The sequence below is a fragment of the Kitasatospora sp. NBC_01560 genome (genome assembly GCF_045208415.1).
Classification (GTDB): Bacteria; Actinomycetota; Actinomycetes; order Streptomycetales; family Streptomycetaceae; genus Kitasatospora.
This window is the reverse complement of record NZ_CP109364.1, coordinates 7,815,701-7,871,283: the sequence shown is the minus strand read 5'-3', so window position 1 is coordinate 7,871,283 and position 55,583 is coordinate 7,815,701. Positions and strand designations below refer to the sequence as shown.

Here is a 55,583-nt window from a genome sequence, read left to right as displayed (position 1 = left end):
CGCCCGGTCGGGGCTGATCAGGCAGGCCCGGGAGGCCGCGTACCGCGCGGAGAGCAGTTCCTTGGTCGGCACGTCGTTGAACGCCGGGTCGCCGACCCAGCGGTTGCGGTCGGCGAAGGCGATCCGGCTGGCGTCCAGGAAGTGGTGGTAGTACTGCGTGCCGTCGTAGCGGCCGACCTCGCCGTCCTCCAGGATGCCCAGCGCCTCGCCGACGGTGGTGCCGCCGGAGCTGGACGGGGCGATCGAGTAGAGGTCGTAGTCGCGGTAGGCCACGTGGGTGGGCTGCTGCCGGCGGACCTGGTAGTCGGCCAGGTCGGTGGCGTCCACCTTGCCGGGGCGGGCGTTGCGCCCGGAGGCCGGGTCCACCGGCGGGTGCTGGACGGCCCGGACGATGTCGGCGCCGAGGTCCCCCCGGTAGAGCGCGGCGGTGCCCTCCCGGCCGAGCTGGCGGTAGGTGGCGGCCAGGTCGGGGTTGCGGAAGGTCGAGCCGACCACGGGGAGGGCGCCGCCGGGCAGGAAGAGCTTCGCGGTGTCGGGGAAGTCCTTGAACCGGGCCTGGTTGAGCGCGGTCTGGTCCTGGAAGGTCTTGTCGACGGTGAAGCCCTGCTCGGCGATCCGCTGCGCGGGCCCCAGGGCGTCGGCGAAGGACCGCTTGCCCCAGAGCCGGACGGCCGTCTCCCAGGTGGCCGAGGAGCCGGGCACGCCGACCGAGAGCCCGCTGGTGACGGCGTCGGCGAAGGGCAGCGGCCGGCCGTCCTCCAGGAAGAGCCCCTGGTCGGCCGTCCGGGAGGCGACCTCCCGGCCGTCGATGGTGGAGACCCGCCCGGTGTCGTGGTCGTAGTAGACGAAGTACCCGCCGCCGCCGATCCCGGCCGAGTACGGCTCGGTGACGCCGAGCGCCGCGGCGACGGCCACCGCGGCGTCCACCGCGTTCCCGCCCTTGCGGAGCACCTCGATGCCGGCCGCCGTCGCATCGGCGTCCACGCTGGCCACCGCGCCGCCCCAGCCCACCGCCTCCGGCACCTTGGGCGGTGGCTGCGCCGCGCCGGCCGGGCCCGCGGCGGAGCAGACCAGGGCGGTGGCAAGCAGGAGCGGTGGGGCGATGCGGGGCAGAACTCTCATCCGGAGGCCTCCTGAGTCGACGTCAACTCCGTTGTTTCACAGGAGGCATGGCCGCGACAACAGGGCCACCGTGCTACCGACGCGTAGTTCACGCAACGGGCACCCGCCACCGGAGGCCGGTCCGGCGTCCGGTGGCGGCGCTGTCGGCCCTAGGGCACCGCGCGTTCGACCCGGCGGCGCTTGATGGTGCGGAAGCGGCGGGCGACCTGCCGGGCGAGGTCCGCGGCGCCGACCAGGCCCGCCTCGTTGCCGAGGGCGGCGTGCACGATGGTGGCCTCGGGGCGGAACCCGCGGCCGGTGAGCGTCCGGCGGAAGGTGTCGCGGGCCGGGGCGAGCAGGAGGTCGCCGGCCTCCGAGACGCCGCCGCCGATCACGAAGCGGCCGGGGTCGAGGGCGGCCGCCAGGTTGGCGATGCCGACGCCCAGCCACGTCCCGACCTCGTACAGCAGCTCGGTGGCGGTCGGGTCGCCGTCCCGGGCCGCCTCGGTGACGAGCGGGCCGGTGATGCCGTCGACGGTGCCGCCGGCCCGGGCCAGCAGCGGCTGGACCACCGGGGACTCCTCGGCGACCAGTTCGCGGGCGTCGCGGACCAGCGCGTTGCCGGAGGAGTACTGCTCCCAGCAGCCCCGGTTGCCGCAGGGGCAGCGGTGGCCGCCCGGCACCACCTGCATGTGCCCGAACTCCCCGGCCAGCCCGTACTTGCCGCGGTCGACGTAGCCGTCGCGGACGACGGCGCCGCCGATCCCGGTGCCGAGGGTGAGCATCACCATGTGGTCCTCGCCGCGCCCGGCGCCGAACCGCCACTCGGCCCAGGCGGCGGCGTTGGCGTCGTTCTCGACGATCACCGGGAACCTCAGCCGCTCGCTGAGCGCGTCGCGGAGCGGCTCGCCGCGCCAGTTCAGGTGCGGCGCGAAGAGCACCGTGGAGCGCTCGGCGTCGACCCAGCCGGCCGCACCCACGCCGACGGCGTGGACGTCGTGCCGGTCGGCGAGCTGGAGCACCAGCTCGACGATGACGTCCTCGACCACCTTGGGGCTCTTGCTCTTGTCGGGCGTGTCGGTCCGCAGCTTCTCCAGGACGGTGCCCTCGCCGTCCACCACACCCGCGACGACCTTGGTGCCGCCGATGTCGACGCCGATGGTGGGCAGCCGCAGCAGGCTCGCCGGCAGCGAGCGGCGGCGGCGTTCGGCGCGCGGCCCGAGGCCGAGGCCGAGCAGATTGGGCAGGACCGGCGGCCGGGTGCCGGGGTTGGGGGTGGTCACGGCTGCGGGCGCTCCTCACGGGGGTCGGGGGCGGCGGGCCGGCCGAGCTCGTGCGAGAGCTCGGCGAGGTCGGAGCCGCCGGCCATCTCGGTGGTGAGCTCGGCGAGGCCGATCTCCGCCCGGGGGTGGCTGCCGGCCATCCGGCCCCGCTTGAGCAGGGTGAAGTGGTCGCCGACCAGGTAGGCGTGGTGCGGGTTGTGGGTGATCAGCACGACGCCGAGGCCGGCGTCGCGGGCGGCGGTGACGTACTTGAGCACGACGCCGGACTGCTTGACGCCGAGGGCGGCGGTCGGCTCGTCCAGGATCAGCACCTCGGCGCCGAAGTGCACGGCGCGCGCGATCGCCACGCACTGGCGCTGGCCGCCGGAGAGGGTGCCGATCGGGCGGTCGACGTCGTGCAGGTCGATGCCCATCCGGGCGAGCGCCTCGCGGGTGGTGGCGCGCATGCCGTCGGCGTCGAGCCGCAGGCCGCCCCAGCGCTTGTGGCCCTGTTCGGAGCCGAGGAAGAAGTTCCGCCAGACCGGCATCAGCGGCACCACGGCGAGATCCTGGTAGACGGTGGCGATGCCCCGGTCGAGGGCCTGGCGCGGGGAGTCGAACCGGACCTCCTCGCCGCGGACGGTGAAGGTGCCCTCGTCGTGCCGGTGCAGCCCGGCGATGATCTTGATCAGGGTGGACTTGCCGGCGCCGTTGTCGCCCAGCACGCAGCTGATCTCACCGGCCGCCAGGCGCAGCGAGACGTCCTGCAGCGCGCGGACGGTGCCGTAGGTCTTGCCGACGCCTTCGAGGGCGAGCAGCTCGGTCATCGCGGTCCCCTCTCGGCGCGGTACTTGACCCAGGAGTTCAGCAGGGCGGCCAGCAGCAGCATCGCGCCCAGGAAGAACTTGAACCAGTCGGGGTTCCACTGGGCGTAGATGATGCCCTTGCCGACCATGCCGAAGATCAGCGCGCCGAGCGCGGAGCCGACCACCGACCCGTAGCCGCCGGTGATCAGGCAACCGCCGATGACGGCCGCCACGATGTAGATCAGCTCGTTGCCGACGCCCTCGCCGGACTGCACGGTGCCGAAGGAGAACAGCAGGTGCTGGCCGAGCACCCAGGCGCCGAAGCCGACGCCGAGGTAGAGCACGGTCTTGGTCCGGGCCACCGGCACGCCGACCGCGCGGGCCGCGGCCGCGTCGCCGCCGACCGCGAAGATCCAGTTGCCGAAGCGGGTGCGCAGCAGCACCCAGCTGCCGGCCAGCAGCAGGCCGAGCCACCACCACACGGTGGCCTTGATCGTCAGGCCGCCGACGGTGACCTCGGAGGCGAACAGCCAGCGGCAGGAGGCGAACCCCTGCATGTCGGCGATCGGCTTGGTGGAGACGGTGCCGGTGACGAGCTTGGTGACGCCGAGGTTGGCGCCGGTGAGCATCAGGAAGGTGCCCAGGGTGACGATGAAGCTGGGCAGCTTGGTGCGGCCGAGCATCCAGCCGTTGAAGAGGCCGACGGCCAGCGTGACGACCAGCGAGACCAGCACGCCGACCCAGGTGACGGCGGTGAGCTGGTAGCTGACCATGGACGAGGTGAGCGCCGCGGTGGTGACCAGCACGCCGGCCGACAGGTCGAACTCGCCGCCGATCATCAGCAGCGAGACCGGGACGGCCATGATCCCGATGGTGGAGGCGGCGTAGAGCACGGTGCCCAGCGAGGACACCTGCAGGAACGGTTCGGCGACCGCGGCGAAGATCAGGAAGACCGCCGCGGCGGCGATCAGGGCGCCCAGCTCGGGCCGGGCGAGGAGCCGCCGCAGCGCGGCCGGGCGGTCCTGGGCGAGGACGTCCGGAGTGCTCAACGCGTCCCCCTGGCGACGTACTCGGCGAGCGCGTCGGCGTCGTCCTTGGTGAGGATCTGCGGGCCGGTCAGCACCGGCTTCCCGCCGCCGAGCATGTCGAGGTTGGAGCGGTAGAGCCAGAGCAGGTCGACGCCCTCGTAGCCCTGGAGGTAGGGCTGCTGGTCGACGGCGAAGCCGACGCTGCCGGCCTTGAGGCCGGCCACCACCGCCTGGCCCAGGTCGAAGGTGTCCAGCTCGACGCTGCGGCGGGCGTCCTGGATCGCCTGGAGACCGGTGGCGGCCATCGGGCCGGAGAGGGTGAGCACGGTGTCGATGGCCGGGTCGGCCTGGAGCTTGGCGGCGACGGCGGCACGCGCGTCGGGCATGTTGACGCCGTCCACGTAGAGCAGCTGGAAGGCGCCGCCGGCCGTCGACCGGGCGCCGGCGCAGCGCTGCTCCTGGCCGACGTTGCCCTGCTCGTGGATCACGCAGAGCACGTTCTTGCGGCCGCGGGTCACGAGCTCGGTGCCGGCCGCCTGGCCGGCGGTGGACTCGTCCTGGCCGATGTGGGTGAGCGCGCCGAACTTCGCGGAGAACTCCTGGCCGGAGTTGATGGTGATCACGGGGATGCCGGCGGCCTTGGCCTTGCCGAGCACGTCGCCCAGGGCGTCGCCCTTGGCGAGGGTGACCAGCAGGCCGTCGACCTTCTGGTCGATGGCGGCCTGGACGAGCTGGACCTGGTTCTGGGTCTGCGCGTCGTTGGAGTACAGGAAGGTGATGTTGTCCTTGGCGGCGGCCTGCTCGGCGCCCTTGCGCACGGTGTCCCAGAAGGCGTCGCCGGCGCCCGCATGGGTCACCATGGCGACCTTCCAGCGCGGGGTGGTGACGGCGCTGCCGCCGGCGGCGGCCGCGGCCTTGGCGCGGGCCTGCTCGGCGCGGAGGCCTCCGGTACTGCTGCAGGCGGCGACGGTGGCCAGCAGGACCAGCGCCGCGCAGAGGGGCCGGATCCGGCGGGAAGGGCGAAAGCGGGTTGTGCTCATCCCCATAGTCTCGCTGCCCGCTCTGCGCGGTATTGCACCGCCTCGCCCGCCGCCCGGGTCCGTCCGGGCGGTATCGTGCCCTGTCGGGGGCAATCCTGGGAGTCGGCTGGGCGGTGGTCCGGCCAGGGCCCGCCAGGGTGGCAGACTATGGCGGACCCGAAAAGGGATCATCACGGAAACGTGATGTTCCTCTCAGGTTCCGCACAGATTCGGACGGCAACCGATCCCCGTTCCAGGCCGTCCGATGCCATGGGAGCGCGTTTCGGGCGAGTGGGGCCCGGAGCGGCTCTGAACCCGGATACGAGAACTTGATGCAACTGACAGGTACGCCCTTCCTCCTCTGCACGGTCGTCCTCGTGCCGATCTCCATCGCGGTGGCCCTGCTGCTCTGGAGCAGGGCACGCGGGCCCCGGCCGGTGCGGATCCTGTCCAGGCTCGCGATGATCGTGTTCTGCCAGGTCACGGCCGTGCTGATGGTCTTCGTCATGGTCAACAACGCCAACCTGATCTACGGCAGCTGGGACGACCTGCTCGGCACCGGCAACCACGTCCGCGCGGTGCCCCAGGTGCCGCCGGCCGAGCCGGGTGCCGCAGGCACGGCCGGCGGTGCCCAGTCGGGCGGCGACGCCAAGGCGCCCCGGGCGACGCAGCAGTTCCGGGGCGTGGACGACCCGAAGGTGCCGAACGACGTCCAGAAGACCGACCTCAAGGGCCAGCTGTCCGGCGTCGACGGCGAGGTGCTGGTCTGGCTGCCGCCGCAGTACCACGACCCGGCGTTCAAGGACCGCAAGTTCCCCGTCGTCGAGCTGATCCCCGGCTTCCCGGGCTCTTCCTCCACCTGGTACGGCACCCTGCGGGTCTCCGAGCAGCTCAAGCCGCTGATGCAGCAGGGCAAGGTCGCCCCGTTCATCCTGGTCTCGCCGCGCACCCTGCTGCTGGGCAACAGCACCGACGCCGGCTGCACCGACGTGCCCGGCAAGGTCAACGCCGACACCTGGCTGACCCGCGACGTCCCGCAGATGGTGCTGGACAACTTCCGCGCCGACCCGTCCCCGGACCGCTGGGCGGTCGCCGGCTACTCGGCCGGCGCCCACTGCGCCACCAAGCTGTCGCTGGCGCACCCGAACCGCTACCGGGCCGGCGTCAGCCTCTCCGGCTACAACGACCCCGCGACCGAGAAGGACTCGCTGGTCGGCAAGGACCCGAAGCTGCGCGAGGCCAACAACCCGGTCGCCATCGTGAAGGCCGCCGCCCAGCCGCCGAAGGTCGCGCTCTACATCTCCGGCAACAAGGGCGACGGCTACGAGGACGGCCAGGCGATCGCCGCGGCCGCGAAGGCGCCGACCACCGTGCAGGTCCAGGAGACCACCGGGCCGCACTCCAGCGACGTCTGGAAGAACATGGTGCCGGGCGTCTTCGAGTGGATCACCAGCGTGATCCCCGTCCAGCCCTGAGCACCTCTCAGCCCTGAGCACCCTCGGTACGGAAGGACGCTCGGGACGGAACGGCGCTCGGTACGGAACGGCCCGCCGCGAACGCGGCGGGCCGTTCCGCGTCAGGGCGCCCGCGTCGGACCGGGCCGGTGACCGCTCGGGCCCGCGCCCAGGCCGGCGCCCAGGCCGGCGCTCAGGCCAGTTCGAGGGCCAGGTAGAAGTCCACCCGGTCCTCCAGGCGGGAGAGGTCACGGCCGGTCAGCTCCTCGATCCGGCCGATCCGGTACCGCAGCGTGTTCACGTGCACGTGGAGCTGCGCGGCGCAGCGCGTCCACGAGCCGTCCGAACGGAGGAACGCCTCCAGGGTGCGGACGAGGTCCGCCTGGTGCTCGATGTCGTAGCCGATCACCTTGTCCAGCAGCCGGCTGCGGAAGGCCCGGCGGACCTCGTCCGGGACGGCGGCGAGCAGCAGCACGTGCGAGGCGAGCTCCTCCGGACCGGCCACGCAGACCCGGCCGACCCGGGCGGCGGCGATCCGGCGGGCGTGCCGGGCCTCCTCCAGGGCGCCCCGCAGGCCGCCGGCCTCGGAGGCGGGGGCGGAGACGCCGAGGGTGATCCGCCCCTCCGAGCCGAGGCCGGCCTCCAGCGGGGCGAGCAGTTCGCGCAGGGTGTCGGCGGGCACCGCGCTGTCCAGCGCGGGCAGCACCACGACGGCGCCGGTGCCGGCCCCGGCGACCAGCGCGCGGTCGGTGGCCGCGCCCAGCGCCTCCTCCAGGACCGCCCGGACGACGCCCTCGGGCAGCCCCGTCCCCTCGGCGCTGAGCACCAGCCAAGTGCCGTCCGCCGCCTGTGGTTTGGGCTCGACGCTCTCGTAGCGGGCGGCCATCGCGGAGGAGGCGTACAGTGCCCGGCTGATCTCCGCCGGGTCGGCGTCGCGCTGGAGCAGGGTGAGCACCTCGGAGGCGAGGCGGCGGCGCAGCCGGCGGCCCTCGTCCCGGCGCTGCCGCTCGGCGGCCACCAGCCGGGCCAGGTTCTCGGCGAGCTGCTGGCGCTTGGTGCTCCATTCGGTGACGTCGCCGGCGACCACGAGGACCCAGTCGGCGAGCGGCGACTCGGCGTCGGGGACGGCCGCGGCGGGCAGCAGCGAGTACGGGCCGGTGGCCAGCCGGGCGCGATGCGGCGGCCGGCGGCGCTGGCGCTGGGCGCCGAGGTGGGCGCGGATCAGCTGGTCGCGCTCCTCGGTGGAGAGCCGGTCGGCGGGGCCGGCGATCACCGCGGCGGTGGGGGTGAGCACCCAGCAGTCGAGGTCGAGGTCGCCGCCGAGCAGGTCGAGGACGGCGTCGAGGCCGCCGCCGCCGGCCGCGGAGACGAGCAGCCGGTGGCGGTCGACCAGGGCGGCCAGGTCGGCGGCGCGGTCGGCCGAGACCTGCCGGCCGATGAACTCGGTGACCGTCCCGAAAGCGATGTCGTCGGGTACCGCCAACAGGGGCATCCGGTGGCGCCGACACGCCTCGACGAGGTCCTCGGGGACGGGCCCGACCTCGGCCTCGCCCGCCGCGAGGGCAACGGCGCCGCCGGCCACGATGGTCCGCACGAACCGCTCGGAGTCGGCCGGCGCGGTGCGCCAGAGCATGCCGGTGAGCACCAGCTCGCCGCCGTGCAGGTAGCGGCCGGGGTCGTGCAGGTCCGTGGTCATGACACCGCTGACCTGCCGGTCCAGTTCTTCCTCGGCCGCGAGCAGGCGCAGTCGCGGGGCTCCGGGGGCGAGCAGGTCGCGGACACGCATCCGGGACTCCTATCGGGCTGGGGTGAGGGTGAGGGGGCCCGAGCGCTCGGGGCCGGGGAGACAGTGTGCCCGAACATCTGTGCTCGGTGTTACGTACCGACGGCCGCCCGGATCACGGGTCCGTAGCTCGGCAATCACGGCCGGATTACGGTCGTAGGTAGCGCCCGGTGAACGGCTGGGCTGCGAGATTGTCCGCCTTAGAGGAACGTACAGGATGCCGGGCAGGACCACAGCCGGGGCTTCATGCCATCGGTGACTCCCAGTGGGCCCCGTCACAGCGGTTCACTGGCCACAAGCCGCCGGACACACCGAGGTGACCAGGACACGACGTGAAGGCGAAGAAGCAGTAGCAGAGTCCGAACACCGAGGGCGGGCACTGTGCCCACCGTCCGGCCGGCAACGACTTGAGGAGACACCCGCATGGAGTTCCTTCGGCCCGCTACCTGGGACGAGGCACTCGCGGTGAAGGCTGAGTACCCGACCGCGCTGCCCATCTCGGGCGGTACGGACGTCATGGTCGAGATGAACTTCGACGTACACCGGCCATCCGCGATTCTCGACCTGAACCGCATCACCGAGCTCACCGAATGGTCGAACGACGGCAGCGTCGTCCGGCTCGGTGCCTCCGTCCCGTACAGCAGGATCATCAACGAGCTCTCCGGCCCGCTGCCCGGCCTCGCGCTGGCGTCCCACACCGTCGGCTCGCCGCAGATCCGCAACCGCGGCGGCGTCGGCGGCAACCTCGGCGGCGCCTCCCCGGCCGGTGACGCGCACCCCGCGCTGCTGGCGGCCGGCCGCGACGTCCTCGTCGAGGCCGCCTCGGTCCGCGGCACCCGGATGATCCCGATCGACGAGTTCTACGTCGGCGTGAAGCGCAACAGCCTGGAGTCGGACGAACTCATCCGGGCGGTGCACATCCCGGTCGCGGACGGCCCGCAGCAGTTCTCGAAGATCGGCACCCGCAACGCGATGGTGATCGCGGTCTGCGCCTTCGGGTTCGCCCTCCACCCGAAGAACGGCACCGTCGGCACCGGCATCGGTTCGGCCGCGCCCACGCCGCGCCGCGCCGTCGAGGCCGAGGAGTACCTGCAGGGCGTGCTCGCCGAGCGCGGTCTCTGGGAGTCCGGCGATCTGCTGGGCGCCGAGGTGATCCAGCGGTTCGGTGAGCTGGTGAAGGCCGCGGCCTCCCCCATCGACGACGTGCGCGGCACCGCCGACTACCGGCGGCACTCGCTGGCCGTGATGGCCCGCCGCACGCTCACCTGGTGTTGGAACGACTACAGCAAGCAGATCAGGAGCGCGGCATGAGGGTCACTTTCACCGCCAACGGCAAGCCGGTCGAGGCCGACGACGTCTGGGAGGGCGAGAGCCTGCTCTACGTGCTGCGCGAGCGGGTCGGCCTCCCGGGTTCGAAGAACGCCTGCGAGCAGGGCGAGTGCGGCTCCTGCACCGTCTACCTGGACGGCGTGCCGGTCTGTTCCTGCCTGGTCGCGGCCGGTCAGGTGCAGGACCGCGAGGTCCGCACCGTCGAGGGCCTGGCCGAGGAGAACGGCGAGCTGGGCCTCGTCCAGCAGGCGTTCATCGACGCCGGCGCCGTCCAGTGCGGCTTCTGCACGCCCGGCCTGCTCGTGCAGACCGACGCGCTGCTGGACAAGGACGCCCAGCCGAGCGACAACGACATCCGCGAGGCGCTCTCCGGCAACCTCTGCCGCTGCACGGGCTACGAGAAGATCATGGACGCGGTGCGGCTGGCTTCCGCCCGCAAGTGCGCCGGTAAGGGGACTGCCGAATGAGTGCTCGCACCATCCAGGGGCAGAAGAACCTCCAGAACATCAACCAGGCGAGCAAGGACGGGATCGGCGGTTCGCCGCTGCGCCCGGACGGCAACCTGAAGGTCAAGGGCGAGTTCGCGTACTCGTCGGACATGTGGCACGAGGACATGCTGTGGGGTATGGCGCTGCGCTCGCCGCACCCCCGGGCCAACATCCTCTCGGTGGACATCTCCGACGCCCTCAAGGTGCCGGGCGTGTACGCCGTCCTCACCCACGAGGACATCCCGGGCACGAAGTTCTACGGCCTGGAGATCCAGGACCAGCCGGCCCTGGCGATCGACAAGGTCCGCTACCACGGTGAGGCGATCGCGCTGGTCGCGGCCGACCACCCGGAGACGGCCCGCCGCGCGGTGAAGAAGATCAAGGTCGAGTACGAGGTGCTCACCCCGATCACCACCGAGGAGCAGTGCCTCGACCCGCAGACGCACGGCTACGTGCACGAGCCGCACGAGTTCAAGTCGCACGGCTACGACAACATCTGCCACGAGCAGAAGCTGGTCTCCGGCCTCGGCGTGACCGACGAGGTGCGGGCGCTCGCGGACGTCATCGTCAAGGGCAGCTACGAGGTCGGCATGCAGGACCAGGCCTTCCTCGGCCCGGAGTCCGGCCTCGCCGTGCCGGCCGAGGACGGCGGCATCGACCTCTACATCGCCACCCAGTGGCTGCACGTGGACCGCCAGCAGATGGCCCCCGTGCTGGGCCTGCCGGAGGAGAAGGTCCGCCTCACGCTGGCCGGCGTCGGCGGCGCCTTCGGCGGCCGCGAGGACATCTCGATGCAGATCCACGCCTGCCTGCTCGCCCAGCGCACCGGCAAGCCGGTCAAGATCGTCTACGCCCGGGACGAGTCGTTCTACGGCCACGTGCACCGCCACCCGGCGAAGATGACCTACGAGCACGGCGCCACCCGCGACGGCAAGCTGGTCTTCGCCGACTGCCGGATCGTGCTGGACGGCGGCGCCTACGCCTCCGCCTCGCCCGCCGTGGTCGGCAACGCCGCCTCGCTCGGACACGGCCCGTACGTGATCCCGAACGTCAAGATGCACGCCATCGCGCTCTACAGCAACAACCCGTCCTGCGGCGCGATGCGCGGCTTCGGCGCCGTCCAGGCCGCGTTCGGCTACGAGACGCAGATGGACCGGCTCGCCGCCGAGCTCGGCATCGACCCGGTCGAGCTGCGCCAGCTGAACGCGATGTCCGAGGGCGACTACATGCCCACCGGCCAGCAGATCGACTCGCCGGCCCCGGTCGCCGAGCTGCTCCAGCGGGTCAAGGACCGCCCGCTCCCGCCGCCGCTGGACGTCGACCACCTGGACGTCCGCCAGCTGCCCGGCGCGCTCTCGAACACCTCGCACGGCGAGGGCATCGTGCGCGGCGTCGGCTACTCGGTCGGCATCAAGAACGTCGGCTTCTCCGAGGGCTTCGACGACTACTCCACCGCCCGGGTGCGCCTGGAGGTGATCGGCGGCGAGCCGGTCGCCATGGTGCACACCGCGATGGCGGAGGTCGGCCAGGGCGGCGTCACCGTGCACGCCCAGATCGCCCGCACCGAGCTGGGCGTCGAGCAGGTCACCATCCACCCGGCCAACACCGAGGTCGGCTCGGCGGGTTCGACCTCCGCCTCGCGCCAGACCTACATGACCGGCGGAGCGGTGAAGCTCGCCGCCGAGGCGGTCAAGCAGGCGCTGATCGAGAAGGGCCGCCGGCGCTACGGCTGGACCCAGAAGGACCTGACGCTGTCCGGCGGCAAGGTCGTCTCCGCCTCCGGCGGCGCGCTGGTCTCCATGGTGGACCTGCTCGGCGACGAGGCGATCGACCTCACCCGCGAGCACCACCACCGCCCGACCGTCCCGTTCGACAAGGAGACCGGGCAGGGCTTCGGCCACGTCCAGTACACCTTCTGCGCCAACCGCGCGGTGGTCGACGTGGACGTCGAGCTGGGCCTCGTGAAGGTGGTCGAGCTGACCGCCGTCCAGGACGTCGGCAAGGCGCTCAACCCGCTCTCCGTGGTCGGCCAGATCCAGGGCGGCTGCACCCAGGCGCTCGGCCTGGCCGTGATGGAGGAGATCGTGGTCAAGGACGGGAAGGTGCGCAACGCGTCCTTCACCGACTACCTGATCCCCACCATCCTGGACACCCCGCCGATCCCGGTGGAGATCCTCGAACTCCCCGACCCGCACGCCCCCTACGGGCTCCGCGGCGTCGGCGAGGCCCCGACCGTGTCGGCGACGCCGTCGATCGTGGCCGCCATCCGCAACGCCACCGGCCTGGCGCTCACCCGGATCCCGGTCCGGCCCGAGCACCTGACCACCGAGACCCCCGGGGCGCTCTAACCCCGGCCGCACACCTCCCCGGGGCGGCGATCGTCCTCTCCGAGCGCAAGCAAGGAAGGTCGGGCACAGCCCCGCCGCCCCGGGGCCGTTCCACCCTCGCAGTGACTCGCAGTGAAGAGCACCACCGATGCACCACCTGAAGCACCACACGAAGCACCACACGAAACAACGCGAACGCATCCTCCCGCTGCCTCTCCCACGCCGGGGTTCTGCAGCGGTGCGCACCACCTACGCACCGCAGGCACTGCCACAGAGTGCAACCAGTGAGTCGAATCGTCCCCCTGTGCCAACTTCGTTGACTGGCTGTCAGGTCGGCTCGCCCACCCCAACCCCCTTTGACACTTGGGAGTGGACATGACCAGGATCCCCACGGAGCCCGGCACCACTGAAGACAGACCCACCGAGGACGACGCCCCCACGTCCGCCCCGGTCGCACCGCCGAAGAACGCGCTGGACGCGTACTTCAAGGTCTCCGCACGGGGATCGACGATCGCCAATGAGCTCCGCGGTGGTCTCACCACCTTCATGGCGATGGCCTACATCGTCCTGCTCAACCCGATCCTGCTCGGCGGCGCCGACAAGACCGGCTTCAAGCTCGACCATTCCCAGCTGACCACCGCCACCGCGCTGGCGGCGGCCGTCACCACCATCCTCATGGGTGTGATCGGCAACGTCCCGCTGGCGCTGGCCGCCGGCCTCTCGGTCTCCGGCGCGGTCTCCGCGATCGTCGTGCCGAACACCACCTGGCCGCAGGCCATGGGTCTGTGCATCGTCTACGGCCTGCTGATCGTGCTCCTGGTCGTCTCCGGCCTCCGGCAGAAGATCATGGACGGCATACCCCTGCCGCTCAAGCACGCCATCACCATCGGCATCGGCCTCTTCGTGGCGCTGATCGGCCTGGTCAAGGCCGGCTTCGTGCACCACGGCCCGGACCCGTACGGCCCGCCCGTGTCGCTCGGCCCCAAGGGCGAGCTCGTCGGCTGGCCCGTCCTGATCTTCGCCGTCACCCTCCTGACGATCTTCGTCCTGCTCGCCCGCAAGATCCGCGGCGCCATCCTCATCGGCATCGCCGGCGGCACCGCGCTGGCCTTCGTCGTCAACGCCGTGGTCGACCTGCCCGAGCACACCTGGGCCAGCTCGATCCCGGAGTGGCCCGGCAGCCCCGTCGCCGCCCCCGACTTCGGCCTCTTCGGCAAGGTCGACCTGTTCGGCGCCTTCGGCAGCCAGGGCATGGGCGCCATCAGCGCCTCCGTCGCGGTCTTCACCCTCGTCCTGGCCGGCTTCTTCGACGCGATGGCCACCATCATCGGCGTCGGCACCGAGGCGGGCCTCGCCGACAAGCAGGGCCGGATGCCCGGCCTCTCCAAGGCCCTGTTCATCGACGGTGCCGGCGGCGCGGTCGGCGGCCTGGCCGGCGCCTCCGGGCAGACCGTCTTCGTGGAGTCCGCCACCGGCGTCGGCGACGGCGCCCGGACCGGCCTCGCCTCGACCGTCACCGGCGCGCTCTTCGCCCTGATGCTGTTCTTCTCGCCGCTCGCCGGCATCGTCCCGGTCGAGGTCGCCTCCGCCGCCCTCGTCGTCATCGGCTCGATGATGATGAGCCAGGCCCGCCACATCGACTGGTCGGACCGCGAGGTCGCCATCCCGGCCTTCCTCACCTGCGTCCTGATGCCGTTCACGTACAACATCACCGCGGGTGTCGCCGCCGGCGTCATCTCCTACGTGACCATCAAGGCCGGCACCGGCAAGTGGCGCGAGCCCGGTGTGCTGATGTGGATCCTGACCGCGGTCTTCGTGGTCTACTTCGCCCTCACTCCGGTCAAGTCCTGGCTGGGCGCCCACTAGCGGTACCGCCGCCGTACGGGAGTCGTTCTCCCGTACGGCGGCCCCACCCGTTCCACCGCCCCTCGTAAGGAGCCCCCGACATGCAGGACATCGCCGAGCAGCTGCAGGCCTGGCACGCGGCCGGCCGCTCCTTCGCCGTGGCCACCGTGGTCGGCGTCTCCGGCAGCGCGCCGCGCGACCCGGGGGCGGCGCTCGCCGTCGACACGGCCGGCGAGGCGATCGGCAGCGTCTCCGGCGGCTGCGTCGAGGGCGCGGTCTACGAGCTCTGCCAGGCCGCCATCGAATCCGGCGAGCCGGTGCTCGAACGCTTCGGCTACAGCGACGAGGACGCCTTCGCCGTCGGCCTGACCTGCGGCGGCATCCTGGACGTCTTCGTCCAGCCGGTCGTCCCCGGCGCCGACCCCGCGCTCGACGCGGGCATCACCTACATCGCCTCCGGCACCCCGGTCGCCCTCGCCCGGGTGATCGCCGGCCCCGGCGACCTCGTCGGCGCCACCGTCGCCGTCACCGCCGACACCCACCACGGCGCCCTCTCCCCCGCACCGACCACGGTGGCCGGGCTGGAACGCGCCGTCGTCGCCGAGGCCCGCGCCATGCTGGACGCCGGCCGCACCGGCAAGGTCGTCCTCGGCCTGGACGGCCGCCCGTGCGACGAGCGGGAGCAGGGCACCGTCACCGTCTTCGTCGAGGCCTACGTGCCCGCGCCGCGGATGCTGGTGTTCGGCGCGATCGACTTCGCCGCCGCCGTGGTGCGGATCGGCAAGTTCCTCGGCTACCACGTCACCGTCTGCGACGCCCGTCCGGTGTTCGCGACCGCGCGGCGCTTCCCGGAGGCCGACCAGGTCGTCGTCGACTGGCCGCACCGCTACCTGGACTCCCAGCTCGACCGGATCGACGGCCGCACCGTGCTCTGCGTGCTCACCCACGACGCCAAGTTCGACATCCCGCTGCTGGAACGGGCGCTGCGGCTGCCGGTCGGCTACGTCGGCGCGATGGGCTCGCGGCGCACCCACCGCGACCGCAACGCCCGGCTGCGCGAGGTCGGCCTGAGCGACGCCGAGATCGGCCGGCTGCGCTCGCCGATCGGCCTCGACCTCGGGGCCCGCACGCCCGAGGAGACGGCCGTCTCGGTCGCCGCCGAGATCGTCGCGCACCGGCGCGGCGGCAGGTGCCTGCCGCTGAGCACCGGGAACGGACCGATCCACCACGACCTCGCCCGGGCCGAGGACACCGACGGCGCCGGGCACGCCGCGTCGCACGCGGCCTGAGCCCCGGGCCCTCCCCGGCCGGGCCGCGGTCCGGCCGGGCTGTCAGGTGACGATGCTGTGGGCCTCGCAGATCAGCGGCGGGGTGGTCGGGATGCCGACCTCCTGGAGGATCGGCATCAGCACCGCCGCGAAGTGCTCGAAGGCCTCCCGGGACTCCCAGACGTCGGTGATGTGCCAGCCGCCGTCCGGCGTCGGGCCCGCAGCGTGCAGCACCAGCCCCCGCACCGGCCAGTCCGACGGCGTGTTCAGCCCGGCACCGCCGGTCAGTCGGTCCACCGCCTCCTCGTACTGGGCCTGGCCGACGCCGGGGAGTTCGAACGCTGCGATGATCGCCATGGGGCTGCTCCTGCTCGGTGGGGTCCGCCGACTCCAGTGCAGCCCCCACCGAGCCCCCGCAGCCAACCCGGCACCACCAGCCGGGTGACATTGCGCCGCCACCGCGACGGCGGGACGCTGGAGTTCAGGACCCGCCCCGCGGGCTCGCCCGGGCCCGGGGAAGGAACACCGATCATGCGTGCCCTGCTGGAGATCTGAGCCGCCGACGCCCGCGGGCCGGCAGGCCGGACGCTCAGTCCGAGACCGCCAGCCGCAGTCCGAAGCCGACCACCACGACGCCCGTCACCCGGTCCATCAGCCGGCGGGCGGCCGGCCTGCGCAGCCAGCCGCGCAGCACCTGCGCGAAGCCCACCAGCACCACCGACCAGAGCAGCCCCTCCACCACGTGCACGCAGGTCAGCGCCACACCGGCGGCGAAGTGCGGCGCCGCGGCCGGGATGAACTGCGGCAGCACCGCCACGTAGAAGACGCCGACCTTGGGGTTGAGCAGATTGGTCAGCGTGCCGCGCCGCCAGCCGTACGCCAGGCCGCCGTCGGACGGCTCCTCCGCCGGCTCGGCCCCGCCGCCGCGGCTGCGGAGCATGCCGATGCCCATCCAGACCAGGTAGGCCGCACCGGCCCAGCGCACCACCTCGTACGCCAGCTGGGAGGCGGTCAGCAGCGCCGTCACCCCGGCCGAGGTGAGGGTGCCCCAGATCAGCGTGCCGGTCTGGATGCCGAGCACCACGCCCCACGCCTGCCGCCGGTGCCCGAGTGCCGAGGTGCGCAGCACGAGGGCGGTGTCGAGCCCCGGGGTGAGGGTGAGCAGCCCCACGACGAGGGCGAAGGACCACAGTGCGGTCGTCATCTCCATGGGCCCTCATCGTACGCAGGGCCGGGGGCGCGGTGGGGCGCGGGCGCGGGGCCGGCGGCGCGGTGGGGCGCGGGCGGCACTACAGCGGGCGGACCCGCTCGGCCACCCGGCGGCCCTCCTGCTCGGTCGGGTCGAACTCCACCCGCTGCCCCTCGGCGAGGGCGCGGTCCCCCTCCCCCACGATCGAGTCGAAGTACACGTACAGCGCGGGGCCCTCCTCGTCGGGCGTGATCAGGCCGTAGCCGTGGTTCGGGTGGTAGGACTGCACGGTGCCGGTGGCCATGGGGGGCTCCTTCGTGGGCGGGCGGTGACGGACCTCCTGGGTAACAGAAGCCCCGCCCGGATCGGCCACGGCGCGCCCGAACGGCCTGCCCTACGATCACCTCGACCGAGGAGGTGGGTGCGGATGCGGGCGGCGCGCGCGATCTCGCTGTTGTTGCTGCTCCAGGCGCGGCGGAGCATGACCGGGGCCGAGCTGGCCGCGGAGCTGGAGGTGTCCGAGCGCACCGTCCAACGGGACGTGCTGGCGCTCGCCGAAGCCGGCGTACCGGTCTACGCCGACCGGGGCCGGGCCGGCGGCTACCGGCTGCTGGACGGCTACCGCACCCGGCTGACCGGCCTCGACCGGGCCGAGGCCGAGGTGCTGCTGCTCGCCGGACTCCCCGGCCCGCTGGGCGACATGGGCCTCGAAGGCCCGGCGCTGGCCGCCCGGCTGAAGGTGCTCACCGAGCTCGGCGGGGCGCCCGCGGCCGGCGTCCGGCGGTTCCACCTGGACGCCCCCGGCTGGTTCCGCACCGCCCCGCCGCCACCGCTGCTCACCGAGGTCTCCCGGGCCGTGTGGGGCGAGCGGCTGCTGCGGGCCCGCTACCGGCGGGGCGGCCGGGCCGTCGAACGGACGCTGCGGCCGTACGGCCTGGTGCTCAAGGCGGGCACCTGGTACCTGGTGGCCCGGCCGGAGGACGCCGACCCCGACCCCGACGCCGGCGGCGGCGGCGGCGCCCGGGTGTACCGGGTCGACCGGCTGGAGGAGGCCGAGCCACTGGAGCACCGCTTCGAGCGCGACGACGCGTTCGACCTCGCCCGGTACTGGGAGGCCAAGGCGGAGGAGTTCGCCCGCTCGCTGCTGCGGGAGAGTGTCCTGGTCCGGCTCAGCCCGCTCGGCGCCGCCCGGCTCCCCCACCTGCTGGAGCCGACCGCCGCCCGGCAGGCGCTCGCGACCGCCGGAGAGCCGGACGGCCACGGATGGGTCACCGTCCGGCTCCCGGTGGAGTCGCCGGAGGTCGCCTACGACGAGCTGCTCCGACTCGGCCCGGAGGCCGAACTCCTCGAACCGCTCGCGCTGCGGCGCCGGTTGGCGGAGGCGGCGGCCAGGACGGCGGCCCTGTACGGCCCGCCCGACGCCGGTCGGCGGTAGCCGGCCGGGCGCCGGTCAGCGGTAGCCGGCCGGGTCCGGCGGGCCGTCCGTCCGCTCCGCGTCCACCAGGTAGCGCCAGGCGTCCGGGCGGCTGCCGTCCAGATCGGTGAAGCCGTACTCCTTCGCCAGGGCGCCGCTGGACGTCGACGTGCCGTTGAACCGCGCCACCGCCGGATCGGCGGCCAGCGCTACCACCGCGCGGCCGACGTACGCGGGCGACTCCGAGATACCGAAGTCCGGCTGGCGCACCGTCGCGTCGCGCCACGTCTCCTCGGTGACCTCGAAGTGCTCCAGCATCATCTCCGAGCGCAGCCACCCCGGCGTCAGCGCGAGCGCCGTCGCCCCGCGCGGGCCGAGCTCGTGCCCGAGCGCGAAGGCCATCCGCAGCACGGAGGACTTGGCGAGGTCGTAGAAGAAGGAGTTCCGGTACCGGGTGGTGTTGTACTCCGCAGTGCCGTCCGTCATCTCCACCACCAGCCCGCCCGGCCGGCGCAGCAGCAGCGGCAGCAGGTGGTGGCTGGTGATCGCGTGCGTCTCCACGGCGAGGCGCAGCAGGCGCAACCCGTTGTCCAGGTCGTGCTCCCAGACCGGGACCTCCCACTCGAAGAGCTGCTCGCCGCCCCAGATGTCGTTGACCAGGATGTCCAGGCCGCCCTGCTCGGCGCCGATCCGCTCCGCCACGGCGGCCACCTCGGCGGGCACCAGGTGGTCGGCCCGCACGGCGATGCCGTGCCCGCCGGCCGCCGTCACCAGCGCCGCCGTCTCCTCCAGGGTCTCGGCCCGCCCGTACTCCGAGCGGTGGCCCCCGGCGCTGCGCCCGGTCGTGTAGACGGTCGCTCCCGCGGCCCCCAGCTGCACCGCGATCCCCCGCCCGGCCCCCCGGGTCGCCCCGGCCACCAGTGCGACCTTGCCCTTGAGCGGCTGTGCCATGTCGTGTCCCTCCGTCGTGCGTCCTCCGGCACGACCGATACTGCCGTGCAATCCCGACACCTGTTGTCGGGATTGCACGGGGAAGCGAGGAGCCGGCGGAAGGATCACCCTTCCTCGGGGCCGCGCACCCTCCGGCGGGTGGGACGGCGCGAAAGCCGACTTGTCGATCAGGAAACGCCCAGTCGCTGCTGTCCACCGGTCCGGTGAGGTCGGGCAGGCCGCCCTTCGCGAGCCAGGACAGGAAATCCCGGCCCTTGCGGCGCTTGACCGCGTCCTCAAGGACGGCACTGACGGTCGCCACCTCGGCCGACGTCCCGAGGATCTCGGCGGCCTCGGCCGGCAGTTCGGCGTTGACGTCTGTCACGGTACGGGTCACGGCCGGCCTCCGGGAGCAGCGCGGGCCTGCGACATCGGTTTCCAGGGTATTCGATGCCACAGGCCCACGGGCCGCTCCCTCAGGTCACGTTGAGGCGGGCCGCCAGGCGGAGCAGGCCCGGGGAGAGGCGGCTGAGGAAGCGGGCGACCTTCGCCTCCGGGGTCACCGGGACGACCGGCCGGCCGGTGCGGACGGCGTCGAGGATCGCGGCGGCGACCTTCTCGGGCGGGAAGCCGCGGCGGGCGTACAGCCTGGCGGCGCGGGCCTGCTTCGCGGCCTGCTCGGTGGCGCTGGTGGCGGAGAAGGTGGAGGTGCGGGTGATGTTGGTGTTGACGATGCCGGGGCAGATGGTGGAGACGCCGATGCCGTGGCCGGCCAGCTCGGCGCGCAGGCAGTCCGAGAGCATGAACACCGCGGCCTTGCTGGTCGCGTAGGCGGTGAGCGCCTTCGACGGGAGGTAGGCGGCGGCCGAGGCGAGGTTGACGATGTGCCCGCCGGCGCCGCGGTCGGCCATCAGGGTGCCGAAGGCGCGGCAGCCGTGGATGACGCCCCAGAGGTTGACGTCCAGGACGCGCTGCCACTCCTTCTCGGTGGTCTGCAGGAACGTCCCGGAGTGCCCGATGCCCGCGTTGTTGACCACCACGTCGGGGACGCCGTGCGCGGCGGCGACCGCCTCCGCGAAGGCGTCGACGGCCGCGCCGTCGCTGACGTCGACCCGGTAGGCGTGGGCCGGCGGGCCGATCAGCGTGGCGAGTTCGGCGGTGCGCCGGGCCGCGTCGAGGTCGAGGTCGCAGACCACGACCCGGGCGCCGTCCTCGGCGAAGGCCAGGGCGGTGGCCCGGCCGATGCCGCTGCCGCCGCCGGTGACGACGACCAGCGGGCCGAGGCCGGCCCGGTCGGCGTGCTGACCGGCGTCGACGGTGGCGGTGAACCCTCGGACCATGCCGGCCACGGCGGTCCCCTTCTCCAGCAGGGCGGACCAGTGGGTGGCGTGCAGCGAACGGCGGGTCAGGTCGGGCACCCAGCGCTCCAGCCCCTCGGAGAGGTACTCGCCCACGTAGTGGTCCTTGGTCAGGGTGATCAGCTGGACCGGCACCTCGGTGGGCCGCTCCCGCGGGTGGCGCAGTGCGGGCCGCATGTTGGCCCGGTACAGCTCGATGCCGCGCACCGCGTCCCGCCGCAGGGTGGGCTGCGGGTGGCCGGGGCGCGGGGTGACCTCCTCCAGGTCCCGCAGCACCCGGCCCCAGGCGCGGGCCAGGCCGAGCCGCCAGATCCCCGGGGCGAGGTAGGGCAGGTGGAAGGCGGTGATGTACCAGGAGTGAACGCCCTGGGAGAGCAGCTGCCGCAGGTGGCGCGGGGTGGGGCGGCGGTAGCGGTCCCGCAGCCAGTGCCCCATGTGGTCCAGGCAAGGGCCGGACATGGTGGTGTAGGAGGCGAGCCGCTGCTCGGCGCCCGGCGTGGTGACGGCCTCCCAGGACTGCAACGAGCCCCAGTCGTGGGCGACCACGTGCACCGGGCGGTCCGGGCTGACGGCGTCGGCGACCGCGAAGAGGTCGGCGGCGAGCTGCTCCAGCCGGTAGCCCTCGCGAGTGGCGGGGACGCCCGACTCACCGGCGCCGCGCACGTCGTAGCGGACGACGTGGTGGTCGCGGGCGAGGTCGGCGGCGACGTCGTCCCAGACCACGTGAGTGTCGGGGTAGCCGTGCACCAGCAGGACGGTGGGCGCAGCGGGGTCGCCCTCCTCGAAGACGGCGAGCGGCAGCCCGCCGGAGGTGACGGTCCTGCGGCGGGTGGTCGTCATCGGGTCGTCTCCTGGGCGGTCGGGGCCGGCGGGGCGGGCGTCGCGGTCGGGGCCGGCAGGGCGGGCGTCCGGGTCTGTGCCCGCACGTCCGCCGCCGTCCAGCGGCGGACGTGCGGCAGGTCGTCGTCGAGCCAGTACGCGTCGTCCTCGGTGACCACGAGCAGCTCCTCGAACTTGATCCCCACCGAGCGGAACCCGATGTGCGGCTCCACCGCCCAGAGGCCGGGGGTCGGCGCGTGCCGGGAGGACCGGCCGTCCGCCCAGAGCGGGGAGCGCCCGTGCAGGCGCTCGCTGATCAGCTCCCGGCCGAGGGTCTGGAGTGTACGCACCCCGAAACCGAAGAGGTTGACCCCGGCCGGCCCGCGGGCGGTCGTCCGGGTGACCTGGTGCCCGATCACCCGGCCCGGGTAGACCCGGTGGCGGTTGTCGTAGCCGTGCGCCTCGATCTGCGCGTCGACGGCCGCGTACACCTCGTCGAGCGGCCTGCGGGCGCGGACTTCGGCGAGGATCAGCTCCCGGTAGACCCGGAGGTCGGCGGCGAGCCGGTCCCAGACCGGGTTCTCGCCGACCTTGCCGCCGTAACCGATGTCGGCGGTGTAGCCGTCCACGACCGGCGCGCAGTCCAGCACGTACGGCATGCCCTCCTCCAGCCGGCGGTTGCCCGCGAAGAACTGGAGCGGGGTGTGGAAGTGCCGGAACGCCGTCCGGTCGCCGAACCAGGCGAACGGCACGTGGAAGAAGTCCTGCACGCCGGCCGCCACCAGGCGGCGGCGCAGCTCGGCGGTGGCCTGCCGCTCGGTGACACCCGGTTCGATCCAGGCCGCGACCTGCTCGGCGCAGTGGTAGGCGAGTTGCTGGGTCTCCCGGAACCGGTCGAGGTCGTGCGCGGTGTAGGGGAAGGCGGGGGTGCGGGGCGCAGCGGGGCTGGTGGGCACAGTGGGCCTGGTGGGCACGGCGGGGCTCCTTCTACACGTCGAGGACGAGGGTCTCGCCCTCGGCGGCCCGGGAGACGCAGGGCAGCAGGGCGCCGGCGGCGCGTTGTTCGGTACTGAGGCGGCGGTCCCGGTGCTCGGGGCGGCCGGCCAGCACCCGGACCTCGCAGGTGCCGCAGAAGCCCTGGTGGCAGGAGTACGGCAGGTCGGGGCGGGCCTCGCGGAGGACGTCCAGGGCGGAGCGGTCGGCCGGGACGTCGAGCGCCGGGCCGTCCGCACCGAGCCGGAGGGTGAACGGCGCGCCGTCGGTGACCGGGGCGGCTCCGAACCGTTCGAAATGCAGCGAGGCGGCGGGCGAGGCGTCCAGCGCCTGCTGGACGGCGGCCAGCATCGGGGCCGGGCCGCAGCAGTACACGGCGGCGCCGTGCGGCGCCCGGGCCAGCAGCTCGGCGCCGGTGGGCACGCCGTGCTCGTCGTCGGTGCGCAGGTGGACGCGGAGCCGGTCCAGGGCGCGCAGCTCCGCCGCGTACGGGAGGGTGTCCGCCGAGCGGCCGACCAGGACGAGCTGCCAGTCCAGGCCGTGGCTCCGGGCCTCGTGGACCATCGGGATCAGCGGGGTGACGCCGATGCCGCCGGCCAGCAGCAGGACGGCCGGTTCGGCGCAGAAGGCGAAGCCGTTGCGCGGACGGCGGGCGGTGAGCCGGGTGCCCGGGTGGAGGGTGTCGTGGATCTCCACCGAGCCGCCGCCGCCCTCCGGCAGCCGGCGGACGGCGATCCGGTAGCCGGCGCGGTCGGACGGGTCCCCGCAGAGCGAGTAGTGGCGCTCGCGGCCGGAGGGGAGCGCCAGGCGCAGGTGCGCGCCGGGCTGCCAGGCCGGGAGCGGGCCCCCGGAGGGGTCGGCGAGTCGCAGTTCGACGACGTCGGCGGCGACCTCGCGGCGGGCGGCGACCACCAGCTGGAGCGGCGGGGTCGGGCGGCTCTGCGGACGGCGCGGGCTTCGGCGCAGCAGCGGGCTGCCGAGGGCCGACGAGTAGCCGTCGCCGAAGGCGGTGAGGCGCTGCATGAACCGGTCGGCGCGCGGGCGGCCGTAGAGGTCGGGGGGTGGGGTGTCCAGGTCCATGCGGCGTTCCTTCGGTCCTTTCCGTCGGGCAGGTCGGGCAGGTGGGGCAGGTGGGGCGGGGTGGGGCCGGCGGCGGCAGGCGGCGGTGCGGGTACGGGTCGACCGGGCGGGGCCCCGGCCGGTCGACCGTCCGCCCGTCCGCCGCGCCGGCCCCTCAGTGGGCGGCGGCGGCGCGGGCGGCCGGGGAGGAGGCGAGGTAGCCGAGGGCCTGGCTGGAGGAGCCCTCCTGGGTGGGGTGGTAGCCGGGCCGCAGGTACCGCAGGCCCGAGCGGATCGACGTGACCGGGTCGGGCAGCAGGCCGCGGCGGGCGATCCGCTTCGCCTCGCGCCAGCTGGGCCGCAGCCGGCCGTCCAGGGTCGGGTCGGCGGCGAGCAGGAACCGCGCGCCGCGCACCCAGAGGTGGACGAGCAGCGGGCCGGAGACGGCCATGCCGCGCACCCGGCGCAGGTAGCCGGGGTCGAGGTGGACCATCAGGTCGAAGGCGACGCTGCGGTGTTCGACCTCCTCCGCCCCGTGCCAGCGCAGCAGGTCGAGCATCGTCGGGTCGGCCTCGGCCCGGTCCAGGCCGGGGGAGTTGAGCGCCCAGTTGCCGAGGAAGGCGGTGAAGTGCTCGATCGCCGCGACGAAGGCGACCCGTTCGATGATGTTCTCGCGCCGCCGGGCGGGCGTCAGGCCGGGCTTGTCCCCGAGCACCCGGCGGAACAGCCAGGACACCTGCCGGACGTACGGGCGCGGGTCGAGCCCCTGGCCGAGCAGGTGGTCCAGGACCTCCTGGTGGGCCTCGGCGTGGATGGCCTCCTGGCCGATGAAGCCGAGCACCTCCTCGCGCAGCTGCTCGTCCCGGATCAGCGGCAGCGCCTCCTTGAACACCTTGACGAACCAGCGCTCGCCCTCGGGGAGGAGCAGGTGGAGGACGTTGATGACGTGGGTGGCCATCGGCTCGTCCGGGATCCAGTGCAGCGGCAGCCGGTCCCAGTCGAAGCGGACGTCGCGGGGCTCCAGGACCAGGCTGTCGTGCACGCGCGGGGCGGGGGCGGCGACGGCGGGGACGGGGGTGACGCGGGACATGGGAGGCCCTCCTGACCTGCGGGTGGCGGCTCGGCTCAGGGAAACGTACTCGCGAGTAGCGATGTCGACAAGGGTTTCGCCGACCCTTATCGACATCGAGTCTAATAAGTGATGTGCACCGCGGGACACCCCCGGAAACGCAGAAGCCCCGCCGGATCCCCGGGCGGGGGTCGGCGGGGCGGTGCGCGGTGCGGCCGGAGCCGGTCAGACCGCCATGGCCAGCATCAGCGGCGCGGCACGGGCGGCCAGCAGCTCGGCGGCCGCCTTCAGCCGGTGCACGTTGCCCACCGGCATCGAGGTGGCCAGGCAGCCGACCGTGCTGCCCGCCGTCACCGGCACGGCGGCGCAGACGGTGCCGAGCGCGTACTCCTGGATGTCCAGCACCGGCACGGTGGCCGGCTGGCGCTCCAGACGGTGCATCAGCTGGTCGGCGTCGGTGACGGTGCGCGAGGTGAGCCGCGCCACCGGGTGCCGGGACAGGTGGTCCCGGCGGGCGTCGTGGTCCAGCTGGCTCAGCAGGCACTTGCCGATCGCGCTCGCGTGCGCGGTGGCCCGGAAGTCCACCCACTCCTGCACCGCGGGCGCGTGGTCGGCGGCGGCGACCGCCTCCACCGACAACTCGCCTTCGTGGTACCGGGTGAAGTAGACGGCCGCACCCAACTCGTCGCGGAGTTCGGCGAGTTTGCGGTTCAGCCGGGCGCGCACCAGCTGCTCCCGGTTGTGCTGGCCGAGCAGCGCGAAGGTGCCGCCGAGCAGCCACCCGCCGTCCTGGCACTGGAGGTACCCCTCGATCTCCAGGATCTCGGCGAGCCGGCGAACCGTCGGCAGGCTCAGGGACGTCTCCCTGGCGAGGGCGACCAGGGTGGCGCCGCCGGGGTGCCGGTCGACGGCCTCCAGCAGTCTCAGGGCGTGCTGCAAGGAGGTGAACGGACCGGGCTGGCCGTAGTCCGGTGCGGCGTGACGACCCGGGGCTGGTGTCGACATGTCGTCCCCTTCCGATGTCCGCCCGCGGAGCGATCCGGGGGCATCCTCCAGCCTATCCACCCCGAGGGCCCGGCAGTTGCCGTCCGCGGATTTTTGGTGAAGACACTGGACAGTGGCGGGCCCGGGCCCCCGGGCCGCCGGAGGCCCCCGAACGACAGACGGGCCCCTCCCCCACTGCCCTGGGGGGAGGAGCCCGCTCGCGGCCGCCGGGGTGCGGGCCCCGGCGGCCGGTGAGGGTGGTTCAGGTGGTTCAGGTGGGACCACGAGGACCGGTGGGTCCGGCGGGTCCGGTGGGTCCGGTGGGTCCGGCGGGTCCGGCGGGTCCGGTGGGGAGGGTCAGCTCTCGTCGCCCGCACGGAGCTTGCCGACGGCCGCCTCCAGGCGCGCGCCGTACTCCTCGTCGGCGGCGTGGAAGTGGGCGAGGTTCTTCTCGACGATGTCGTCGCGCGTGACCTGCGCCAGGAAGCCCGCGATGTTGTCGATCAGACGGCTCTTCTCGCCGGCCGACATCAGCCGGTAGAGCTCACCGGCCTGGTAGAAGTCGTCGTCCTTGGTGTGCTCCGGCGTGGTGTAGGTGCCGGTGTGGCCCTCCAGCCGGACCGGCGCGGCCGGCGCGCTGTCCGTCTGGACCGGGCCGTCGTACGAGTTGGGCTCGTAGTTCTTGCCGCGGCCGGACTTGTTGACGGCGGCGAAGCCGTCCCGCCCGTAGTTGTTGGCCTCGGTGGCGCGCGGGGCGTTCACCGAGAGCAGGGTGTGGTTGACGCCGAGGCGGTAGCGCTGGGCGTCCGCGTAGGCGAACAGGCGGCCCTGGAGCATCTTGTCCGGGGAGGCGCCGATGCCGGGCACGAAGTTGTTCGGCGAGAACGCGGACTGCTCGACGTCGGCGAAGACGTTCTCGGGGTTGCGGTTCAGCACCAGGCGGCCGACCTTGACCAGCGGGTAGTCGGCGTGCGGCCAGACCTTGGTGAGGTCGAAGGGGTTGAAGCGGTAGTCCGCGGCCTCGGCGACGGGCATCAGCTGGACGTAGAGGGTCCAGGACGGGAAGACGCCGCGCTCGATGGCCTGGTGCAGGTCGCGCTGGTGCGAGTCGGCGTCGGCGCCGAGCACCTCGGCGGACTGCTCGCCGTCCAGCGAGCGGATGCCCTGGTTGGTCTTGAAGTGGTACTTCACCCAGTACGCGTCGCCCTGCTCGTTGACCCACTGGTAGGTGTGCGAGCCGTAGCCGTTCATGTGGCGGTAGGAGGCCGGGATGCCGCGGTCGCCGAACAGCCAGGTGATCTGGTGGGTGGAGGCCGGCGAGTGGGCCCAGAAGTCCCAGACGTTGTCGGCTTCCTGGACGCCGGTGAACGGGTCGCGCTTCTGCGAGTGGATGAAGTCGGGGAACTTGATCGGGTCCTTGATGAAGAACACCGGGGTGTTGTTGCCGACGAGGTCGTAGTTGCCCTCCTCGGTGTAGAACTTCAGCGCGAAGCCGCGCGGGTCGCGGACGGCGTCGCTGGAGCCGAGGTTGCCGGCCACGGTGGAGAACCGCAGGAACAGCTCGGTGCGCTTGCCGACCTCGGAGAGGAAGGCGGCCTTGGTGTACTGCGAGACCTCGTCGGTCACCTCGAAGTAGCCGTACGCGCCGGAGCCGCGGGCGTGCACGACGCGCTCCGGGATGCGCTCGCGGTTGAACCGCGCCAGCTTCTCCAGGAGCTGCTGGTCCTGGATGAGCAGCGGGCCGTACTCGCCGGCCGACGCCGAGTTCTGGTTGTCGGCGATGGGCGCGCCGGACTCCGTGGTCAGGATCTTGGACATGGAGGGTCCTTCGGGTGTCGATAAAGGCAGTGCGTGGAGAGGGAGGTGACGACGGCTCAGGTCCAGCGCGGCGGCTCAGATGCCGAGCAGGCGCCAGACGGCGGAGCGGCGGCGGGAGGAGTGCTCGCCGTCCGGGCCGTCCGCGGGCCGGAGCGCGGCGACGGCGGAGGCGGCGGTGGCCTGGTCGGCCAGCGGGCGGGCGGCGACCAGCTCGGCGGCCTCCGCGGGGTCGAGGCCGGCCTCGGTGAGCGCGGCGGCGGCCTCGGCGGCCGGGACGGCGTCGAACCAGCGCAGCGCGAGGGCGGCGCGGCCGGCCTCGGTCAGCCGGCCGGCGAGGCGGAGCCGGGCGAGGCCGCCGTCCGGGTACACGTTGATCCGCACGTGGGTCACCGGGCGGCCGACGTCGAGCCGGAAGCGGTGCCGGGTGTCGGGCTGGAGGCGGGTGCGCGGCAGGATCCCGAACCAGCCGGCACCGTCCTCGGACGGGTCGCCGCCCTGCGAGGCGTCGTATCCGGTCAGGTCGGCCCAGCCGGGGGCGTTGGCGACGAAGTGGGTGGTGTCCACCTCGGCTGCCAGGACCTCGCCGCCCCCGGCCAGGGCGATCTGCACCCAGTCGTTGGCCTTGTCGCGCCGACGCCGGGTCTCCCAGCCCTCGCCCATGACGGAGGCGCGACCGGGAGCGTTCAGGTTGTGCGGGGAGGAGAAGTAGCGGTCGGACGCCGCCTCGGCCACGCCGCCGTACTCCTGGGCGGCCAGGTCGAAGGTGAGGCCGTCCAGCTCGCGCGGGTCGGGCAGCACCTCGCCGTGCACGCGGAGCCGGGCCACCCCGCCGTCGGGGTAGATGTTGAGGCGTACGTGGGTGAAGCGGGTCGCGTTGTCGACGGCGAACTCGTGCGCGGTGTCGCCCTGGAGCGGGGTGCGCGGCAGCAGTTCGACCCACTGGGCGCCGGCCAGCTCCTCCGGCGAGGGGTGCCCGGGGACGGCGGCGGCCTCGACGGAGGCGCTCTCCGGGTAGTTGCCGGTGAAGTGGGCGGTGTCGACGACCAGCCCGCGGACGACGCCGCCGACGCCGAGCCGGACGATCGTCCAGTCGTGGTCCTCGTCGGTGGGGTGCGGCTGCTCGGCCGAGACGCCGCGGCGGCGCTTGGACTCCCAGCCGTCCATGATCTGGCCCTTGTGGCCGAAGGTGTGCGCGCGGAACTCCGCGGGCTTGGCGACGAGCAGGTTCTCCGCGTCGGCGAAGGTGTCCTCGTTGGTGGCGACGACGCCGGCGCCGAGCAGCCGGGAGGCCAGGTTGACCAGCTCGGTGAACGGAGCGCTCGGGGTGTTGACGGTACTCACTGAGACTCCTCGGAGCGCGTGGCCGGCCGGGCGGCCGGGCGGGTGATCTGGCGGCCGAACGGTTCGGCGGTGACGTCGACGACCCGGCCGCGCAGCCAGGTGGTGCGCACGACGCCGGTCAGCGTGCGGCCCGCGTACGGGGTGACGGGGTTGCGGTGGTGCAGTTCGGCCGCGTGCACCGCGAAGTCGGCGTCCGGGTCGAAGGCGACCAGGTCGGCGTCGTGGCCGACGGCGACGGCGCCCTTGGTGCCGGTGAGGCCGGCCAGCTCGGCCGGGCCCCCGGCCATCCAGCGGACCACGTCGGAGAGGGTGTGGCCGCGGCGCCGGGCCTCCGTCCAGATCGCCGGCAGGCCGAGCTGCAGGGAGGCGATGCCGCCCCAGGCCTGGGCGAAGTCACCGCTGCCGCCGAACTCCGGCAGCAGCTTGAGGTCCGGGGTGGACGGCGAGTGGTCGGAGACGATCGCGATGAACTCGCCGTCCGCCAGGGCCGCCCAGAGGGCGTCCCGGTTGGCCTCGTCGCGGATCGGCGGGCAGCACTTGAAGGCGGTGTCGCCGTCCGGCACCTCCTCGGCCGCGAGGGTGAGGTAGTGCGGACAGGTCTCGGCCGTCACCCGGACGCCGTCCTCGCGGGCCTGGCGCAGCAGCGGCAGCACGGCGGCGGAGGAGACGTGCAGGATGTGCACCCGGGCGCCGGTGCGGCGCGCGGCGTCCAGCAGCCGGGCGACGGCGGCGGTCTCCGCGCCGGCCGGCCGTGAGGCGAGGAAGTCCCGGTAGTGGACACCGGGTTGCTGCGGGGCCGCGGCGAGCACCGCCGGGTCCTCGGCGTGGATGATGGCCAGCGCGCCGAGCCGGGCCTGCTCGGCCAGGGCGGCCTCAAGGTCCTCCTGCTCGACGTGCGGGAACTCGTCCACGCCGGACGGTGCGAGGAAGCTCTTGAAGCCGAACACGCCCGCCCGGTGCAGGGGTTCGAGGTCGGGGACGTTGCCGGGGACGGCGCCGCCCCAGAAGCCGAGGTCGACCCAGGCCTGGCCGTCGGCGGTCTTCCGCTTGGCCTCCAGGCCGGCCACCGTGGTGGTGGGCGGGATGGAGTTGAGCGGCATGTCGATGACGGTGGTGACGCCGCCGGCGGCGGCCGCCCGGGTGGCGGTGGCGAAGCCCTCCCACTCGGTGCGGCCGGGCTCGTTGACGTGCACGTGGGTGTCGACCAGGCCGGGGAGCAGGACGGTGTCACCGAGGTCGGTCAGATGCTGGTCGCCGGCCAGGAGGGAGCCGTGCGCGGCGATCTGCTCGATCCGCCCGTCCCGGATCAGCACGTCCGCGGGACGCTCGCCGTCCGGCAGAACCACCCGGCGGGAGCGGATCACCGCAGTCTCGCTGAAGGGCATGGGGGACCTCCGAGGCCTGAAGAAGAGAAGTGGGGTACGTCGAAGGATTGCCCGGAGCCTAGGGCCGCCTTCAACAAAACGTCAATGGAGAAAGCTACGAGGGTGCCGTGGTGCGGGCCGCCGGCCGGCTCACCCGGTCAGCAGGGCCGCGGCGAGCCGCTCCCCCGCGACCTCGGCCAGCTCCGCCGCCCGGGTCATCGAGTCCCCGGGCTGTTCGGCCAGGTCGGTGAGGGCGTAGGCGGCGGTGAACCCGGCCGCCCGCCACTCGCGCTCCGAGAGCTCCAGCCTTCCTGCCACAGCGGCCACCCGAACCCCCGCCCGGGTGGCCGCCGCGGCAACGCCGGCGGGTGCCTTGCCGTGGAGCGTCTGAGCGTCCAGGCAGCCCTCACCGGTCACGACGAGGCGTGCCCCACGCACGGCCTCGTCGAAACCCAGCAGTTCGAGCATCAGCTCGATGCCGGGTCGCATGGTGGCGCCGAGCAGGGCGAGGGCGGCGAAGCCCACCCCGCCCGCGGCCCCGGCGCCGGGGGCGTCGCGGAAGTCCCGCCCGGCGGCCTCGCCGACCTTGTCGGCGAAGCGGGCCAGGCCCTCCTCCAGCACCAGCAGGTCGTCGCCGTCGGCGCCCTTCTGCGGGCCGTAGACGGCGGTCGCGCCGCGCGGGCCGAGCAGCGGGTTGTCCACGTCGCAGGCCACCACGACCTCCACCCCGGTGAGGGCGTCGGCCAACGGGCCGAGGTCGATCCGGTCCAGCCGGCGCAGCGCGGCGCCGCCCGGCGGCAGCTCGGTGCCGTCGGCGTCCAGCAGCGAGACGCCGAGCGCCTGGACCATGCCCGCCCCGCCGTCGGTGCAGGCGCTGCCGCCGAGGCCGAGCACGATCCGCTTGGCGCCCAGACCGACCGCGCGGCCGATCAGCTGGCCGACCCCGTACGAGCCGGCCGCGAGCGGGGCGGTCCGGCCGCCGGGGAGGCGGGCCAGCCCGGAGGACTGCGCCAGCTCGACCACGGCGGTGTCGCCCCGGACGGCGAGCGCGGCGTCCACCGGGAGGCCGGTGGGGCCGGCCACCTTGGCCGGGATCCGGGTGAAGCCGGCCGCCAGCGCGGCGGCCAGGGTGCCCTCGCCGCCGTCGGCGACGGGCAGTTCGCGGACCTCGGTGCCGGGCGCGACGCGGCGGATGCCGGCGGCGATCCGCGCGGCGACCTCGGCACCCTCCAGGGTGCCCTTGAACTTGTCGGGAGCTACGACCACATGGCCCTGAGTGGGGGTGGCGGGCATGGCGTGGGCCTCACTTCCGGACGGGTCTGGCGATGGTTCGTCAAGCATGGGCCGCGGCCGTTCCGGTGTCGTCCCGGGCGGGCGGCCGCCGCAGGGGCCGGGGTGCGACCCCCTCCCCGCCGTTCCCCTCGTCCCGCTTCCGACGTACGAGAGGCTCCCCTCGGCGAGGGAGGGGGCCGGGCGACGCGCACCAGCACGACCGAAGTGCCCCCGAAAGGGACGTGCGCGTCACCGGCTTGGTCGATCGGCAGGAGGCGGATGAGCCCCAGCCCGCCTGCCGATCGGGTCTGCCCTCCTGGTGGCGCGGGCACGACCGGATAGGTACACGCCACCAGGAGGAGTCGGTGGGCCCGGGGATCTCACGACCCCCGGGCGGGGGCGCGGCCGCGTGCGGGACGCGGCCGCGCGGTGCTACTTGACCTCGCGGCCGGACAGCCGCTCGACGCCGCGCAGCAGCGCCGAGTGGTCGAGGGAGCCGTCACCGTTGGCACGGGCCGAGGCGACCAGCTGGGCCACCACGGCGCCGACCGGCAGGGCGGCACCGACGGCGCGGGCGGCGTCGGTGACGATGCCCATGTCCTTGTGGTGCAGGTCGATCCGGAAGCCCGGGGCGAACTCGCGGCCCAGCATGTTGGCCTTCTTGCGGTTGAGCACGGTCGAGCCGGCCAGGCCGCCGCCGAGCACGTCCAGCGCCGCGGCGAGGTCGACGCCCGCGTTCTCCAGGAACACCACGGCCTCGGCCAGCACCTGGATGTTGACGGCGACGATCAGCTGGTTGGCGGCCTTGACGGTCTGGCCGGCGCCGGCCGGGCCGACGTGGACCACGGTGGTGCCGAGCACGTCGAACAGCGGCTTCGCCTCGGCGAAGTCGGCGGCGTCGCCACCGACCATGATCGACAGCACTGCCTCGACCGCGCCGGCCTCGCCGCCGGAGACGGGGGCGTCCAGGGTGCGGACGCCCTTCGCCTTGGCCGCGGCCTCGACCTTGATCGAGGTCTGCGGGGTGATGCTCGACATGTCGATCACCAGGGTGCCGGCGGCGACGTTCTCCAGCACACCGCCCTCGCCCAGGATGGCCTGCTCGACGTGCGGGTCGGCCGGGACCATCGTGATGACGACCTCGGCGTCCTTCACCGCGTCCGCGATGCTGGCGGCGCCGTGGCCGCCGGCCGCGACCAGGGCGTCGATCTGCGGCTGGGTGAGGTTGAAGCCGGTGACGTGGTGGCCGGCCTTGACCAGGTTGGCGGCCATCGGGCTGCCCATGATGCCGAGGCCGATGAAGGCGATCTTGCGGCTCATCGCGTCGTTCCTTTGTACGTGGTGGGGTGAGGGTGGCGAGGGCTTACTTCGCGGCGCGGTGCTCGCGCGGCAGCCACTCGAAGCTGTCGGCGCTGACGCCGGTGGAGGGGCGGTACTCCAGGCCGATCCGGCCGGTGTAGCCGGCGGCGGTCAGCCGCGCGAAGAGGTCCTCGAAGTCGAGCCCGCCGGTGCCCGGCTCGTTGCGGCCGGGGTTGTCGGCGATCTGCACGTGGCCGAAGCGGTCCGCGTAGGTGTCGATGACGGCGGCCAGGTCCTCGCCGTTCATGGCCAGGTGGTAGAGGTCGCAGAGGAACTTCGCGTTGCCGAGGCCGGTCGCGGCGTTCACCTTGTCGACCACCTCGACGGCGGCGGCGGCGGAGACCAGCGGGTAGTCCGGGGACTCGGGCCGGTTCAGCGCCTCGATCAGCAGGACCGCGCCGATCTCGTGGGCGGCCTTCGCGGCGAGCACGAGGTGCTCCAGTGCGAGCGCGTCCTGCTCGGCCGGGTCGACGCCCTCGACCCGGTTGCCGTAGAGGGCGTTCAGCGCCTTGGTGCCGAGCGAGCCGGCGAGCTCCGCGGCGACCGGGACGTTGGCCCGGAAGCGCTCCTGCTCTGCCGGTACGGAGACGGTACCGCGGGCGCCCTTGGTCAGGTCGTCCAGGAAGTTGAGGCCGGTGAGCTGCACGCCGGCGTCGGTGAAGGCCTTGCGGAGCGCGTCCTGCTCGGCCTGCGACGGGGCGTGCTCGGCGCCGAAGGGCCACCAGAGCTCGGCGGCGGTGAAACCGGCGGCGGCGGCCGCGGCCGGGCGCTCCAGGAGCGGGAGCTCACCGAACAGGATCGACAGGTTGACCGTGTAGCTGTGCTTGGAAGCGGCAGTCACGTCAATCACCTCGCATCTCTCTTCCGACATCCGCAACTTCCACGATCCGGAAGAGGGATTCTGCTTGGTGGAAGCATGTCCGCCGCATCGAGCGGGTGTCAAGACTGCCGCAACAATTTGTTGAAGCAGACCGAAACCCCTCGGTCCGGAGCCCGACCACTGTTCGATCGACCAGCCCCGACCCCGCCCGCCGCCGCTCGCTAGAGTGAGCGGGTGCGATTGATGGTGGAGTTCACGACAGAACCGTTCGAACTGGACACGTTCCCCGAGCACGCCGCGGCGGCCCGGAAGGTGGTCGACGAGGCCGGCCTCGCCGTCGCGGTCGGCCCGTTCGGCACCGGCGCCGAGGGCGAGGCCGAACAGGTCCTGGCCGCGGTGACCAAGCTGCTCCGGGAGACCCTGGACGCCGGGGCGACCCGGATCTCCGTACAGGTCAGCGTCCTCGGAGAGGAGGGCGGTGCACCGTGACCGAGCACCTCGAACACCCGCTCGCCGCGGCGATAAAGCCGCTGCTCGCCGCCGTCGGCGCGACGCCCGTCCCACTGGACGAGGCGAAGGCCGAGGACGTCGTCCTGGAGTGGGAGGGCACCCCGGCCCTGGCCGTCCGGCTGCCGCACCTGAGCAGTGCGCTGGACCGCCTGCTGGCCGAGATGACCCGCCAGTTCGACGGCCGGCCACTGGCCGAACTGGACCGCCTGGAGAAACAGCGGGTCGTCGCCCTGCTGGAGGAGCGCGGCGCCTTCACCGTCCGCCACGGGGTGGAGACCGTCGCCACGGCGCTCGGCGTCAGCCGCTTCACCGTGTACAACTACCTCAACCGCCAGGACGGCTCGAAGTCCGGCTGAGTCCGGCCCGGTACGACCGGCCGCCCCGTGCGGGGCGTCCGGGTGCATTCGGGTGAACCCCGTCGGCCCGGCCAGTCTTCACGAGCCCCCGGCGGGGCACACTTGTCTCATCGCACACGAAACGGGCCGCTCACCGGGACCTGTTCAAAACGTAACCACCAACCGTTCAACAAAGTGTTGACGGCCCGGTTGGGTGGATCTAGCTTGTGCGGGTGGCACCACTCTTCAGGAGGTCCACCCGTGACCAACCACCCCCACGCCCTTGACGCCCTGGCGGCGGCCGACGCCGCCGAGCTGAAGGCGATCCTGCTGGAGGTCTGCTCCAGCCCCCGTTGGGCCGACGCCGTCGCGGCGGCCCGGCCCTGGTCCGACCGCACGGCCCTGCTCGACGCCAACGCGTCGGCCATGGCCGGCCTCGCGGCCGCCGACCTGCACGACGCGATGACCGGCCACGCCCGGATCGGCACGCCCAAGGCGGGCGACGCCACCTCCGAGCGCGAGCAGGCCGGCATCAGGGGAGTCGACACCGCACTCCTCGACGAACTGCACGAGGCCAACGCCGCCTACGAGGCCAAGTTCGGCCATGTGTTCCTGATCTGCGCGACCGGCCGCACCGCGGACACCATGCTCGCCGCCCTGCGCGAGCGCTACCCCAACGACGCCGCCGCCGAGGCGGAGATCGTCCGGGGCGAGTTGCGCAAGATCAACGACATTCGGATCAACCGTCTGATCGACGAAGCCTGATCCCTTCTCGGGCCTCGCTGACGTATCGTCAACTCTGCCATCAGTAAGGTCACTTCACCCATGACTGGCATCTCCACCCACGTGCTCGACACCAGCCTCGGCCGCCCGGCCGAGGGCGTCCCGGTCGAGCTCGCACTGCACACCGAGGGTGGCTGGAAGGTGCTCGGCACCTCCGCCACGGACTCCGACGGCCGGGCCAAGGACCTGCCGGCCGTGGAGGCGGGCTCGGTCGTCCGGCTCCTGTTCGACACGGCGGCCTACTACGCCGCGGCGTCGGACGAGAAGCCGTTCTTCCCCGAGGTCTCGATCGTCTTCACGGTCGCGCCCGCGCAGCACCACTACCACGTGCCGTTGCTGCTCAACCCGTTCGGATACTCGGTCTACCGCGGAAGCTAGACCGCTTGATTGATTGGGAGCCATGTCATGGCCCACGTGCTCGGTCAGAACCAGTACGGCAAGGCGGAGAACCGCATCGTCCGGATCTACCGTGACTCGACCCGTCACGAGATCAAGGACCTGAATGTCTCGGTCGCCCTCCGCGGCGAGTTCGACGACGTCCACCTCACCGGCTCGAACGCCAACTGCCTGCCCACCGACACCACCAAGAACACCGTGTACGCCTTCGCCAAGGAGTACGGCATCGAGTCGGCGGAGGCGTTCGGGATCCTCCTGGCGCGCCACTTCGTCGACGACACCGAGCGGGGCGTGGTGCACAGCGCCCGCATCCGCATCGAGGAGTACACCTGGGACCGGATCAGGACGCCGGACAGCTCGGCGCGCTTCATCGGCTCCGAGGAGGTCGGCCACTCCTTCGTCCGCAACGGCCAGGAGACCCGCACCACCGAGATCGTCTACGACGGCGAGACCGTCCAGGTCATCTCGGGCCTCAAGGACCTCGTCGTGATGAACTCCACCAACTCGGAGTTCTGGGGCTACATCAAGGACAAGTACACCACCCTGCAGGAGGCGTACGACCGCATCCTCGCCACCCAGGTCACGGCGCGCTGGAAGTACGGCTTCAGCGGCCGCGACGGTGAGGCCCAGCCCAACTGGAACCGCTCCTACGCCCACGTGAAGCGGCACATGCTGGAGGCCTTCGCCGAGACCTACTCGTACTCGCTGCAGCAGACCCTGCACGCGATGGGCACCCGCGTCCTGAACAACCGCTCCGAGGTGGACGAAGTCCGCCTGGAGCTGCCCAACAAGCACCACTTCCTCGTCGACCTCGAACCGTTCGGCCTCAAGAACGAGAACGAGGTGTACTACGCCGCGGACCGCATGTACGGCCTGATCGAGGGCACCGTGCACCGCGACGGCGTGGTACCGGTGATCCCGGTCGCCTGACCTCCCCCATGAACACCGTCCGGTCTCGTCGCACCCTCCGGCCCCTCGCGGCCGGCCGATCCCGGACGGGCAGCACGGACCCCGGCACCAGCCCGGGGTGCGGTTCCCGCAAGACCAGTACCTGCACCTGCACCTGCACCATCTGTTTCTCCACCCCCACCCACCGGAGATCGTGCTCGCCTCCCGGCGGCCGGCCCGGGGTGCTGGAGAGGCCGGCCGAGGGATCCTTGCACCGCCGTCCCGCCCTCGGCCAGGGCAGCACCAGCCAGTCTCCAGCGCAACGGGCGCGCCGTGAGCCACGGGCACAAGAGGGGCTCGACATGGCACCCAGCAACACGAGTACCACAGACGGCGGCTCCACCCCTGCAAGACCTTCTGGCCCGGGCGGCGCACCAAACGGCCTCCCCGGCACACCGTCCGGGCCGGAAGTCCACCCCGTGGACGAGTTGCTGCCACCGGTGAAGCTCATCTCCACCGGACTCCAGCACGTCGCCGCGATGTACGCGGGAGTCGTCGCTCCCCCGCTCATCGTCGGTGCCGGCGTGGGGCTCTCCCCCGCCGAACTCGCCCTGCTCATCTCGGCCAGCCTGTTCACCGCCGGACTGGCCACCCTGCTCCAGACCCTCGGCTTCTGGAAGATCGGCGCGCGGCTGCCGTTCGTGAACGGCGTCTCGTTCGCGGGCGTCGCGCCCATGATCGCCATAGCCAAGGAGCACGGTCCGAAGGACGCCCTCCCGGTGATCTTCGGAGCGGTGATCGTCGCGGGGATCCTGTGCTTCCTCGCGGCACCGTACTTCTGCAAACTGATCAGGTTCTTCCCGCCGGTCGTCCAGGGCACCGTGATCACCCTCATCGGGGTGTCCCTGCTCCCGGTGGCGGTGAACTGGGCGCGCGGCGGCTCGCCGGGCGCCCCCGGATTCGGCTCCATGCGGGCCATCGGCCTCGCCGCGATCACCCTCGTCGCGGTGGTGCTCTGCAACCGGCTGCTGCGCGGCTTCTGGCAGCAGCTCTCCCTGCTCATCGGACTGGCGATCGGCACCCTGCTCGCCTTCCCGCTGGGCCTGGCCGACTTCGGCACGGTCCAGGACGCGAAGGTCTTCGCGCTCCCCTCCCCGTTCCACTTCGGCGCGCCGATCTTCGACGTCGCGGCGATCGCCTCGCTCTGCATCGTCATGGTGGTCTCGATGACCGAGTCCACCGCCGACATGCTCGCGCTCGGCAAGATCGTCGACCGCGAGGCCGACGAGCCCGTGCTCGCCGCCGGCCTGCGGGCCGACGGACTGGCCACCGCGCTCAGCCCGGTCTTCAACGGCTTCGCCGCCAGCGCCTTCGCCCAGAACATCGGGCTGGTGGCGCTGACGAAGATCCGCAGCCGCTTCGTGGTCGCGGCCGGCGGAGGCATCCTGATCCTGCTCGGGCTCTTCCCGGTGCTCGGGTCGGTCGTCTCCCTGGTGCCGCAGCCCGTCCTGGGCGGCGCCGGCATCGTCCTCTTCGGCACGGTCGCGGCCAGTGGCATCCGGACCCTCGCGGAGGCCGGCATGGAGTCCAGCTCGAACACCATCCTGGTGTCGGTCTCGCTCGGCGTCGGCATCATCCCGATCGCCGTCCCGGCCTTCTACGACTCGTTCCCGGAGGCCGTCCGCACCCTGATGCACTCCGGGATCTCGGCCGGCTGCGTGATGGCCGTCCTGCTCAACCTGCTCTTCCACCACGTCGGAACAGCCCGCCGGTCGCCGGCCGACGGGGCGTCCGGCACGACGGTGCCGACGGCGACACCGTCCTGACCCACCGGGCGGGCATGCCTCCCATGCCCGCCCGGCCTCCCCCATAGGAGTTCCCCATGGCAGTCCAGCCTCCGCCCGCCGACCAGCGGATCGTGATCGAGAACGTCGCGATCGCGACGGTCGACGCCAACGACACCGAGCACGCCCGCGGCCACGTGGTCATCCTCGGCAACAGGATCGAGTCGGTCGGCAACGGCCCCGCCCCGCAGTGGCTGGACAACGTCGTACGCCGGATCAACGGCGAGGGCCACCTCGTCACCCCCGGCCTGGTCAACACCCACCACCACTTCTACCAGTGGATCACCCGCGGCCTCGCCCAGGACAACATCCTCTTCGACTGGCTGGTCGCCCTCTACCCGACCTGGGCCCGGATCGACGACAAGCTCGTGCACGCGGCCGCCCAGGGCTCCGCCGCCGCACTGCTCAAGTCCGGCTGCACGACCGCCTCGGACCACCACTACGTGTTCCCCAAGGACGGCGGCGACATCCTCGGCGCCGAGATCGAGGCCGTCCAGGAGCTCGGCATGCGCTTCACCGCGCTGCGCGGCTCGATGGACCGCAGCAAGAAGGACGGCGGCCTGCCGCCGGACCACGCGGTCGAGAAGACCGAGGACATCCTGATCGCCTCCGAGGAGGCCGTGAACAGGTACCACGACGCCTCGGCCGACTCCATGCTGCAGATCGCCCTGGCGCCCTGTTCGCCCTTCTCGGTCTCCACCGAGCTGATGCGCGAGTCCGCCGTACTGGCCCGCCGGCTCGGCGTGCGCCTGCACACCCACGGCTCCGAGACCGCCGAGGAGGAGGCGTTCTGCAAGGAGCTGTTCGGGATGGGCCCGACCGACTACTTCGAGTCGCTGGGCTGGCTCGGTGAGGACGTGTGGATGGCGCACTGCGTCCACATGAACGACTCCGACATCGCCAAGTTCGCCGAGACCGGCACCGGTGTCGCGCACTGCCCGTCCTCCAACGCCCGTCTGGCCGCCGGCATCGCCCGCGTCCCCGACATGCTGAAGGCCGGCGTCCCCGTCGGCCTCGGCGTGGACGGCACCGCCTCCAACGAGTCCGGCGAGCTCGGCACCGAGCTGCGCAACGCGCTGCTGATCAACCGCCTGCACGGCTACCCGACCGCCCTCACCGGCCGCCAGGCGCTGCGCCTGGGCACCATGGGCGGCGCCCGGGTGCTCGGCCGGCAGAACGAGATCGGCTCCATCGAGGTCGGCAAGCTCGCGGACCTCGCGCTCTGGAAGATCGACGGCATCATGCACTCCTCGATCGCCGACCCGGTCGCCGCCCTCACCCTCGGCGCGCTGCCGCCGCTGGCCGCGCTGTTCGTCAACGGCAACGCCGTGGTCGAGAAGGGCGAGCTGACCACCGTCAACGAGGACCGGATCGCCCAGGCCTGCGCCCGCGCCGCCCGGGAGCTGGCCGCCCGGCCCGTCTGATCCCCCCTGACTCCGGGGCGCCCAGGGACGGTGCGCCACCGGACTCCGCCGGCCTCCTCCTCCCGGAGGCGGCCGGTGGACCACAGTCCCGGACCCACGGCGAGGGTCCGGGACTGTGGCGTGCCCGTGCCGTACGCGTCGCGCGGCCGCCCGGGCCCGCTCCCACCCCCGTGGGGCGCGGGCCCGGACGACTACCCGGCGCGCACCGCACCCCGGACGGCCGCCGGCAGGGCCGCACCGGCGAGCGCGAACAGCCCCGCCAGCACCACCCAGCCGGCACCGCCGTGGTCGACGGCCGTCACGGTGATCACCAGCGGGCCGATCACGTGCGCGGCGGCCTGCCCGCTCATGAACACGCCCTGGTACTCGCCGTGCGCCCGCGGGTCGGCCAGGTCCAGGCTGAGCGTCCAGCCGCCGGCCGAGGTCAGCAGCTCACCGAGGCTGTGCACCAGCGCGCCCGCCAGGACCACCCCGGCCGCCACCACCGCCGGCCCGAACGGCGCCGCCGCGTACGCCGCGCAGGCCAGGGCCAGCAGCAGCCCGCCCCGCGCACACGCCCGCGCCGCCGACGCCGGCCCCGTCACCCCGCGGCTCGCCCGGACCTGGAACAGCACCACCAGCAGGCAGTTGACCACGTCCACCGCGGCCACCAGCGCCGCCGGCGCGTCCGTGGCGAGCACGATCCAGAGCGGGAGACCCACCGTCAGCACCGCGAGCTGGAGCTCCAGTACCGCGTGCAGCCCGGTGACCAGCAGGTACCGGCCGTCCCGCAGCGCCGTCCGCCGCTCGCCCCGGCCGCCCGCGGCGTCCGCCGCACCGGCCTTCCCCTCCGGGACGGGCAGGCCCGCCAGCAGGGCCGCCGCCCCCAGGAAGCTCGCCGCGTCCAGGGCCAGCACGGTCACGTACCCCGCGTACGAGTCGGACTGCAGGGCGAGCGCCGCACCGCCGGCGCCGACCACCAGGCCGGCGTTCATCACCGACCGCAGCAGGGCCCGGGCCCGGACCTGGCCCTCGGCGGGCAGCACCCGGGCGATCAGCGCGCTGCGCACCGCCACCGCACCGCGCTCCAGCACCGTCGCCGCGCAGGCCAGCGCCACGAACGCGGCGAAGGAGTGCACGAACGCGTAGCCGAGCACGGCCGCGGCCTCCAGCGGTCCGACCACGAGCAGCAGCCGCTTGCTGCCGACCCGGTCCGCCAGCCGCCCCATCGGCACGCCGGCCAGCACCCCGCAGACGCCGGCCACCGTGAGGCCGAGCGCGACCCGACCGGGCGTCAGACCGATGGAGCGGGTGAAGAAGAGCACGCTGACCGTGACGAAGAGCCCGTTGCCGACGGTGTTCACCAGGCTCATCAGGACGAGCCTGCGCAGGAGCGGGTCGTCCGGCAGAAGGCGGCCGACAGCAGCGGCACGCACCACGGTGGAGGTCATGTCAGAAGCACAGCGGGGTTCCCGGGACGGCGGAATTCTTTTACCGTTACGGTCAATGTTCGAATTCCGCCTCGGGGTCGACGACCTCGCCACCACGTGGTTCGCCCACTCCCCTCTCCAGGAGACGGTGTTGAGCCTGCGGGCCCGCCGGTCCGCCGCCCGCTACCCGGAGCAGCAGGCGTGGATCGCCGGCTGGCAGTCCCGCTACGAGACGCTGGACACCGAGCTGCTGGAGTCGCTGATCGCGCCGGTCGGCTTCGTGCCCGACTTCCTGACGCCCCGTCCGGTCGGCCCGCGACCGGACTTCAGCACCGAGCTCGGGCGGCTGGCGCGCACACCGGCGGAGGTGGTGCGGGCCGACGTGATCGCCGCCTACCGGAGCGACGGCGGCGTGCTGCCACCGGTGCTCGCCCGGCTGGTCGACGATCCGGCGGCGCTCACCGCGCGGGTGGCCGAGGCGCTGGAGGCGTACTGGACGCGCTGCCTGGCGCCGGTCTGGTGGCCGCGGGCGCGCTCGGTGCTGGAGGCTGACATCGCCCACCGGGGCCGGATGCTCTCGGAACGCGGCGCGGAGGGGCTCTTCGCCGGCCTGGACGACCGGCTCTCCTGGCAGGCGGGGGTGCTGCGGCTCGACGACCCGCATCCGGCGGTCCGGGCCGTGGGGGCCTCGGTGGACGTCGCCGGGCGGGGGCTGGTGCTGATTCCGACGCTGTTCGGGCTGGGCGCCCAGACCGACATCACCCAGGTGGGGCCGCCGCTGATCTGCTATCCCGCGCGCGGCAGGGCGACCATGGGCGAGGGCCTGACCGGCGCCCACCGCGGCGCACCGGGCGGACCGCTGGCCGCGCTGATCGGGGCGCCCCGGGCCAGGCTGCTCGCCCTGCTGGAGACCCCCGCCAGTACCACCGAGCTCGCCCACCGGCTCGGGGTCACCCCGGGTGCGGTCAGCCGGCACCTGGGCGCGCTCACCGCCGCCGGCCTGCTCGACCGGAGCAGGTACGGCCGCAGCGTCCTCTACCGGCGCAGCCGGCTCGGCGACGAGCTGGCGGGCGGCCGGTCCTGACCGGGGCGCCCGCCGCCCGGGCGCGCGCCGGTCGGGCCGTGCCGTCGGGGTGCGCGCCGGTCAGGCCGTGCGGCCGAGGGTGGCGAGGTAGGCGCGCCAGCCGCCGTACTGGGTGATCTCGCGGTGGACGCCGCGGTCGGCCTCGCCGCGGGCGAGGAGCATCGAGAGGCAGGCGGAGCCGTCGTCGAGCTCGATCACGCCGAGCTCCAGCTCCCGCGGCTCACCGGGGAGGATGACGTCGCGCAGGTGTTCCAGGGTGATGTCGTAGAGCTCGCCCTCGACGGCGGTGTCCGTCCCGGGGGCCGGCAGCAGGCCGGGGCAGACGTCGTCGATGGAGAAGAAACGGTAGCCGGGCGCGGTGCGGGCCGGGCCGATCAGGGCGTCGGCGACGGAGGCGTGGAACGGGCCGCCGACCATGGCCTGGCCGTTGAAGAAGATGCGGGGCACTGCGGACTCCTCGGGGAATGACCGTTCCGCACGGCGACGGGGAGGACAGGTGGATTCGTCGCCGTACGGAACGGAGTAAAGCGGCGGCCGGACTGCTACAGCCTGGAAGGCGGCACCGGCCGCACCGGTGGATAGATTGGGATCAGCCCAGCAGGGGAAGCGCGGGGAGGGTCAGGAAGTCCGCGAACTCCTCGGCCAGGGAGACCTGTTCGAACAGCTTGGCGGCCTCGCGCCAGCGCCCGCCGGCGTAGGCCTCGTCGCCCAGCTCGGCCCGGAGCGCGGCCAGCTCCTCGGCCACCAGGCGGCGCACCAGGTCGGCGGTGGTCTTCTCCCCGGTGTCGGAGAGGACGACGCCGTTGTGGATCCACTGCCAGATCTGCGAGCGGGAGATCTCGGCGGTGGCGGCGTCCTCCATCATGTTGAAGATGCCGACGGCCCCGAGACCGCGCAACCAGGCCTCGATGTAGCGGAGGCCGACCTGGACGGCGTTGTGCAGCCCCGCGTGGGTACAGGTGCCGCCGGCGCCGGCGATGTCGAGCAGCTGGGCGGCGGTGACCGGCTCGGCCGGGCCGGGGTTGTCCTTCTGGTGCGGGCGGTCGCCGAGCACGGCGTCGAAGGAGGCGCGGGCGACCGGCACGAGGTCCGGGTGGGCGACCCAGGAGCCGTCGAAGCCGTTCTCGGCCTCGCGGTCCTTGTCCGCCTTGACCTTCTCCAGCGCGGCGGCGTTGACCTCGGGGTCCTTGCGGCTGGGGATGAACGCGGCCATGCCGCCGATGGCGTGGGCGCCGCGCCGGTGGCAGGTCTGCACCAGCAGCCGGGTGTAGGCGGCCATGAACGGCGAGGCCATGGTGACGGTGTTGCGGTCCGGCAGGATGTAGTGCTCGCCGGCGTCGCGGAAGTTCTTGACGATCGAGAACAGGTAGTCCCAGCGCCCGGCGTTGAGCCCGGCCGCGTGGTCGCGCAGCTCGTGGAGGATCTCCTCCATCTCGAACGCGGCGGTGATGGTCTCGATCAGCACGGTGGCCCGGATGGTCCCGTGCGGGATGCCGAGGGCGGCCTGGGCGTGGGTGAAGACGTCGTTCCAGAGCCGGGCCTCAAGGTGGCTCTCGGTCTTCGGCAGGTAGAAGTACGGGCCGGAGTTCGGGTCCTCGGCGCCGCGGGCGATCAGCCGGGCGGCGTTGTGGAAGAAGTAGAGCCCGAAGTCGAGGAAGGCACCGGCCACCGGGCGGCCGTCCACCAGCAGGTGGTTCTCGTCCAGGTGCCAGCCGCGCGGGCGGACCACCACGGTGGCGAGTTCGGCGGCGGGCTTCAGGGTGTAGGCCTTGCCGGCCGAGGACGTGAAGTCGATCCGGCCCTCGAAGGCGTCGATCAGGTTGACCTGGCCGCTGACCACGTTCTCCCAGGTCGGGGCCGTGGCGTCCTCGAAGTCGGCGAGCCAGACCCGGGCGCCGGAGTTGAGTGCGTTGATGACCATCTTGCGGTCGGTGGGGCCGGTGATCTCGACCCGGCGGTCCTGGAGCGCGCGGGGGGCCTCGGCCACCGTCCAGTCGCCTTCGCGCACGGCGGCCGTCTCGGGGAGGAAGTCCAGGGTGCCGGACCGAGCGATCTCGGCGCGGCGGGTCCTGCGGCGGGCCAGGAGCTCCTGCCGACGGTCCTCGAAGGTGCGGTGGAGGCCGACGACGAAGGCGACCGCCTCCGGAGTGAGCACCTCCTCCGACCGGTGGACTCGCGGACCGGCGACAGTGACGACCGGAGCGGCGGGGGAGGCGCCGGCGGGTCCCTGATCTGTAGCCATGAGCAGGACACTCCTAAGACGGTTGAGCATGGCGAAGGGAGTTCCGGTGGGAACTTCCTTGATCTGAACCGAGGTGAACCCCGAGTACCGGAGCCTTCGATTCTGTAAGGTGGAGACTAGTTTCCGCGATACAGAATTTCAACGGTTTGTTGAGGTGATCGCAGGGACTCTACTCCTCCCCCGACAGCGAAGGGAACGCCGGTGGTCGCGACCCCCGACACAGCATCGACGAAGGGCACGGACCGCGCGAGCGGCGGTGTCCAGTCCGTCGAGCGCGCCTTCCAGCTGCTGGAGGCGCTGGCCGACTCCGGCGGCGTGGCGACGCTCAGCGAGCTCTCCACCTCCTCCGGACTGCCGATGCCCACCATCCACCGACTGGTTCGTACCCTCGTCCAGCAGGGCTATGTGCGCCAGGACACCGCGCGCCGCTACACCCTCGGGCCGCGGCTGATCCGGCTCGGCGAGACGGCCGGCCGGCTGCTCGGCAGCTGGGCCCGCCCCTACCTGGCGGAGCTGATGGAGGCCACCGGCGAGACGGCCAACCTGGCCGTGCTGGAGGGCGGTGAGGTGGTCTACGTCGGGCAGGTGCAGTCGCGGCGTTCGATGCGGATGTTCACCGAGGTCGGCCGCCGGGTGCAGCCCCACTGCACCGGCGTCGGCAAGGCACTGCTGGCCCAGCTGCCGGAGGCCGAGGCGCGCGCCGTGCTCGGGCCCAACCCGCTGGCCGCGCACACCGAATTCACCGTGACCGACCCGGACGAGCTGCTGCGCCAACTGGCCGAGGCCCGCGAGCGCGGCTACGTGGTGGACGATCAGGAACAGGAGATCGGGGTGCGCTGCATCGCACTCGCGGTACCGGGCGCGCCCACGCCGACGGCGCTCTCGGTGTCCGGCCCGGAGGCCCGGATCCGGGCACTGGAGGAGCAGGCCGGTGCGGCCGCGCTCGTCCCGGTGATGCACCACATCGCGAACCGGCTCGGGCAGGTCCTGGCTCCCTGACGCGGCGTCACCGGACCTGCCCGGACGGGAGGTCCGCGGCATCCGCCCCCAAGTCGCGGTTCGCCCGTTCGGGCGGCCCGAGGGCGGGTTGGAGCGGCGCCGGCGGGCCCGTCGGTCACGCTGGGTGCGGGAGCGCTCCGCGACGGTGCGGGACGCCGGAACGCAAGGGCACGGTGAGCGGCTATGTCGCGCAGAACGTCCGTACGAAGCTTCCTCGGCAGGTCACTGACGGTGGGGTGCGCCCTGGTGGCCATGGTCGGCGGGACGGCCATGGCGTGCCCGGTCGACGAGCCGGCCCCGGCCGCCGAGCCGGCTGCCGAGGCCCCGGCGCCGAAGACCTCCAGCTCCGACCTGGAGGTGGTCCGGATCGACCCGGACGCCACCTCGCCCGGCGGCACCACCACCGTGCACGCCTTCGTCGCCAACGGCGGGCCCGACCGGACCGCCTCGCCGTTCACCGTGGTGGTCACCCTGCCGGAGGGGGTGACGGCCGAGGGGCCGTTCTTCCCGGAGAACTGCTACGAGTTCCAGAACGGTCACCGGGTGCGCTGCACCTTCGGCGCGGGGCTGCCGCTGTTCCGGTCCGCCACCGCGCTGATCCCGGTCCGGCTCGCCGCCACCGTCCCCGTCGGCGACCTGAGCGGCGGCTACGTCGCGGTGCGCAGCGACGACGACGGCAACGAGGCGAACAACAGGCAGCCGTTCACGATCCACGTCGTGGAAACCGCCCGGAGCTGAGCGGAGACCACCGGAGCCGCGTGGAGGCCGCCCGGATCCCGTCCGGGCGGCCTCCACGCGTGGCTTCCTAGCGGTAGACGCGGACGTAGTCCGCGGCGAAGGTGATCGGAGCGGTGCCCTGCGGCGCGGCGTGGTACTGGCCCGCGCTCAGGGAGAGGTTGAGGATCAGGTACGCCGACCAGTTGGCGCCGACGCCCTTGCCGTCCGAGTAGACCTTGGTGCCGTTGACGTACCAGTCGACCGAGTTGGCGCCGTAGGAGGTACCGATGGTGACCCAGCCGTCCTTCGCGATCGCCTTGGCGTCCGTGTAGTACAGGTGGCCCGGGTTGACGTGGTTGGTCAGCTCCAGCAGGTTCGGGTTGTCGGGGTGGTACTCGAAGGAGTCGATCTCCCCGTTGCCGTTCTTCCACGTCCAGAGCGCCGGCCAGGCACCGGTGCCGGCCGGGAGCTTGACCCGGGTCTCGGCGTAGTCGCCGGTCTTCACCTGGAAGCCCTCGCTGGAGTACTCGGTGGTGAGCAGCCCGGTGTCCCAGGACTGCTTGCCGTTCTCCAGCTTGTTGGCGCCCGGCTTGGCGGTGAAGGTGGCGACGCCGCCGGAGACGCTGACGTTGTTCTTGTTCAGCCAGTCGAGCTTGTTGTCGTCCGGGTTGTGGTTGCCGTAGTGGTACGAGCTGCTCTTGTCCCCCGTCCAGCGGGAGCCGTAGGCGATCGGGCCGCTGAACTCGTCGGACCAGGTGAGCTTCTTGCCCGCGACGGGGGCGCCGGTGGCCGGGGTGCTCGCGGTGGCGCTCGCCGACGGGGAGGGGGTGGGCGTCGCGGTGGCCGTGGGGGTCGCGGTGGCCGTGGGGGTGGGCGTCGGCGACGGGGTGGCGGCGGTGCCGGACACCACGAGCTGCTGCGAGGGCAGGTTGTGCCAGGCACCCGCGGAGTCCTGCCAGAAGCCGAACTGGGTGTAGGTGCCGACCGGCAGGGTGCGGGCGCCGGTGGTGATCGACAGGCCGCTCGGGCAGATCTGCGCGTTGGCGACGTTGCCGGGGAAGTCCAGGTTGCGGCCGGCTGCGTCTCGCACGCCGACGCCCAGCGTCTTCGCGGTGAAGCAGGCCGAGGAGTGGACGGTGAGCGAGGCGGTCGTGGCCTTGCCGGCGACCATCGCGGCCGGCGCGAGCTTGTCCTGGGTGACGGTCGGCGCGGTGGCCGCCTGGGCCCCGGTCAGCGCCGGGACGCCGAGGAGTCCGGCACCGCTGATGGCGAGCGCGCCGGTGACGCCGAACGCGGCGTTGCGGCGGTGGCGGGAGGGGCGGGCATGGCGAGGCGCGGTGCGCCGGGCAGGCTTCTGCATGGGGTGTCCTCTGCGACGCCTGCGAGGTGAGCTGTCGGGTTCGGGCCGAGGTTGCCCGGCCGCCTGTGGGTAGCGGCTTCACCCCTAGCCGCGGACCGCGCGCGGGAGCGCACGGGCCGGGCACTGACCTGGGTCCCCCGCTCCCGTCCGCTGTGGTGCTCGGTTGCCCGCCGTCGGGTGGACAGGACTCGGCGTCCCGACGGGGGAGGCCCGCGAAGCGGACGTCCCGTGCAGGCTAGGCAGGCCGCCCTCGGGGCGACAACTCCCCGGGGGCGGTTGTCGCGCAGGTCACAGCCGGGCGGGGCGGAGTTGATCAACGGCTTTGCCGAGTTGATCAGTTGGGTCGGCGGGTGTGGTCGGAGGTCGGCGGGGGTCAGGGGCCGGCCGGTCAGGCGAGCCAGGCCGCGACCTGGCCCATCGCCTCGGGTGCCCAGGCCAGCTCCAGGTGGTTCAGACCGCCGACCAGCCGCGTACCGCCGACCGTGCCGACCCCCGTGGTGTCCAGCGCGCTGCGGGTGAAGACGATCCCGTCGCTGGGCCCGCGGTTCTCGTTGAGCACGCCCGGGATGTCGGCCGAGCCGCCGGCCAGCAGGTACGTCCGGACCGCCGCCGGGATCCCCGCCCGCTGGAGCGGCCCGATCAGCGAGCCGGCGTCGACGGCCGCCTGGATGCCCTGGCCCGCGGTGTAGAGCCCCTGACCCCCGTAGTAGGTCGTCCACCAGTCCTGGGCGGTGCCGTCCACCCCGTAGCTGCCGTCCCACCGGGCGAGCAGCTGGCGCTGGCCCGGGTAGCAGTCGTACCCGCCGGTGGGCAGCACCCCGAGGCACGGTTGCGCCGTGTAGGTGAACGGTTCACCCGTATACCTTGTTCCCGACCTGCGGAGACATCCCAAGGTGTCGAGTTACGCAACCTCTCCCACCAGGGCATCGCCTTCCTCCCGGGCATCGGAATGGGCGTCTCCTCTTCAGTGGCCCGTCAGAACATCGAGGTGCTTGCGGGCCGCAGGAGCCAGGGCGGTGTAGAAGGGGGTCCGGTCGGCGGCCTGGAGAATCTGTGTCACGGCAATGAGCTGGGCGAGATGCCCGGCATCACTGTCCAGCACGTCAGCGAACACATCAGCCACCCGCGAAGCTGTCGCTGGTTCCAGCAGGGAATGCACTAGCAGCATGGCCGCATCGAAGCCGACCGGCGCTCTTCCCCACGTCTCCCAGTCGAGAATGACCAAGGTCGGACCGCAGAGGTTCGACCAGTGCAGGTCACCGTGTGCAGTTGTCCAGTGGATCTCGCCGGGGACGACTCCGGTGAACTCGGGGACTCGGCGTCGGATGTAGACCTCGCGGCAAGCGTCCCGGTCGAGAGGGTCCGCTGTCCCTAGGGTGTCGATCGCGCTGCGGAGACTCGCCCACCATTCGTTCGGCAGTTCGGGGGCTGCCTCAATGACCGGGGACGCCGAGACCAGTTGCTCCGTCAGCAGGTCGTAGACCTCAGCCCGGTAGGTGTGGTCTCCCTTGCCCCACTGAGTGACGGTGCGCAATGCAGGCCGGGGGATGCCGGGCGAGAGCTGTTGCTGTGCTGCGGCCGGCCCCTCCCAGAGTCGGCCGTTGGCTCGGTCGGTCTTCTCGCTGACCAGTCGGAGCCACACGCGCTCACCGGTATCGGTGGATGCGTGGCCGGACAGGGTCCGCCCCTCGTAGCCCCACAGCGAGCCACGGCCCGGAGTGATCAGGCCGCCGGTCGCCGCCTGGGTGTGCTCCCAGGCGGCGACCATGCGATGTGTGGTGGCGGCATCAGGGGGATAGAACACGGTGGATCTCCCGGAGGGCGGCAGCGGTCATCGGGGGCAACTCTATGGCTCGGAAGGCCCGTTGCCAGTGTGCCGCGTTGGAGGTGCCCAGGAGTATCCGCGAGATGCCCGGCGTTGATGCGACTACATGAAGAGCCGCCTCCGGTGGTTCGAGCCCTGGACGGATCAGCTCCGCCAAGTCGCGGGTGATCATGCCGGGCAGATCACCCCCATGGAGGGGGGAGGAAGCGAACACGTCCAGACCGGCTGCTGCTGCGGTGCCGATCGGGCCGAGTCCGTCCAGGGCTTCCACAGCGGCATCCAGGGCCACAAGCGACACAGGGAGCTGGATCGCTCGTAGGTGATGGCGCGAGCCAGCCGCCCGGAAGGCGGTGTCAACCAGGTCGTTCACCGTGAACGTCCCGGCTGAGAATCCCGACCAGGTTGCGACGCCATACCCCCCGATCAGACCAGCGGCTACCAGTTCCTCCAGTGCCTCGAAGGCGCGCGAGATGGCGGCCAGGACCGTGTTCCGCTCTCCGATCCGCTCGGGATTGTGCAGAAACACGACCTCCGGGTGCCGTCCGAGTTCGACGGTGCTGCGCTCGGTCTGCCAGCGGACGTAGGAGGGGCGCAGGCTGTGCCCCTCTTCGGCCTGCGCGGGCGTGATTACTCCCGCCGCCAGTGCCTCAAGTGCGGCAGTCCGGGAGATGAACCCGACCTTGGTCGAGACGGAGATGTCAGGATGGGTGCGCAACGCGGGCGCCAAATCATGATGCGCCGAGCCGCCCCGGTAGTTGGGGGCCGTGTCGATCCAGGTGGCCCCGAGGGCGGCGGCAAACGCCGCCGCCCCAGGGACATCCCGGCACAGGTGGGTACCCAGGGCCAGGGATGGAGTCACAGCTGACCCACCGCCGCGAAGTTCTCAGCAACGAAGGCCGTCAGCAGCTCGGCGACCTGGTCAACCGGGAGGCCGGAGCGGTCGGAGAGTTCCCCGATCGTCAGCGACTCCCCCTCGACCAGCGGAGTGATCATGCCGATGGCTCGACTGGCGAGCCTCCACTCCTCGCCGCCCGCAGTGAGGACGGTCAATCCGTCCTCGTCGGTGTGGACGCGCGCCCGAGCTGTGGTGAAGTGGACCTTCAGCGCCGGGTCAGCAGGGATGGTCTCGACGTTCGGCAACGATGGTGCCGGCCTGCCAACGTCGATCGCGTCGCCGGCCGCCATGTACTCCGGGATCACCCCGTCGTGCAGGGCCGCCGTGATCTCCTTGCGGAGCACGTCCAAGTAGGCGGCCTGATCGCTGGGGCTGGCATGGATCGGCAGGGTGGCGCGCACCGTGTCCGAGGTCCGCACGCGTTCGCCGATCCAGGTGATCAGGTCGGAGCCCGTCGTGGACTTGATCCCGCACGTCAGGTGGAGCGACCGGCCCTCGACCGCGCCAACAGCGTGCCACCATCCGCGCGGCATGTAGAGCATGTCTCCGGCGCGAAGGACCAGTTCCGTCAACGGTTCGCCGGTCGGGGCCTCGGGCGCCTCGGTGTCTCGGTACAGCGGGTCAGACCGGGTCTGGCCGTAGATCCGCCAACGTTTGGCACCCTCAAGCTGGACCACCACCGTGTCGTGGTCGTCCCAATGGATGCCGAAGCCCTCGCGGGGCGTCCAGGACGCGTAGGCATTGACCTGCACCCCGGCCCGGAAGTGGCGCTCCAGCGCTTCTGCGAACTGGCCCACGCGGGGGTGGATTTCGTCTGCCGCGTCCAGCACGAGGGAAGCGCCATCCGCGAGCTGCGCGTGCATCCTCGACGGCTCGATGCGGTGCCAGATCGTGTTTCGGCGCGTGGTCACCGCGGTGGTGTAGGCGTGCTGGGGGATCATGTCCCCGTCGGCGGAGAGTCGCAGCCGGGGCGGCTCCAGACGATTCCGGGCGACGATGGCGTTCAGGTCATCCCAGGTGAGCAAGTCGGCGAAGTCGCCGACGCCCTTCCAGTGGCGGTAGGTGCGACCGAACTGCTGGGCGGGGAAGTCCCCGCCCAGCAGACGGACCACCGTGTCAATGGTGGTCAAGGTGCAGCTCCCGGTCAGTCGTTGCTGTCGGTCTTGCCGGTGCTGCCGCCGTCGGACGCCTGCGCGTCACGGGAGCGGGCGGTGGCGATGGCCGTCCGCGAGACGATCAGGCCGTCGCTCTTCGTCGTGCTCTGGGCGATCTCGGGCATCGTGCTGTCCCTTCTTCCAACTTCACTCCGCCCGGTTGGGCGAAGTGCCGTTCACCCCGCCTTCAGGCAGCCGGAACGTGCACCAGGCGTGCTGTCGAGCGGGGGGTGGTGCCCCCACGCCGCCATAGGAATGGAGACGGCGACGCGGGGAGTTTTTGGGCGCCAGCCTGGCGCGTCAGCGGGTGTGCTCGACCTTGCGGCCGTGCACCAGCTCCCTGACCGATCCGTTCTTGAGGGCGTGGACCGACTCCTCGAACCGCCGCAGGGAGTGGCCACCCAGGAGGGCTTGAGCCTCAAGGACGTTCACCCACGCGGAGTCGACGTACCCGCCGGACAGGGTGAGCTGGCGGTTCCAGACGCTGACGTGGAACACGTCGTTCCGTCCCTCGAACTGACCCGGCGCGGCCGGCACGTGATCGGAGGCCAGCCACCTGCCGACCGCGCCCCGCGACGACGGTCCCGTCACCCGCAGATCCAGCTTCTCGGCCAGCGTGCGAGCCAGGGCGTCTCGGGGCAGTTCGTTCGGGGCAGCGGAGCCGCCGGGCAGCCCCCACGCGGCGTCGCCCTCCCGGTAGCCCCTGCGGACGACCAGATAGCGGCCGTCCTCCTCGCTCTGGACCAGGGCGAGCGCTCCGGCTCGGCGCGGGGCCGGGTCCGCGAAGTGATCCACTCCGGGCGGGCCGGTGATGGTCTCGGTCATTCTTCGTCCTCAGTTCTGTCCCCAGGCAGGGGACTTACGGTTCCAACCGCAGGGGACCGGCTCATCCGGGGGGATTCGGAATGCCGGCCCCCCGCGTCATCCGCGCGCCAGCGCCTTCCCCGGAGCCAGCGGCGGGAACGTCCCCAGCGTGAGCTGGGGGGTATCGGAGAGGCCCGAAAGCCTCAAGATCTCTTCCAGGACGTACCTGTGACCGTCGTTGCCGACGCCGGTGATCCGCAGCGTTCGAACGGCCAACTCCCGCATGTGGAGAACCGATCCGATGACCTGTAGGCCAGGCTCATCCGTGGGGAAGTTGTACCGGCCGAAGCCGGGCAGCAACAGCAGGGACACGGTCTCGCGGGAGGGCGTCAGGCCGCCTTCGCCGTCGGGCACCAGGAGAGGGCGGGCAATGCACGCCAGTCGCTGATTTCGGCCCGCGCTCACGCCGAGACCTCATCGGATCTCAGTAGGCTGGCGTGGACGTAGCTCAGGGTGCCCGGCGGGGTCCAGGTGTCTCGCCGCTCGGCGATCTGCCTCGGGGTGAGGGTGGCGGCCAGCCAGGCCCCGGGCTCGCGGCGGGCCGCCAGGGGCAGGATGATGGCCTCTTCGGGGGGTGGCGGCTCTGGGGGTGCCGGGGGCTTCCGTCTTGCTTCGGTGAAGCGCCGCATCTGCATGCTGTGGATCTGGGACTTCAGCTCCGCCAGCAGGGCCCAGTTGACACGAAGTTCCAGCAGGGGCGGAGGTGCCTCGCCGGTCGGGTCGTGGATGACGCCGCTGACCACGAGGCGCATGGGCAAGTCCGGCTCAGACAGCCGCTGCATCTCCTGAGGAGATATCTCCTCCACAGTGATGCGGCTTCCCCGCCATGCCGTACCTTCCTCAACTGGCAATGGCCGTAAGACCACTTGCGGAGTCAGCTTCGGTGCCAGACTCATTCTGATCCCCCTTGGGAGTGAAGCAGATGATCTTGTTGCCGCTAGCCTTATCTACGTCGGTGTGCCAGGACACTGACAGTGCGTCGAGCAGTTCAAGTCCACGCCCGCTGTCGTCCTCCGAGCTGGCGACCCGGCGCTTGGGGCGCTCCGGCGATCGGTCTTGCACCTCGATCCACGGCGGTCTGCCGACCAGTGCCACGACGGTCACCCTGAAGGGTGATCCGGCATGCACGACGGCGTTAGTTGCCGCTTCGCTGACCAGCAGCACGGCACTGTCCAGGTCCACCCCGATGCCCTTGCAGACGCTGCGGATGAACTTCCGGGCGAGCGAAACAGACTCCGGCATGCCCGGGAACTCTTCGGAACGAATCAGTCGAACCAGGCCACTGAGGTGGACGTGATCGAGCAGTTCTTGCACAGCTCCTCCAGGATCAGCCGGAGGGGGCCGTACGCCATGGCGGACGCACTACACTCCGCCATCGGACTGTTGCGGTTGGTGCATCACCGATGTTCCTCGTACGAGGCGCTCGTACGCAAGCCCCTTGTGATGACTCGTCAAAAAATCACCCCCCAGGGGCATAGTCCACCGTTCCGCGCGCTACCCTCCTCCCAAGAGGGTTGCTGCTGGATAGGGAGGTAGCGCGTGGCGACGAAACCCCAAACGTCCCGAGCCATGGCCAGCGTCGGCCGGCGGCTGAAGACGCTGCGGCTGGACGTGCGCCCGCGCCTCACGCAGGGTGCTGTCGGTGCGAAGATCGGCAAGTCACAGGACCTGATCTCGCTCATGGAGAAGGGTGGACAGCTCCCTACGGACCAGCAGTTGCGGGTGATGCTGGACCTATACGGCGTTGACCAGCCGACGAGGCTCGACCTCCTCGCGGAGATTCGGGAGGCGCGTGCAACCGAGCACGTGTGGTGGACCGAGTACCTGGCGCACCTTCCCCGAAGTCTCGTCAGGCTGATCGAGATCGAGGACACCGCCTCGAAGATCGCGGTTGCCACGGGCGGCCTGATTCCGTGGCCGTTCCAGACGGCCGCCTACATGGCGGCCCTTGATGACCAGAGCGTTCGTGAGAACGGCGCGGAGAAGATGTCTGGACAGCATGCCGTTCGCCAGAGGCGGCAGGACATCGTCACGAGGTCAGATAGGCCGGTGATCGTCAACGCGGTGTTCTCCGAGGCGGCGATACGAGCCCAGGTCGGCGGCGCTCTGGCTATGAAAAAGCAGCTCCATAGGGTAATCGAAATGGCCGAGCAGGCGAACGTGAGCGTTCGCATTATCCCCTTCGTGGCTGGCGCCGCTGCGGCATCGCAGACGAACCTCACGATCATGGATTTCCCGGCACCGAACGACCCAGGGGTGGCCTCCATGGATACGGGGACGGGCGTCTCCATCCTTGAGGACCCAAAGGAAGTCCGCGCTCGCCGGAGGCGGTTCGACTACCTCGTGGGGCAGGCGCTGAGCCCAGCCGCTTCGGTAGAACTCATCAGAACAGTAATCAAGGAACAGTAGCCATGAAGAAGCAGGACCTGTACGACATCACCCCGCCCGTAGACGAGCGATTCAAGTCGCCGCTAAGTGAGGCGAACGGTTCTTGCGTGGACTTTGCGGCCATCGGGCGTGACGCAAGCGGAGCGGCGACCGGTGTCTTCATGGGAGACAGCATGAACCCGGGTCTGCTCGGGCTCCGGTTCACGCCGGAGGAGTTCACTGCGATGGCTGATGGCATCGAGGCCATCCGCAAGCAACTCGGCCTCTGACCTCGTGACGAACGCCCCGGCCCGTAGGGACCGGGGCGTTCGCGTTGCTGAGGGTGGGCTAACCGGGCTCTGGCCCTTGGCATTCTGACAGCGGCCTTGTCCACCCCGACGCCAAGGGAGTTACTGGCCCGGGTGAGGACCTAGCGGGCGTGGTCCCACGAGGGGGTGGGGCCTGGTGCCACCCGGTACTTCTCCTCTTCCTCGGGCGGGGGCAGCGGCACGGTGATGGACAGCTCGATGGCGGCGACGCGGCGGGTGAGGTAGCCCCGTTGGCCGGCGGCGGCCCCGACCCAGGCCCCGGTGGTGTCCTTGGGCATCCAGACACCTCCGTGCTTCTCCACGGTGCCTATCTGCTCGCCCAAGCCCCGGACTACCCGGTAGCGCCCCCTGCGGCCTTCGTAGTCGAACTCGAAGCACCGCGGATTCCATCGGCCGTCGGGCAGGACATTGTCGGGGTGGATGAGCAAGGGCATTCTCCTTCTCGGGGGTGGGTGGGGGTGGGGCCTGGTGCCATCGGCCGGCGGGGACTTCGACCGAGGGGTGGCCGGGTGGGGTGGGGGTGGGCTCTGGTGTCCGCTCTCCGAATTCGACGCCGTCGGCGAGGAGCTGGCGGATCTCGGCGGCGGCCTGGTGCTTGTAGCGGTGGCGGGCGAGGAAGACGTCGTTCTCCCGGATCTCGTACGAGTCGTGGGCGAAGT

55 protein-coding genes and 1 riboswitch (2 of these 56 running past the window's edge) are annotated in these 55,583 nt (G+C 72.3%); of the genes, 20 read left to right on the top strand and 35 right to left on the bottom strand.

Translation table 11 applies throughout. The annotated features are described in order from the left end of the window. From ggt to OH807_RS34085, 5 genes are all read right to left on the bottom strand, one after another. Positions 1-1,122: the 5' portion of a gamma-glutamyltransferase gene (gene ggt / locus OH807_RS34105; protein ID WP_406207045.1), read on the bottom strand. It extends 669 nt beyond the left edge of the window; 1,122 of the gene's 1,791 nt are visible here — the first part of the coding sequence; the start codon lies at positions 1,120-1,122; its stop codon lies beyond the left edge, outside the window. A 149-nt stretch (positions 1,123-1,271) separates the two neighbouring features. Next, positions 1,272-2,384: an ROK family glucokinase gene (locus OH807_RS34100; RefSeq protein ID WP_406207044.1), complete on the bottom strand. Its 1,113-nt coding sequence runs from the start codon at positions 2,382-2,384 to the stop codon at positions 1,272-1,274. Further along, positions 2,381-3,190: an ATP-binding cassette domain-containing protein gene (locus OH807_RS34095; protein ID WP_406207041.1), complete on the bottom strand. Its 810-nt coding sequence runs from the start codon at positions 3,188-3,190 to the stop codon at positions 2,381-2,383. The genes OH807_RS34100 and OH807_RS34095 overlap by 4 nt, the downstream gene beginning before the upstream one ends. After that, positions 3,187-4,218 (bottom strand): ABC transporter permease, encoded by a 1,032-nt coding sequence (locus tag OH807_RS34090; RefSeq protein ID WP_406207039.1) that lies wholly within the window; start codon positions 4,216-4,218, stop codon positions 3,187-3,189. The genes OH807_RS34095 and OH807_RS34090 overlap by 4 nt, the downstream gene beginning before the upstream one ends. After that, the gene (locus OH807_RS34085; protein ID WP_406207036.1) at positions 4,215-5,237 is read right to left on the bottom strand and encodes a sugar ABC transporter substrate-binding protein; all 1,023 of its coding nucleotides are present in this window, start codon (positions 5,235-5,237) and stop codon (positions 4,215-4,217) included. The genes OH807_RS34090 and OH807_RS34085 overlap by 4 nt, the downstream gene beginning before the upstream one ends. A gap of 311 nt (positions 5,238-5,548) precedes the next feature. On the opposite strand from OH807_RS34085, the gene OH807_RS34080 reads away from it, so the two are divergent. Continuing rightward, entirely contained in the window at positions 5,549-6,691 is a 1,143-nt protein-coding gene (locus OH807_RS34080; protein ID WP_406207034.1) for an alpha/beta hydrolase, read from the top strand. Positions 6,692-6,863: 172 nt separating this feature from the next. Here OH807_RS34080 and OH807_RS34075 read toward each other — a convergent pair whose 3' ends face one another. Continuing rightward, positions 6,864-8,456 (bottom strand): PucR family transcriptional regulator, encoded by a 1,593-nt coding sequence (locus OH807_RS34075; RefSeq protein WP_406207032.1) that lies wholly within the window; start codon positions 8,454-8,456, stop codon positions 6,864-6,866. A 420-nt stretch (positions 8,457-8,876) separates the two neighbouring features. On the opposite strand from OH807_RS34075, the gene OH807_RS34070 reads away from it, so the two are divergent. From OH807_RS34070 to OH807_RS34050, 5 genes are all read left to right on the top strand, one after another. Beyond that, entirely contained in the window at positions 8,877-9,764 is an 888-nt protein-coding gene (locus OH807_RS34070) for an FAD binding domain-containing protein (RefSeq protein WP_406207030.1), read from the top strand. After that, entirely contained in the window at positions 9,761-10,249 is a 489-nt protein-coding gene (locus OH807_RS34065; RefSeq protein ID WP_406207028.1) for a (2Fe-2S)-binding protein, read from the top strand. The genes OH807_RS34070 and OH807_RS34065 overlap by 4 nt, the downstream gene beginning before the upstream one ends. Continuing rightward, positions 10,246-12,618, top strand: a complete 2,373-nt coding sequence (gene pucD / locus OH807_RS34060) for a xanthine dehydrogenase subunit D (protein ID WP_406207026.1) — start codon at positions 10,246-10,248, stop codon at positions 12,616-12,618. Before OH807_RS34065 ends, pucD begins: the two co-directional genes overlap by 4 nt. Before the next feature lie 354 nt (positions 12,619-12,972). Further along, positions 12,973-14,463 (top strand): NCS2 family permease, encoded by a 1,491-nt coding sequence (locus OH807_RS34055; protein ID WP_406207023.1) that lies wholly within the window; start codon positions 12,973-12,975, stop codon positions 14,461-14,463. 80 nt (positions 14,464-14,543) lie between these two features. After that, positions 14,544-15,731 carry an XdhC family protein gene (locus OH807_RS34050; RefSeq protein WP_406207020.1) on the top strand — a complete coding sequence of 396 codons (1,188 nt, stop codon included), beginning with the start codon at positions 14,544-14,546 and terminating at the stop codon, positions 15,729-15,731. Between the two features lie 42 nt (positions 15,732-15,773). On the opposite strand, the gene OH807_RS34045 is transcribed toward OH807_RS34050, so the two are convergent. The 3 genes from OH807_RS34045 to OH807_RS34035 form a co-directional block, all read right to left on the bottom strand. Beyond that, positions 15,774-16,067 (bottom strand): hypothetical protein, encoded by a 294-nt coding sequence (locus OH807_RS34045; protein WP_406207017.1) that lies wholly within the window; start codon positions 16,065-16,067, stop codon positions 15,774-15,776. Between the two features lie 232 nt (positions 16,068-16,299). Next, positions 16,300-16,920 carry a LysE family translocator gene (locus OH807_RS34040; protein WP_406207014.1) on the bottom strand — a complete coding sequence of 207 codons (621 nt, stop codon included), beginning with the start codon at positions 16,918-16,920 and terminating at the stop codon, positions 16,300-16,302. Between the two features lie 79 nt (positions 16,921-16,999). Continuing rightward, the gene (locus tag OH807_RS34035) at positions 17,000-17,203 is read right to left on the bottom strand and encodes a cold-shock protein (protein ID WP_406207011.1); all 204 of its coding nucleotides are present in this window, start codon (positions 17,201-17,203) and stop codon (positions 17,000-17,002) included. A 123-nt stretch (positions 17,204-17,326) separates the two neighbouring features. Here OH807_RS34035 and OH807_RS34030 point away from each other — a divergent pair, with 123 nt between their 5' ends. Beyond that, positions 17,327-18,334: a helix-turn-helix transcriptional regulator gene (locus tag OH807_RS34030; RefSeq protein WP_406207008.1), complete on the top strand. Its 1,008-nt coding sequence runs from the start codon at positions 17,327-17,329 to the stop codon at positions 18,332-18,334. A gap of 15 nt (positions 18,335-18,349) precedes the next feature. Here OH807_RS34030 and OH807_RS34025 read toward each other — a convergent pair whose 3' ends face one another. From OH807_RS34025 to OH807_RS33970, 12 genes are all read right to left on the bottom strand, one after another. Beyond that, positions 18,350-19,264, bottom strand: coding sequence for an SDR family oxidoreductase (locus OH807_RS34025; RefSeq protein WP_406207005.1), 915 nt, complete (start codon positions 19,262-19,264; stop codon positions 18,350-18,352). A gap of 455 nt (positions 19,265-19,719) precedes the next feature. Further along, a complete protein-coding gene (locus OH807_RS34020) occupies positions 19,720-21,441 on the bottom strand; it encodes an SDR family oxidoreductase (RefSeq protein ID WP_406207002.1) in 1,722 nt (573 codons plus the stop codon). Then, a complete protein-coding gene (locus OH807_RS34015; RefSeq protein WP_406206999.1) occupies positions 21,438-22,394 on the bottom strand; it encodes a M24 family metallopeptidase in 957 nt (318 codons plus the stop codon). Before OH807_RS34015 ends, OH807_RS34020 begins: the two co-directional genes overlap by 4 nt. A gap of 13 nt (positions 22,395-22,407) precedes the next feature. Then, on the bottom strand, positions 22,408-23,493 hold the full coding sequence (locus OH807_RS34010) for a PDR/VanB family oxidoreductase (RefSeq protein WP_406206996.1): 1,086 nt from the start codon (positions 23,491-23,493) through the stop codon (positions 22,408-22,410). A 154-nt stretch (positions 23,494-23,647) separates the two neighbouring features. Continuing rightward, the gene (locus OH807_RS34005) at positions 23,648-24,562 is read right to left on the bottom strand and encodes a metal-dependent hydrolase (RefSeq protein WP_406206993.1); all 915 of its coding nucleotides are present in this window, start codon (positions 24,560-24,562) and stop codon (positions 23,648-23,650) included. 204 nt (positions 24,563-24,766) lie between these two features. Further along, positions 24,767-25,546 (bottom strand): IclR family transcriptional regulator, encoded by a 780-nt coding sequence (locus OH807_RS34000; protein WP_406206990.1) that lies wholly within the window; start codon positions 25,544-25,546, stop codon positions 24,767-24,769. A 336-nt stretch (positions 25,547-25,882) separates the two neighbouring features. After that, positions 25,883-27,343, bottom strand: a complete 1,461-nt coding sequence (locus OH807_RS33995; protein ID WP_406206987.1) for a catalase — start codon at positions 27,341-27,343, stop codon at positions 25,883-25,885. A 75-nt stretch (positions 27,344-27,418) separates the two neighbouring features. Continuing rightward, entirely contained in the window at positions 27,419-28,684 is a 1,266-nt protein-coding gene (gene alc, locus OH807_RS33990) for an allantoicase (protein ID WP_406206984.1), read from the bottom strand. Then, positions 28,681-30,069: an allantoinase AllB gene (allB, locus tag OH807_RS33985; protein WP_406206983.1), complete on the bottom strand. Its 1,389-nt coding sequence runs from the start codon at positions 30,067-30,069 to the stop codon at positions 28,681-28,683. The genes alc and allB overlap by 4 nt, the downstream gene beginning before the upstream one ends. A 129-nt stretch (positions 30,070-30,198) precedes the next feature. Continuing rightward, positions 30,199-31,341: a glycerate kinase gene (locus OH807_RS33980; RefSeq protein ID WP_406206980.1), complete on the bottom strand. Its 1,143-nt coding sequence runs from the start codon at positions 31,339-31,341 to the stop codon at positions 30,199-30,201. 411 nt (positions 31,342-31,752) lie between these two features. After that, a complete protein-coding gene (locus tag OH807_RS33975) occupies positions 31,753-32,640 on the bottom strand; it encodes a 2-hydroxy-3-oxopropionate reductase (protein ID WP_406206977.1) in 888 nt (295 codons plus the stop codon). 43 nt (positions 32,641-32,683) lie between these two features. Further along, a complete protein-coding gene (locus OH807_RS33970; RefSeq protein WP_406206974.1) occupies positions 32,684-33,550 on the bottom strand; it encodes a TIM barrel protein in 867 nt (288 codons plus the stop codon). Positions 33,551-33,742: 192 nt separating this feature from the next. Here OH807_RS33970 and OH807_RS33965 point away from each other — a divergent pair, with 192 nt between their 5' ends. From OH807_RS33965 to OH807_RS33935, 7 genes are all read left to right on the top strand, one after another. After that, on the top strand, positions 33,743-33,988 hold the full coding sequence (locus OH807_RS33965) for a thiamine-binding protein (protein ID WP_406211337.1): 246 nt from the start codon (positions 33,743-33,745) through the stop codon (positions 33,986-33,988). After that, positions 33,985-34,365 carry a helix-turn-helix domain-containing protein gene (locus tag OH807_RS33960; protein ID WP_406206973.1) on the top strand — a complete coding sequence of 127 codons (381 nt, stop codon included), beginning with the start codon at positions 33,985-33,987 and terminating at the stop codon, positions 34,363-34,365. The genes OH807_RS33965 and OH807_RS33960 overlap by 4 nt, the downstream gene beginning before the upstream one ends. Before the next feature lie 240 nt (positions 34,366-34,605). Beyond that, positions 34,606-35,109 (top strand): 2-oxo-4-hydroxy-4-carboxy-5-ureidoimidazoline decarboxylase, encoded by a 504-nt coding sequence (uraD, locus tag OH807_RS33955; RefSeq protein WP_406206970.1) that lies wholly within the window; start codon positions 34,606-34,608, stop codon positions 35,107-35,109. Positions 35,110-35,169: 60 nt separating this feature from the next. Beyond that, positions 35,170-35,505: a hydroxyisourate hydrolase gene (gene uraH / locus OH807_RS33950; RefSeq protein ID WP_406206967.1), complete on the top strand. Its 336-nt coding sequence runs from the start codon at positions 35,170-35,172 to the stop codon at positions 35,503-35,505. 27 nt (positions 35,506-35,532) lie between these two features. Further along, positions 35,533-36,453 carry a factor-independent urate hydroxylase gene (gene pucL / locus OH807_RS33945; RefSeq protein WP_406206964.1) on the top strand — a complete coding sequence of 307 codons (921 nt, stop codon included), beginning with the start codon at positions 35,533-35,535 and terminating at the stop codon, positions 36,451-36,453. 320 nt (positions 36,454-36,773) lie between these two features. Further along, positions 36,774-38,237, top strand: coding sequence for a nucleobase:cation symporter-2 family protein (locus OH807_RS33940; protein WP_406206961.1), 1,464 nt, complete (start codon positions 36,774-36,776; stop codon positions 38,235-38,237). Positions 38,238-38,293: 56 nt separating this feature from the next. Continuing rightward, the gene (locus OH807_RS33935) at positions 38,294-39,679 is read left to right on the top strand and encodes an 8-oxoguanine deaminase (protein WP_406206958.1); all 1,386 of its coding nucleotides are present in this window, start codon (positions 38,294-38,296) and stop codon (positions 39,677-39,679) included. 191 nt (positions 39,680-39,870) lie between these two features. Here the strand turns inward: OH807_RS33935 and OH807_RS33930 are convergent, their stop codons facing one another. Then, on the bottom strand, positions 39,871-41,109 hold the full coding sequence (locus tag OH807_RS33930) for an MFS transporter (RefSeq protein WP_406206955.1): 1,239 nt from the start codon (positions 41,107-41,109) through the stop codon (positions 39,871-39,873). Between the two features lie 55 nt (positions 41,110-41,164). Between OH807_RS33930 and OH807_RS33925 the strand changes: the two genes are divergently transcribed. Then, complete coding sequence (locus tag OH807_RS33925) at positions 41,165-42,172, top strand: helix-turn-helix domain-containing protein (protein ID WP_406206952.1); 1,008 nt, start codon at positions 41,165-41,167, stop codon at positions 42,170-42,172. Positions 42,173-42,232: 60 nt separating this feature from the next. Here the strand turns inward: OH807_RS33925 and OH807_RS33920 are convergent, their stop codons facing one another. Continuing rightward, on the bottom strand, positions 42,233-42,619 hold the full coding sequence (locus OH807_RS33920; protein ID WP_406206949.1) for a gamma-glutamylcyclotransferase: 387 nt from the start codon (positions 42,617-42,619) through the stop codon (positions 42,233-42,235). 142 nt (positions 42,620-42,761) lie between these two features. Continuing rightward, positions 42,762-44,414, bottom strand: coding sequence for a malate synthase A (gene aceB, locus OH807_RS33915; protein WP_406206947.1), 1,653 nt, complete (start codon positions 44,412-44,414; stop codon positions 42,762-42,764). A 201-nt stretch (positions 44,415-44,615) separates the two neighbouring features. Here aceB and OH807_RS33910 point away from each other — a divergent pair, with 201 nt between their 5' ends. Both OH807_RS33910 and OH807_RS33905 read left to right on the top strand, forming a co-directional pair. Continuing rightward, entirely contained in the window at positions 44,616-45,413 is a 798-nt protein-coding gene (locus OH807_RS33910) for an IclR family transcriptional regulator (RefSeq protein ID WP_406206944.1), read from the top strand. Between the two features lie 183 nt (positions 45,414-45,596). After that, the gene (locus tag OH807_RS33905; RefSeq protein ID WP_406206941.1) at positions 45,597-46,151 is read left to right on the top strand and encodes a hypothetical protein; all 555 of its coding nucleotides are present in this window, start codon (positions 45,597-45,599) and stop codon (positions 46,149-46,151) included. Between the two features lie 67 nt (positions 46,152-46,218). Here the strand turns inward: OH807_RS33905 and OH807_RS33900 are convergent, their stop codons facing one another. The 10 genes from OH807_RS33900 to OH807_RS33855 form a co-directional block, all read right to left on the bottom strand. Beyond that, positions 46,219-47,490 carry a hypothetical protein gene (locus OH807_RS33900; protein WP_406206938.1) on the bottom strand — a complete coding sequence of 424 codons (1,272 nt, stop codon included), beginning with the start codon at positions 47,488-47,490 and terminating at the stop codon, positions 46,219-46,221. Position 47,491: 1 nt separating this feature from the next. Beyond that, positions 47,492-47,658, bottom strand: a riboswitch (cyclic di-AMP (ydaO/yuaA leader). 220 nt (positions 47,659-47,878) lie between these two features. Beyond that, the gene (locus OH807_RS33895) at positions 47,879-48,307 is read right to left on the bottom strand and encodes a hypothetical protein (RefSeq protein ID WP_406206936.1); all 429 of its coding nucleotides are present in this window, start codon (positions 48,305-48,307) and stop codon (positions 47,879-47,881) included. Positions 48,308-48,454: 147 nt separating this feature from the next. Continuing rightward, positions 48,455-49,258 (bottom strand): hypothetical protein, encoded by an 804-nt coding sequence (locus OH807_RS33890; protein ID WP_406206933.1) that lies wholly within the window; start codon positions 49,256-49,258, stop codon positions 48,455-48,457. Positions 49,259-49,277: 19 nt separating this feature from the next. Then, positions 49,278-50,174, bottom strand: a complete 897-nt coding sequence (locus tag OH807_RS33885; protein WP_406206931.1) for an aldo/keto reductase — start codon at positions 50,172-50,174, stop codon at positions 49,278-49,280. Continuing rightward, complete coding sequence (locus tag OH807_RS33880; protein WP_406206928.1) at positions 50,171-51,340, bottom strand: cupin domain-containing protein; 1,170 nt, start codon at positions 51,338-51,340, stop codon at positions 50,171-50,173. Before OH807_RS33880 ends, OH807_RS33885 begins: the two co-directional genes overlap by 4 nt. A gap of 14 nt (positions 51,341-51,354) precedes the next feature. Beyond that, a complete protein-coding gene (locus OH807_RS33875; protein WP_406206925.1) occupies positions 51,355-51,489 on the bottom strand; it encodes a hypothetical protein in 135 nt (44 codons plus the stop codon). A 175-nt stretch (positions 51,490-51,664) separates the two neighbouring features. Continuing rightward, on the bottom strand, positions 51,665-52,189 hold the full coding sequence (locus OH807_RS33870; protein ID WP_406206922.1) for an NUDIX domain-containing protein: 525 nt from the start codon (positions 52,187-52,189) through the stop codon (positions 51,665-51,667). A 96-nt stretch (positions 52,190-52,285) separates the two neighbouring features. Further along, a complete protein-coding gene (locus tag OH807_RS33865) occupies positions 52,286-52,582 on the bottom strand; it encodes a hypothetical protein (protein WP_327065971.1) in 297 nt (98 codons plus the stop codon). Positions 52,583-52,629: 47 nt separating this feature from the next. After that, positions 52,630-52,980: a hypothetical protein gene (locus OH807_RS33860; RefSeq protein WP_406206919.1), complete on the bottom strand. Its 351-nt coding sequence runs from the start codon at positions 52,978-52,980 to the stop codon at positions 52,630-52,632. 88 nt (positions 52,981-53,068) lie between these two features. Beyond that, positions 53,069-53,542 carry an ATP-binding protein gene (locus OH807_RS33855; RefSeq protein WP_406206916.1) on the bottom strand — a complete coding sequence of 158 codons (474 nt, stop codon included), beginning with the start codon at positions 53,540-53,542 and terminating at the stop codon, positions 53,069-53,071. A 255-nt stretch (positions 53,543-53,797) separates the two neighbouring features. On the opposite strand from OH807_RS33855, the gene OH807_RS33850 reads away from it, so the two are divergent. Continuing rightward, positions 53,798-54,637 (top strand): helix-turn-helix domain-containing protein, encoded by an 840-nt coding sequence (locus OH807_RS33850; RefSeq protein ID WP_406206914.1) that lies wholly within the window; start codon positions 53,798-53,800, stop codon positions 54,635-54,637. A 2-nt stretch (positions 54,638-54,639) separates the two neighbouring features. Continuing rightward, positions 54,640-54,885: a DUF397 domain-containing protein gene (locus tag OH807_RS33845; protein WP_406206907.1), complete on the top strand. Its 246-nt coding sequence runs from the start codon at positions 54,640-54,642 to the stop codon at positions 54,883-54,885. A 140-nt stretch (positions 54,886-55,025) separates the two neighbouring features. Here the strand turns inward: OH807_RS33845 and OH807_RS33840 are convergent, their stop codons facing one another. Further along, positions 55,026-55,202, bottom strand: coding sequence for a hypothetical protein (locus OH807_RS33840; protein WP_406206904.1), 177 nt, complete (start codon positions 55,200-55,202; stop codon positions 55,026-55,028). Positions 55,203-55,344: 142 nt separating this feature from the next. Here OH807_RS33840 and OH807_RS33835 point away from each other — a divergent pair, with 142 nt between their 5' ends. Further along, positions 55,345-55,583, top strand: partial view of a hypothetical protein gene (locus tag OH807_RS33835; RefSeq protein WP_406206902.1) — the 5' portion only. Its footprint extends 526 nt past the window's final position; the window shows 239 of its 765 coding nt (coding positions 1-239); it begins with the start codon at positions 55,345-55,347; its stop codon lies beyond the right edge, outside the window.

Coding starts and splice junctions, on each gene's coding strand:
- OH807_RS34095 (WP_406207041.1), bottom strand. CDS start 3,190: ATGACCGAGCTGCTCGCCCTCGAAGGCGTCGGCAAGACCTACGGCACC.
- OH807_RS34085 (WP_406207036.1), bottom strand. CDS start 5,237: ATGAGCACAACCCGCTTTCGCCCTTCCCGCCGGATCCGGCCCCTCTGC.
- OH807_RS34080 (WP_406207034.1), top strand. CDS start 5,549: ATGCAACTGACAGGTACGCCCTTCCTCCTCTGCACGGTCGTCCTCGTG.
- OH807_RS34075 (WP_406207032.1), bottom strand. CDS start 8,456: ATGCGTGTCCGCGACCTGCTCGCCCCCGGAGCCCCGCGACTGCGCCTG.
- OH807_RS34070 (WP_406207030.1), top strand. CDS start 8,877: ATGGAGTTCCTTCGGCCCGCTACCTGGGACGAGGCACTCGCGGTGAAG.
- OH807_RS34065 (WP_406207028.1), top strand. CDS start 9,761: ATGAGGGTCACTTTCACCGCCAACGGCAAGCCGGTCGAGGCCGACGAC.
- pucD (WP_406207026.1), top strand. CDS start 10,246: ATGAGTGCTCGCACCATCCAGGGGCAGAAGAACCTCCAGAACATCAAC.
- OH807_RS34055 (WP_406207023.1), top strand. CDS start 12,973: ATGACCAGGATCCCCACGGAGCCCGGCACCACTGAAGACAGACCCACC.
- OH807_RS34050 (WP_406207020.1), top strand. CDS start 14,544: ATGCAGGACATCGCCGAGCAGCTGCAGGCCTGGCACGCGGCCGGCCGC.
- OH807_RS34045 (WP_406207017.1), bottom strand. CDS start 16,067: ATGGCGATCATCGCAGCGTTCGAACTCCCCGGCGTCGGCCAGGCCCAG.
- OH807_RS34040 (WP_406207014.1), bottom strand. CDS start 16,920: ATGGAGATGACGACCGCACTGTGGTCCTTCGCCCTCGTCGTGGGGCTG.
- OH807_RS34035 (WP_406207011.1), bottom strand. CDS start 17,203: ATGGCCACCGGCACCGTGCAGTCCTACCACCCGAACCACGGCTACGGC.
- OH807_RS34030 (WP_406207008.1), top strand. CDS start 17,327: ATGCGGGCGGCGCGCGCGATCTCGCTGTTGTTGCTGCTCCAGGCGCGG.
- OH807_RS34025 (WP_406207005.1), bottom strand. CDS start 19,264: ATGGCACAGCCGCTCAAGGGCAAGGTCGCACTGGTGGCCGGGGCGACC.
- OH807_RS34020 (WP_406207002.1), bottom strand. CDS start 21,441: ATGACGACCACCCGCCGCAGGACCGTCACCTCCGGCGGGCTGCCGCTC.
- OH807_RS34010 (WP_406206996.1), bottom strand. CDS start 23,493: ATGGACCTGGACACCCCACCCCCCGACCTCTACGGCCGCCCGCGCGCC.
- OH807_RS34005 (WP_406206993.1), bottom strand. CDS start 24,562: ATGTCCCGCGTCACCCCCGTCCCCGCCGTCGCCGCCCCCGCCCCGCGC.
- OH807_RS34000 (WP_406206990.1), bottom strand. CDS start 25,546: ATGTCGACACCAGCCCCGGGTCGTCACGCCGCACCGGACTACGGCCAG.
- OH807_RS33995 (WP_406206987.1), bottom strand. CDS start 27,343: ATGTCCAAGATCCTGACCACGGAGTCCGGCGCGCCCATCGCCGACAAC.
- allB (WP_406206983.1), bottom strand. CDS start 30,069: ATGCCCTTCAGCGAGACTGCGGTGATCCGCTCCCGCCGGGTGGTTCTG.
- OH807_RS33980 (WP_406206980.1), bottom strand. CDS start 31,341: ATGCCCGCCACCCCCACTCAGGGCCATGTGGTCGTAGCTCCCGACAAG.
- OH807_RS33975 (WP_406206977.1), bottom strand. CDS start 32,640: ATGAGCCGCAAGATCGCCTTCATCGGCCTCGGCATCATGGGCAGCCCG.
- OH807_RS33970 (WP_406206974.1), bottom strand. CDS start 33,550: ATGTCGGAAGAGAGATGCGAGGTGATTGACGTGACTGCCGCTTCCAAG.
- OH807_RS33965 (WP_406211337.1), top strand. CDS start 33,743: ATGGTGGAGTTCACGACAGAACCGTTCGAACTGGACACGTTCCCCGAG.
- uraH (WP_406206967.1), top strand. CDS start 35,170: ATGACTGGCATCTCCACCCACGTGCTCGACACCAGCCTCGGCCGCCCG.
- pucL (WP_406206964.1), top strand. CDS start 35,533: ATGGCCCACGTGCTCGGTCAGAACCAGTACGGCAAGGCGGAGAACCGC.
- OH807_RS33940 (WP_406206961.1), top strand. CDS start 36,774: ATGGCACCCAGCAACACGAGTACCACAGACGGCGGCTCCACCCCTGCA.
- OH807_RS33935 (WP_406206958.1), top strand. CDS start 38,294: ATGGCAGTCCAGCCTCCGCCCGCCGACCAGCGGATCGTGATCGAGAAC.
- OH807_RS33930 (WP_406206955.1), bottom strand. CDS start 41,109: ATGACCTCCACCGTGGTGCGTGCCGCTGCTGTCGGCCGCCTTCTGCCG.
- OH807_RS33925 (WP_406206952.1), top strand. CDS start 41,165: ATGTTCGAATTCCGCCTCGGGGTCGACGACCTCGCCACCACGTGGTTC.
- aceB (WP_406206947.1), bottom strand. CDS start 44,414: ATGGCTACAGATCAGGGACCCGCCGGCGCCTCCCCCGCCGCTCCGGTC.
- OH807_RS33905 (WP_406206941.1), top strand. CDS start 45,597: ATGTCGCGCAGAACGTCCGTACGAAGCTTCCTCGGCAGGTCACTGACG.
- OH807_RS33900 (WP_406206938.1), bottom strand. CDS start 47,490: ATGCAGAAGCCTGCCCGGCGCACCGCGCCTCGCCATGCCCGCCCCTCC.
- OH807_RS33890 (WP_406206933.1), bottom strand. CDS start 49,258: ATGGTCGCCGCCTGGGAGCACACCCAGGCGGCGACCGGCGGCCTGATC.
- OH807_RS33875 (WP_406206925.1), bottom strand. CDS start 51,489: ATGCCCGAGATCGCCCAGAGCACGACGAAGAGCGACGGCCTGATCGTC.
- OH807_RS33870 (WP_406206922.1), bottom strand. CDS start 52,189: ATGACCGAGACCATCACCGGCCCGCCCGGAGTGGATCACTTCGCGGAC.
- OH807_RS33860 (WP_406206919.1), bottom strand. CDS start 52,980: ATGCGCCTCGTGGTCAGCGGCGTCATCCACGACCCGACCGGCGAGGCA.
- OH807_RS33850 (WP_406206914.1), top strand. CDS start 53,798: ATGGCCAGCGTCGGCCGGCGGCTGAAGACGCTGCGGCTGGACGTGCGC.
- OH807_RS33845 (WP_406206907.1), top strand. CDS start 54,640: ATGAAGAAGCAGGACCTGTACGACATCACCCCGCCCGTAGACGAGCGA.
- OH807_RS33840 (WP_406206904.1), bottom strand. CDS start 55,202: ATGCCCAAGGACACCACCGGGGCCTGGGTCGGGGCCGCCGCCGGCCAA.